Annotated in this window: 48 protein-coding genes (2 of these 48 running past the window's edge); 18 read left to right on the forward strand and 30 right to left on the reverse strand. The window is 59.0% G+C overall.

What is annotated here, in order from left to right:
- The 3 genes from ruvB to queG all read left to right on the forward strand — a co-directional run.
- Positions 1 to 854: the 3' portion of a Holliday junction branch migration DNA helicase RuvB gene (gene ruvB / locus J4E00_RS15840; protein WP_208176158.1), read on the forward strand. Its footprint begins 202 nt before the window's first position; the window shows 854 of its 1056 coding nt (coding positions 203-1056); its start codon lies off the left edge, out of view; the stop codon is at positions 852 to 854.
- A gap of 69 nt (positions 855 to 923) precedes the next feature.
- Complete coding sequence (locus J4E00_RS15845) at positions 924 to 1406, forward strand: YdeI/OmpD-associated family protein (RefSeq protein WP_208176159.1); 483 nt, start codon at positions 924 to 926, stop codon at positions 1404 to 1406.
- A gap of 18 nt (positions 1407 to 1424) precedes the next feature.
- Positions 1425 to 2360: a tRNA epoxyqueuosine(34) reductase QueG gene (gene queG, locus J4E00_RS15850; protein ID WP_208176160.1), complete on the forward strand. Its 936-nt coding sequence runs from the start codon at positions 1425 to 1427 to the stop codon at positions 2358 to 2360.
- 22 nt (positions 2361 to 2382) lie between these two features.
- On the opposite strand, the gene J4E00_RS15855 is transcribed toward queG, so the two are convergent.
- From J4E00_RS15855 to J4E00_RS15885, 7 genes are all read right to left on the reverse strand, one after another.
- Positions 2383 to 2598 (reverse strand): hypothetical protein, encoded by a 216-nt coding sequence (locus tag J4E00_RS15855; RefSeq protein WP_208176161.1) that lies wholly within the window; start codon positions 2596 to 2598, stop codon positions 2383 to 2385.
- 219 nt (positions 2599 to 2817) lie between these two features.
- Positions 2818 to 3675 carry a ferritin-like domain-containing protein gene (locus J4E00_RS15860; RefSeq protein WP_208176162.1) on the reverse strand — a complete coding sequence of 286 codons (858 nt, stop codon included), beginning with the start codon at positions 3673 to 3675 and terminating at the stop codon, positions 2818 to 2820.
- On the reverse strand, positions 3672 to 4394 hold the full coding sequence (locus J4E00_RS15865) for a ferritin-like domain-containing protein (RefSeq protein ID WP_208176163.1): 723 nt from the start codon (positions 4392 to 4394) through the stop codon (positions 3672 to 3674). The genes J4E00_RS15860 and J4E00_RS15865 overlap by 4 nt, the downstream gene beginning before the upstream one ends.
- Positions 4395 to 4562: 168 nt before the next feature.
- Positions 4563 to 5483, reverse strand: coding sequence for a ferritin-like domain-containing protein (locus J4E00_RS15870; RefSeq protein WP_208176164.1), 921 nt, complete (start codon positions 5481 to 5483; stop codon positions 4563 to 4565).
- A gap of 33 nt (positions 5484 to 5516) precedes the next feature.
- The gene (locus tag J4E00_RS15875) at positions 5517 to 6251 is read right to left on the reverse strand and encodes a ferritin-like domain-containing protein (protein ID WP_208176165.1); all 735 of its coding nucleotides are present in this window, start codon (positions 6249 to 6251) and stop codon (positions 5517 to 5519) included.
- Positions 6252 to 6511: 260 nt separating this feature from the next.
- On the reverse strand, positions 6512 to 7378 hold the full coding sequence (locus J4E00_RS15880; protein ID WP_208176166.1) for a ferritin-like domain-containing protein: 867 nt from the start codon (positions 7376 to 7378) through the stop codon (positions 6512 to 6514).
- A 31-nt stretch (positions 7379 to 7409) separates the two neighbouring features.
- Positions 7410 to 8156, reverse strand: a complete 747-nt coding sequence (locus tag J4E00_RS15885; protein WP_208176167.1) for a ferritin-like domain-containing protein — start codon at positions 8154 to 8156, stop codon at positions 7410 to 7412.
- Between the two features lie 272 nt (positions 8157 to 8428).
- Here J4E00_RS15885 and J4E00_RS15890 point away from each other — a divergent pair, with 272 nt between their 5' ends.
- The 3 genes from J4E00_RS15890 to J4E00_RS15900 all read left to right on the forward strand — a co-directional run bounded on the left by J4E00_RS15890 (position 8429) and on the right by J4E00_RS15900 (position 12089).
- Positions 8429 to 9922 carry a BatD family protein gene (locus J4E00_RS15890; RefSeq protein WP_208176168.1) on the forward strand — a complete coding sequence of 498 codons (1494 nt, stop codon included), beginning with the start codon at positions 8429 to 8431 and terminating at the stop codon, positions 9920 to 9922.
- 84 nt (positions 9923 to 10006) lie between these two features.
- Entirely contained in the window at positions 10007 to 11086 is a 1080-nt protein-coding gene (gene aroC, locus J4E00_RS15895; RefSeq protein ID WP_208176169.1) for a chorismate synthase, read from the forward strand.
- A 403-nt stretch (positions 11087 to 11489) separates the two neighbouring features.
- Entirely contained in the window at positions 11490 to 12089 is a 600-nt protein-coding gene (locus J4E00_RS15900; protein ID WP_208176170.1) for a NifU family protein, read from the forward strand.
- 223 nt (positions 12090 to 12312) lie between these two features.
- Here J4E00_RS15900 and J4E00_RS15905 read toward each other — a convergent pair whose 3' ends face one another.
- The 13 genes from J4E00_RS15905 to J4E00_RS15965 form a co-directional block, all read right to left on the reverse strand.
- On the reverse strand, positions 12313 to 13233 hold the full coding sequence (locus tag J4E00_RS15905) for a DUF5777 family beta-barrel protein (RefSeq protein ID WP_236049836.1): 921 nt from the start codon (positions 13231 to 13233) through the stop codon (positions 12313 to 12315).
- Positions 13234 to 13285: 52 nt separating this feature from the next.
- The gene (locus J4E00_RS15910) at positions 13286 to 13879 is read right to left on the reverse strand and encodes a YceI family protein (RefSeq protein WP_208176171.1); all 594 of its coding nucleotides are present in this window, start codon (positions 13877 to 13879) and stop codon (positions 13286 to 13288) included.
- Positions 13880 to 13894: 15 nt separating this feature from the next.
- On the reverse strand, positions 13895 to 14296 hold the full coding sequence (locus J4E00_RS15915) for a cytochrome c (RefSeq protein WP_208176172.1): 402 nt from the start codon (positions 14294 to 14296) through the stop codon (positions 13895 to 13897).
- An 84-nt stretch (positions 14297 to 14380) separates the two neighbouring features.
- Entirely contained in the window at positions 14381 to 16039 is a 1659-nt protein-coding gene (locus tag J4E00_RS15920; protein ID WP_208176173.1) for a hypothetical protein, read from the reverse strand.
- Positions 16026 to 16637 (reverse strand): RNA polymerase sigma factor, encoded by a 612-nt coding sequence (locus tag J4E00_RS15925; protein ID WP_208176174.1) that lies wholly within the window; start codon positions 16635 to 16637, stop codon positions 16026 to 16028. The genes J4E00_RS15920 and J4E00_RS15925 overlap by 14 nt, the downstream gene beginning before the upstream one ends.
- A gap of 266 nt (positions 16638 to 16903) precedes the next feature.
- The gene (gene secDF / locus J4E00_RS15930) at positions 16904 to 19885 is read right to left on the reverse strand and encodes a protein translocase subunit SecDF (RefSeq protein WP_208176175.1); all 2982 of its coding nucleotides are present in this window, start codon (positions 19883 to 19885) and stop codon (positions 16904 to 16906) included.
- A 150-nt stretch (positions 19886 to 20035) separates the two neighbouring features.
- Positions 20036 to 20407, reverse strand: coding sequence for a hypothetical protein (locus J4E00_RS15935; protein ID WP_208176176.1), 372 nt, complete (start codon positions 20405 to 20407; stop codon positions 20036 to 20038).
- A gap of 409 nt (positions 20408 to 20816) precedes the next feature.
- Entirely contained in the window at positions 20817 to 21521 is a 705-nt protein-coding gene (locus tag J4E00_RS15940; protein ID WP_208176177.1) for a hypothetical protein, read from the reverse strand.
- A 31-nt stretch (positions 21522 to 21552) separates the two neighbouring features.
- The gene (locus J4E00_RS15945; protein ID WP_208176178.1) at positions 21553 to 22014 is read right to left on the reverse strand and encodes a DUF4268 domain-containing protein; all 462 of its coding nucleotides are present in this window, start codon (positions 22012 to 22014) and stop codon (positions 21553 to 21555) included.
- 98 nt (positions 22015 to 22112) lie between these two features.
- Positions 22113 to 22505 carry a hypothetical protein gene (locus tag J4E00_RS15950; RefSeq protein ID WP_208176179.1) on the reverse strand — a complete coding sequence of 131 codons (393 nt, stop codon included), beginning with the start codon at positions 22503 to 22505 and terminating at the stop codon, positions 22113 to 22115.
- A 174-nt stretch (positions 22506 to 22679) separates the two neighbouring features.
- On the reverse strand, positions 22680 to 23312 hold the full coding sequence (locus J4E00_RS15955) for a uridine kinase (protein ID WP_208176180.1): 633 nt from the start codon (positions 23310 to 23312) through the stop codon (positions 22680 to 22682).
- Positions 23313 to 23488: 176 nt separating this feature from the next.
- A complete protein-coding gene (gene rdgB, locus J4E00_RS15960) occupies positions 23489 to 24082 on the reverse strand; it encodes an RdgB/HAM1 family non-canonical purine NTP pyrophosphatase (protein ID WP_208176181.1) in 594 nt (197 codons plus the stop codon).
- A 167-nt stretch (positions 24083 to 24249) separates the two neighbouring features.
- Complete coding sequence (locus tag J4E00_RS15965; RefSeq protein ID WP_208176182.1) at positions 24250 to 24708, reverse strand: hypothetical protein; 459 nt, start codon at positions 24706 to 24708, stop codon at positions 24250 to 24252.
- A 205-nt stretch (positions 24709 to 24913) separates the two neighbouring features.
- Here J4E00_RS15965 and J4E00_RS15970 point away from each other — a divergent pair, with 205 nt between their 5' ends.
- The 6 genes from J4E00_RS15970 to J4E00_RS15995 all read left to right on the forward strand — a co-directional run bounded on the left by J4E00_RS15970 (position 24914) and on the right by J4E00_RS15995 (position 30381).
- Complete coding sequence (locus J4E00_RS15970) at positions 24914 to 25183, forward strand: type B 50S ribosomal protein L31 (protein WP_208176183.1); 270 nt, start codon at positions 24914 to 24916, stop codon at positions 25181 to 25183.
- Positions 25184 to 25358: 175 nt separating this feature from the next.
- Positions 25359 to 26570, forward strand: a complete 1212-nt coding sequence (locus J4E00_RS15975; protein ID WP_208176184.1) for a GlmU family protein — start codon at positions 25359 to 25361, stop codon at positions 26568 to 26570.
- On the forward strand, positions 26567 to 27709 hold the full coding sequence (locus J4E00_RS15980) for an ATP-binding protein (RefSeq protein WP_208176185.1): 1143 nt from the start codon (positions 26567 to 26569) through the stop codon (positions 27707 to 27709). The genes J4E00_RS15975 and J4E00_RS15980 overlap by 4 nt, the downstream gene beginning before the upstream one ends.
- A gap of 48 nt (positions 27710 to 27757) precedes the next feature.
- Positions 27758 to 28681, forward strand: coding sequence for a hydroxymethylbilane synthase (gene hemC, locus J4E00_RS15985; RefSeq protein WP_208176186.1), 924 nt, complete (start codon positions 27758 to 27760; stop codon positions 28679 to 28681).
- A 114-nt stretch (positions 28682 to 28795) separates the two neighbouring features.
- Positions 28796 to 29443 (forward strand): peptidylprolyl isomerase, encoded by a 648-nt coding sequence (locus J4E00_RS15990; protein ID WP_208176187.1) that lies wholly within the window; start codon positions 28796 to 28798, stop codon positions 29441 to 29443.
- A gap of 29 nt (positions 29444 to 29472) precedes the next feature.
- Positions 29473 to 30381 (forward strand): SDR family oxidoreductase, encoded by a 909-nt coding sequence (locus tag J4E00_RS15995; protein ID WP_208176188.1) that lies wholly within the window; start codon positions 29473 to 29475, stop codon positions 30379 to 30381.
- A 740-nt stretch (positions 30382 to 31121) separates the two neighbouring features.
- Here the strand turns inward: J4E00_RS15995 and J4E00_RS30285 are convergent.
- The 4 genes from J4E00_RS30285 to J4E00_RS16015 form a co-directional block, all read right to left on the reverse strand.
- Complete coding sequence (locus J4E00_RS30285; RefSeq protein WP_410779757.1) at positions 31122 to 31838, reverse strand: ABC transporter permease; 717 nt, start codon at positions 31836 to 31838, stop codon at positions 31122 to 31124.
- A gap of 248 nt (positions 31839 to 32086) precedes the next feature.
- Positions 32087 to 33133, reverse strand: a complete 1047-nt coding sequence (locus tag J4E00_RS16005; protein WP_208176190.1) for an ABC transporter permease — start codon at positions 33131 to 33133, stop codon at positions 32087 to 32089.
- Between the two features lie 3 nt (positions 33134 to 33136).
- On the reverse strand, positions 33137 to 34930 hold the full coding sequence (locus J4E00_RS16010) for an ABC transporter substrate-binding protein (protein ID WP_208176191.1): 1794 nt from the start codon (positions 34928 to 34930) through the stop codon (positions 33137 to 33139).
- A gap of 36 nt (positions 34931 to 34966) precedes the next feature.
- On the reverse strand, positions 34967 to 35437 hold the full coding sequence (locus J4E00_RS16015; RefSeq protein WP_208176192.1) for a hypothetical protein: 471 nt from the start codon (positions 35435 to 35437) through the stop codon (positions 34967 to 34969).
- 437 nt (positions 35438 to 35874) lie between these two features.
- On the opposite strand from J4E00_RS16015, the gene J4E00_RS16020 reads away from it, so the two are divergent.
- Positions 35875 to 37347, forward strand: coding sequence for a hypothetical protein (locus tag J4E00_RS16020; RefSeq protein WP_208176193.1), 1473 nt, complete (start codon positions 35875 to 35877; stop codon positions 37345 to 37347).
- Between the two features lie 104 nt (positions 37348 to 37451).
- Here J4E00_RS16020 and J4E00_RS16025 read toward each other — a convergent pair whose 3' ends face one another.
- From J4E00_RS16025 to J4E00_RS16045, 5 genes are all read right to left on the reverse strand, one after another.
- Entirely contained in the window at positions 37452 to 38072 is a 621-nt protein-coding gene (locus J4E00_RS16025) for a PKD domain-containing protein (RefSeq protein WP_208176194.1), read from the reverse strand.
- A gap of 41 nt (positions 38073 to 38113) precedes the next feature.
- Positions 38114 to 38851, reverse strand: a complete 738-nt coding sequence (locus tag J4E00_RS16030) for a LytR/AlgR family response regulator transcription factor (protein WP_208176195.1) — start codon at positions 38849 to 38851, stop codon at positions 38114 to 38116.
- Positions 38852 to 38904: 53 nt separating this feature from the next.
- Entirely contained in the window at positions 38905 to 42582 is a 3678-nt protein-coding gene (locus J4E00_RS16035) for a hybrid sensor histidine kinase/response regulator (protein ID WP_208176196.1), read from the reverse strand.
- Between the two features lie 273 nt (positions 42583 to 42855).
- On the reverse strand, positions 42856 to 44916 hold the full coding sequence (locus tag J4E00_RS16040; protein WP_208176197.1) for an OmpA family protein: 2061 nt from the start codon (positions 44914 to 44916) through the stop codon (positions 42856 to 42858).
- Between the two features lie 151 nt (positions 44917 to 45067).
- The gene (locus J4E00_RS16045; protein ID WP_208176198.1) at positions 45068 to 46141 is read right to left on the reverse strand and encodes a tetratricopeptide repeat protein; all 1074 of its coding nucleotides are present in this window, start codon (positions 46139 to 46141) and stop codon (positions 45068 to 45070) included.
- Positions 46142 to 46385: 244 nt separating this feature from the next.
- On the opposite strand from J4E00_RS16045, the gene J4E00_RS16050 reads away from it, so the two are divergent.
- Positions 46386 to 49373, forward strand: coding sequence for a T9SS type A sorting domain-containing protein (locus tag J4E00_RS16050; RefSeq protein WP_208176199.1), 2988 nt, complete (start codon positions 46386 to 46388; stop codon positions 49371 to 49373).
- Between the two features lie 324 nt (positions 49374 to 49697).
- Positions 49698 to 50801, forward strand: coding sequence for a molybdopterin-synthase adenylyltransferase MoeB (gene moeB / locus J4E00_RS16055; RefSeq protein ID WP_208176200.1), 1104 nt, complete (start codon positions 49698 to 49700; stop codon positions 50799 to 50801).
- Here moeB and J4E00_RS16060 read toward each other — a convergent pair.
- Positions 50795 to 51394 (reverse strand): HD domain-containing protein, encoded by a 600-nt coding sequence (locus J4E00_RS16060; RefSeq protein WP_208176201.1) that lies wholly within the window; start codon positions 51392 to 51394, stop codon positions 50795 to 50797. The two genes, moeB and J4E00_RS16060, sit on opposite strands and share 7 nt — an antisense overlap.
- A 542-nt stretch (positions 51395 to 51936) precedes the next feature.
- On the opposite strand from J4E00_RS16060, the gene J4E00_RS29540 reads away from it, so the two are divergent.
- The 3 genes from J4E00_RS29540 to J4E00_RS16075 form a co-directional block, all read left to right on the forward strand.
- Positions 51937 to 54159: an ATP-binding protein gene (locus J4E00_RS29540; protein ID WP_236049843.1), complete on the forward strand. Its 2223-nt coding sequence runs from the start codon at positions 51937 to 51939 to the stop codon at positions 54157 to 54159.
- Between the two features lie 26 nt (positions 54160 to 54185).
- Positions 54186 to 56360, forward strand: a complete 2175-nt coding sequence (locus J4E00_RS30045) for an ATP-binding protein (RefSeq protein WP_208176202.1) — start codon at positions 54186 to 54188, stop codon at positions 56358 to 56360.
- Positions 56361 to 56438: 78 nt separating this feature from the next.
- Positions 56439 to 57671, forward strand: the 5' portion of a protein-coding gene (locus tag J4E00_RS16075) for an ATP-binding protein (RefSeq protein WP_236049846.1). The gene runs 162 nt beyond the window's last position; only the first 1233 of its 1395 coding nucleotides appear in the window; it begins with the start codon at positions 56439 to 56441; its stop codon lies beyond the right edge, outside the window.

Consider the following 57671-nt stretch of genomic DNA (forward strand, 5'->3'; position numbering starts at 1 on the left):
GCAAAACCACCCTCTCCCACATCATCGCCAACGAGCTGGGTTCGGGCATCAAAATGACCAGCGGCCCGGTGCTCGACAAGCCCTCCGACCTCGCTGGCCTGCTCACCAACTTGGAGCCGCACGATGTGCTATTCATTGACGAAATCCATCGCCTGAATCCGGTGGTGGAAGAGTACCTGTACTCGGCAATGGAGGATTACCGCATCGACATCATGCTCGATTCGGGTCCTAATGCCCGCTCAGTGCAGATTTCGCTGTCGCCCTTTACGCTAGTAGGCGCTACCACGCGCTCGGGCATGCTCACGGCTCCGTTGCGAGCGCGCTTCGGCATCTCGGCCCGCCTCGAATACTACGACTCCAAGCTGCTGACTACCATTGTGCAGCGCTCGGCCGAGATTCTGGGTACGCCCATCCACGAAGATGCAGCCTATGAGATTGCCCGGCGCTCGCGCGGTACGCCCCGCATTGCCAACAACCTGTTGCGCCGCACCCGTGATTTTGCCCAAATCAAGGGCGACGGCACCATTACAGTTGAAATCGCCCAGTTTGCGCTTAATGCCCTCGACGTGGACGCCCGTGGCTTGGACGATATGGATAAGCGGATTCTTACCACCATCATCGACAAGTTCAAAGGTGGTCCGGTGGGTATCAGCACCATTGCCACGGCCTGCGGCGAGGAAGGCGAAACCATTGAGGAAGTGTACGAACCCTTCCTGATTCAGGAAGGCTACATCAAGCGCACCTCACGCGGCCGGGAGGCGACGGAGGCTGCGTACCAGCACTTGGGTCGCCTGCTGCCCAACCATCTGCGCGGCAACAACGGCGCCAGCTTGTTCGATGAAATAACCCAATAGCCTATTTTACCTTACGCAAAAACGCACCGCCAGCCAGCGGTGCGTTTTTGCGTGAGCTTGTCGTACTATATGCACACTTTTACCGCCGTGCTTGAGTTGATAGGCGTCAATCCTTTTGTGCAGGTTCCTACCGAGGTGCTGGCCGATGTATTTTCCCAGGCCGGGCGCAGCAAGGGGCCGGTACGGGTGCATGGAACCGTCAACGGCAAGCCGTTTCAGCAAACGCTGGTGCGCTACGCCGGCTGCTGGCGCCTCTACATCAACCTGATGCTGCTGCCTAACTCGCCGCGCCGCATTGGAGAAGTACTGGCGGTGACTCTCGACTACAACCCATTGGCCCCACCAGCATTCACCTGCCCGGCCTTCGAACAGGCGCTGGCCCAAACCCCCGAAGCCCAGCTGGTGTTTGCCAGCCTGCCGCCCTCGCGCCAACTGGAGTTGGTACGGTACTTAGCACGTCTGAAGTCTCCGGAGAGCTTGGCGCGCAACCTCGACCGCGCCATCGGATTTTTGCTGGGCAAAAACCGGTTTGTCGGCCGTGACCGGCCCTAACATTTAACCTTGCCTTGTATGCTTTCCCAGTCCCAGTGGGCTCCCTTCATCAAGCGTCGCGCAGCGGAACTGGGCTTTATGGCCTGCGGCATTTCGAAAGCGGAATTCCTGGAGGAAGAAGCCCCGCGCCTCGAAACCTGGCTCACGCGCCGCATGAATGGCAAGATGGGCTACATGGAAAACCACTTCGACAAGCGCCTCGACCCGCGCTTGCTGGTGGACGGCGCTAAATCGGTGATTTCGCTGCTGCTCAACTACTACCCCGCCCCCGAAACCCAACAGCCCGACGATACCCTGAAAATCAGCAAGTACGCCTACGGCCGCGACTACCACTTCGTTATCAAAGACAAGTTGAAGACACTGCTGGCCGACATGGAAGCCGAGATAGGGGCCATCGGCGGGCGTTGCTTCGTAGATTCTGCACCGGTGCTGGACAAGGCCTGGGCAAAGAAGTCCGGCCTTGGCTGGGTGGGCAAAAACTCGAACCTGATAACGCCCGGCACCGGCTCGTTCTACTTCATTGCCGAGCTGATTGTGGACGTGGAGCTTCCCGCCGATGGGCCCATCCGGGACTACTGCGGTACCTGCACCAAGTGCGTAGATGCCTGCCCCACGCAGGCCATTACGGAACCCTACGTAGTAGACGGCAGCAAATGCATCAGCTACTTTACCATCGAGCTGAAGGACCAGATTCCGATGGAAGTAGCTGGGCAGTTCGGCAACTGGATGTTTGGCTGCGACATCTGCCAAGACGTGTGCCCCTGGAACCGCTTCTCCAAGCCGCACAATGAGCCGCAGTTCAACCCTGCGCCCGGCCTGAAAGACCTGACGCCCGGCGACTGGCGCGAAATCACCCACGAATTATTTACGGAGCTGTTCCGGCAGTCGGCGGTGAAGCGCACTGGCTACGAAGGCCTGAAACGCAACATCCGGTTTGTGACAGAAGGCAAATGAGAACCTAGTGGCCGGGGCTGGCTTAGCCCACCCCCGCTACCGGAAACTCGCCCTGAAAATTGCCGAACACCCGCTTCAGCACGGTGCGGTAGATGCGAGCAAACTGCTGGTAGCACCAGCTCCGAAAGTCGGGAACTTCGGCTGGAACCAGCATTCTGAGGGCTTTGCGAAGCTCTTTCTCGAAAAGGGCGCGGTTGAAGCTGACTTTCATCAGAATCAATTTCACGTAGTCTAGCATGGGTGGGAAGTGAACGAAAGACAGTGAAAGAAGGTATTGGCACCCCAAAGCCCGCCGCAAAAGGCCACGGCTGGCTTTGGAATATAGAAATATACAACATTGAGGTAGGGCTTCGCAACTGACCAAGGCCAATAGCACCCCATAGGATGCCCGAATACGCAAAAAGAGCAGCCATGGCTACTCTTTCGCTAAAAAAAGCCAGAATGTTGCACTACTCGGCTAGACGAACAAATCCATAGCCGCTTGCGCCGTAGCAGTATTGGCCGCCTCATCAAAAGACTCGGCCAGCGCTGGGTCGTGAATGGCAGCGCCTTTGCTAATGGTGAGGAAGGTGCTGAAGGGAATGGAAACGCCTGCCGACTGATATTGGATGGTGGTTTCTTCGCCACCGGTAGCGGCAGTAGTCAGCACCTGCGCGGCCGCCGGACGAGTAATGACAGCATCTTCTTCACTGGGCCAGTTCTGCACCACTGCACCCCGGCTCCGGCGCAGGCTGCGCACATGGGACGCATGCTGCGACTCAACGGGCAGTATGCGCAGGACGCTACGGGTCAGCACTGCATCGTACACCAGATTAAATGCGTGCGCGGTGTAGAGCCGCACGCCCAGGTCTTCGATTTGCTGCGCCAGGGCCAGAAAATCATCGAAGCTGGTGAACACGTTCGGGAACAGGACCGGGTTGGAAGACTGCCCGTGACGGCCACTGAAATCAAACGTGGGTACGGTGGGCACAATGGCTCCGGCATTTTGCAAGGCCTGCTGCAATAGCGCGGCATGCTGCGTCTGGTGGGCCAGCATGCGCTCAAAATCCGGGCGTTGAGCTGTCGTAATCAAGCCGGCTGCGGCCAAGGCCTGCGTATAGAGTGCTACCTGCAGCCGCTCCAACTGCAGCAGTTGGAGCGCGGCATCAAACGAGCTGTCGAGGGTGCCGGCGGTGGTAGCCTGCGCGGTGCCCAGGCCCAGCGGAAGGGCTGCCGCGGCTGCACGTCCCAGCTTGGTCAGCAAAGCCCGGCGGGGAGTAGGCTCGGGAGCCGTCGGGGTGGCCGCTAAATGGTCGAGAACGGAAATCAGCTTCATACGGGAACGGCCAGGTTGGCCACGGAAATAACGTAGGGGGCGAAGTAGGGCGCCAGGGCAGTATTGACCTCCATCGGGGTTTTGGTGATGAGCAGCCCGGTGCTATCCACCACGTTGCTGCTGGCAAAGGAGCCGGGTGTGAGCAAATCACGAATGGCAGCGGCCTGGCGCGACACGACCGACCCGGCTTTCAGCATCATCAACCGCTGCGATGTACCGCTAGCAGTGAACAGCGTCAGCAACACAGGGAAAGCAGCGGCGGCCAAATCGGCTATCTGCTGGGCGGCAGCCAGCACCCCAGCCCGGCTGGTGAGCGTGAAGGAGGTGAGGTTGAAGACGAAATCAGTGGGAAAGAGCACCGCCGTGCCAGCGGGGTCGATAAAGTAGCGGAATAGCTCGCGGTGCACGATGGCGTGGTCGCGCAGGTCGGCAAATACGGAGCGGTCGGTCGCGGTAAAGTCGGAAGGCGGTACATCCACTGCTTTCTGATAAAGCGTGGTTTGGGCCAGGCTAAGCAGGTAAGCGTAATAGAGCAGCCCGGAATCGCCGCTGGGCAGGGTAAGTAGGTTGGGGTCGGACGTAACGGGCTCGGGAGTCGAGTCGCTACAGCCCGCTGCAATCAGAGCCACCGAAGCAGCCGAGGCGGCCGAAACCCGTAAAAAAACGCGCCGCCCCAGCGACTGTTCCCGCCAGGCGGGGAAAAAAGTGTAGTCAGACATCTGGTAAGTATTCAGGCTGACCTGCTCACCCAATGAGCCAGGCTCCAGCCATTACAAAGGTACTCGCTACCCTTCCATTGGTTGCAAAGGCCTTGAGAAACAAAGCCGGCCCCGCGCGTGCAGAACCGGCTTTGGCTAAAAGAAGTGCCCTGAATGGACGCGGAACGCCTACGCGAGGAGCCGGCCGGCGCGTGAAGCATCCAGTACTTCTGCCGGCTGTAAGGCCTCATCAAAGGCAGCAGCGGCATCATCGGCTGAGTACTTTGGCGGTGTATCGCCAAAAGCCGTCGTGATAGGCAGCGCCGCCTTTGTCCCGATAGCGCCTTGGTTGATATTACTTTCTGCCATGCTGGGCTTAGTGCGTTCATAAGCGGGAATGCCGTAGGTAGTACCGCCCAGTGTGACCACCGTAGAGGTAGTCGAGGTGTTGGGTACGCCACCGGTATAGGTAGTGTCGGTGGCTACATCATCGGCCGCGTTGGGCCAGGGCAGTTGGTTGCGCATGCTGCGGATGTGGGCTGCGTGCCGCGCCTCGACCGAGTGAATCTGGAGGGCCACGGTAAGCAGGTCATTAGGAGCCCCTAATAGCTCGGCTGCACGGCCTTTATAGGCGCGCACGCCTGTGTCTTCAAGCAACTGGGCCAGTTTCAGTTGGTCGGCGTAGCTGGCGGGCAGCAGGCTGGCATTGAAGCGGATACCTGTGGTGGCAGTGCCCGCAACGGGCGTGCCGCTCAGGGCACGAATGGCAGCGGTCAGGGCCGTGACGTGGGCGTCTTCGTGGGATTTGATAAGGCGAATAGCCGTATCGTCGGCCCCGCTCGGAATCTGGCGGGCGGCAATGAACTGCCGGTAGAAGTCGGCCTCCAGCAATTCCAAAGTCAGGGCGTAATTCAGTACATCAATTGGAGTAGATGTGGTGCCGGCATAAGCTTTCTGGAACAGGGCCCCTAGGAACAGTGGCGAAGTAGCCAGTGCAGCCCGCTTGGCCACGGAGCCGAGGGAATTGAATACGGCGCGGCGCGAATCGAAGCGGCCCAGTACGTCGGAATCCACTTCGGCGAGGTGCTCGATGATATTAAACAGGTTCATAACGAATGACGGGGCGAAAGAATAGACAGGAACTTACTGGCCGATGGTGCTCACATCGAGCTGCACCACGGTGGCATCCAGGTAAGTATTCACGATTTTGATGACATCAGCGGGTGCCATCTGCTTGTCTAAGCCGGTAGTGGCATCTACCTGGTCGATTGCGGCGAAGGAGCCGGACGTGAGCAGGTCGCGGACGTAGGCCGCATGACGAGCTTCCACCGACACAATCTGCCCGGCAATGCTCACGTAAGCCGGCACTTTGAACAGCTTGCCCGCGCCGTTGTAGGCGGCTACGCCCAAGTCTTCAAACGTCTTGGCGGCCGTTAACAGCCGGGTGCGGTCCGTGAAAGTGGCGTCGTCGAATTTGAACGTGAGTGTTTGCAGCAACTGCCCCGGGAAGTCCCGGTTGATGGCTGCCTGCAGGAAGTCGCGGTGAATGGCTTCGTGTGTTGCCACGTTGGTAAGAACGGCCTTCTCAGCCGTCGATAGCACCGTAGTGGTTGCCGCCACTGCTTTGGCATAAAAGGCCGCTTCCAACTGCTCTAGGGCGTAGGCATAGTTGAGCACGCTGGCATCGCCAAAGCCCAGGCTCACGTTGATACTGGGGGCGGTGGTTTCCGATTCTTTGGAACAGCCGGCCAGTGCCAGCGCCGTAACACCAGCTGTAGCGCCGGCATACATAAAGAAGGAGCGCCGCTTGATGGGAGTGTGCAGCGACTGCGCGGGCCGCGGGCTTTCGGAGTCAGTCGGCCGAAGGGTATCGGGCATGAGCGAAGAATATTTAATGAGCAAATAGACGAATGGAGGCCAAAGCAGATAGTCTGAGCTAGGTGGCTCCGCCGCCCACAGACCTGCAAAGCCGGATTCCCAAACGGAATTCCGAAGGAAGATGCCGATACAAAGCTAACCCGTTGCAGGCGTCGGTACGGAAACTGCAAATTATCCAGGCCCTATAACGACGCAAAGCCGGTTCCGCGTACTGCGGAACCGGCTTTGCGTCGTTATAGGGCCGAAAAGGCCATAACCATCTAAGCTCCTACCAGGCCACCTGCGCGCGAGGCATCGAGGACTTCAGCAGCTTGCAAGTACTCATCAAACGAGGCTGCAGCATCAGCAGCGGTATACGTAGCGCCCAAGCCGGTGGTGATGGGCACGTTCGACTGGGTCGTATTGCTCTCAACCGGGCTGGCGGCGGTGTACGCCGGAATGCCGTAGCCGAAAGGCGAAGTAGTCGAAGTCGGGCCCGTTACCCCGCTGGTGTATACCGGGTGAGCAGCCAGGTCATCGCCCGGATTAACCCAAGGCTTTTGACCGCGCATGTAGCGGATTTTCGAGGCGTGGCGGGCTTCCACGGAGTGGATTTGCAAGGCTACAGTCAGGAGGTCGGTACCGAGCAGTTCGCCGGCGCGGCCTTTGTAAGCGCGGACGCCGGTGTCTTCCAGCAACTGGGCAATGCCGAGCTGGGCCGCAAAAGTGGTGAGGCCGGCGAAAACGGCTGATTTAAACGGCGCGCTGGCCACTGGCGTACCACCCAGACCCGTGATGGCCGTACGCAGCAGCGCAACGTGTGCGTCTTCGTGGCCTTTGATTTGGTCGATAGCGGCTTTGTCGGCGGCCGAAGCACCTGCATATTGCGATGAAGCCTTCACTTTAGCATAAAAGTCCTGCTCGAACAGCTCTAGGGTCAGCGCGTACTGCAATACCTCCACTGGGGTAGAGGTAGTGCCAGCATAGGCTTTTTGGAACAAAGCACCCAGAAACAAAGGCGTAGCAGCCAAAGCAGAGCGTTTGGCGATGTTGCCCAACGAACCAAAAACGGCACGGCGCGAGTCGAAGCGGCCCAGAACGTCGGCGTCTACTTTAGAAAGGTCGTCGATTATTTTGAAAAAATCCATGACAAAGGTTGATTACAAGTGAAGGAAGGGATTATTTGCCAACAGTGCTAGCATCAAGCTTCTCTGTGACAAACGACTGAGCGATGGCAATTACATCCATCGGCGACATAGCCTTATCGAGACCACTGGCATCTACCTGGTCAGAAGAAGAGAAGGTGTTCGGAGTAATCAGTTCGCGAACATATGCGGCATGCCGGGCTTCAACCGATACGATTTGGCCGGCAATAACCAAGTAGGCAGCTGTTTTAATCAGCTTGCCCGCACCGTTGTAAGCCGCCACACCAAGGTCCTCAAAAGCTTTGGCCGCATCCAGAATACCGAGTTTGGTATCCGTACCCGACTTCAGGCGCTTCGTGAAATCGATGTTCGAAAAATTGGGGGTCAGGTTCTGCAGAATCTTACCGGGAGCGTCGCGGTTGATAGCTGCCTTGAAGAAGTCGCGGTGAATGGCTTCGTGCGCAGCAACTTCAGAAAAATAAGCCGTTTCGGCCGCCGACAGACCCGTGTTGGTCGATGCCTTCACTTGCGCATAGAACGCAGCTTCCAGCTGTTCCAGAGCGTATGCGTAGTTAAGGACCCCAACATCGCCGGAGCCTAAGCTGATGCCATTGTTAACAGGCGTGGAATCGCTGTCTTTCGAGCAGCCCGCCAGCACCAGAGCCGTAGCTCCAGCCGTGGCACCGGCGTACATGAAGAAAGAACGGCGCTTGATGGGCGTGTACAGCGGCTGGGCGAACGAAGCTTCGTCGGCGCTGCGGGGCTGAAGATTATCAGACATGAGCGAGAAATGGTTTGGTGAGAGATTACTAGGAAGGCAAAGGCAATAGGAGACCAGCCGGAGCCGGAGGTCCGCTTTTTTATAAGAAAACCCAGCTTGATTGGGTGATTTATGGGCAGATACGGCTACAGTGGCGCTAAAGGATTTAATAGGCGCTCATTTTTTTGTTTATCAACTGTCTTTCAACCGTAGCCGCCGGAGGCTAAGGCTTGTTGGAAAGCCGATTCCAGCGTTTAACGCTACTTTTAAGGTCTGCTATTAAGCCAGTGACTATGGGACGACTTTTTGGGGTGTTGGCGTTGCTGTGGGGGCTGGGTCAGCCCGGCACGCCCCCCGCCGTCCCGGCCGCGCCTACCCAGACGGCCGCAGCCGATGTGGCCCTGCTGCCTGGCCCGGCCACACTGCCCGTTACAGGAATATATACAGTGTCTTTCCGCCTGCGCGGAGGCCAGTTAGGCAAATACTCCGATTTTCCGGAGCTGGAAGGCTTTAAGAAAAGCGGCAAAACCAGTACCACCACCACACGAATCGTGCAGGGCCGCCGCTTCAGCGACCTCACCATTACGCAGCGCTACATGCCGTATGGAGAGGGTGAAATCGTTATCAAGCCGTTTCAGATGACTGTGAACGGTGTGGTACTGCGCAGCACGGAAGCCACCGTACGGGTGCAGGCGGCATTGCCCAATCCTACAGCCATGACTAAGCCAGTGCCTGGCAATACCCAGCTGCAAGCCGTGGGCGACTTGGATAAGATGTTTGGCAAACCCAAGCCGGTGCTGTACCAGGACGTGCCCGACCACGCCTTTCTGGCCGTGATGGCCGACCGGCCCCGCGTGTTTGCGGGGGAGGGCGTGCGGGTGGGCCTCTATTTTTACCTCAAGCCCGAAGACCAGGCGCTGCTGGCTTTTCACGATTTTAATAACCAGCTGCCGCCGCTGTTACACGAGTTGCACCAGCCCACCGCGTGGCAGGAACCCGGCCCCGAACCCAGCGTGACGCCCGATACCGTGCGCCACCTGGGCCAGCGCTACCTGCGTTTCCGACTGGCCGAAAACCTCTATTATCCGCTCACGTCTCAGCCCCTGCGCTTCCCGCCCTTGGCCCTGACAATGGTGAAGTACAAGGTGCTGAAAAAGCCGGAGCCCGGCCAGGACAACCGCTTGGCAGGATACAAAACCTATTATTCGCCCGGCGTGAGCGTGCAGGTGCGGGCACTGCCGCAGGCGGCCCGGGGCGGAGCCGTAGCCGTGGGTAGTTACAAGGTGCTGGAGGCCGTCAGCCGCACGAAATTTCGGGTGGGCGAGTCATTCACGTACACCTTTGGCCTGGAAGGAAAGGGGAATTTATCGGCCCTACTAGCCCCGGCACTTGCGCCGAGGCCGGGCGTGGATGTGTATGGGCCGGAGGTGCGCGAACAGCCCGCACCGGGTGGGGGGCGTAAGCTTTTTCGTTATCGACTGGTGGCCCGCCGCCCCGGCGTGCTGCCCCTCGATAGCCTGCTGCAAGTGGTGATTTTCAACCCCGCTACCACCCGCTACGATACCCTGCGACCCGATTTGCGACCCGAAATACGTGGCGTCGCCACCCCAGCCCCATTGTCTAAACCCGAGGATGACCCCTTCTACGGTCCGGCTCTGGCCGGTGCCGATACCACGATGCAGTCCTTGGATGTGTACCGCGACGTGCGCCGCTATGCCGATTGGCTGCTGCTGGGGCTGGTAGCCGTGGCGGGCTTCGGCTGGTGGCGGGCAGGGCGGCAGGCGTAGTTTTGGGGCGGAGTTATCTGTCATCCTGGACAGTTCTGCTTTAGGACGACAAAAACACCTAACACTAAGCACTAAGTACCAAGAATGTCTAACACCTTCGGCTCCCTCTTTCGCATCACCACATTTGGCGAGTCGCACGGAGCGGGCATCGGCGTGATTATCGACGGTTGCCCGGCAGGCGTAGCAGTAGAGGCGGCGCATATTCAGGCGGCGCTGGACCGGCGCCGGCCCGGCCAGTCTGACCTCACCACACCGCGCAAAGAGGCTGATACCGTGCACATCCAGTCGGGCCTGTTTGAGGGTGTGACGACGGGCACGCCCATCAGCCTGTTCATCCCCAACGCCGACCAGCGCTCCGACGACTACTCGCACATTGCCCACGCCTACCGCGCCAGCCACGCCGACTACACCTACGACGTGAAATATGGCCGCCGCGACTACCGTGGCGGTGGCCGCAGCTCGGCCCGCGAAACAGCGGCCCGCGTGGCAGCTGGCGCTGTGGCAGCCCGGCTGCTGGCGCACTTTGGCATCGATACCGTGGCCTACGTCTCGGCAGTGGGTGAGGTGGAAGTGCCGCTGGAATACACCGAGCTGGATTTGAGCCTTATCGACAGCAATCTGGTGCGCTGCCCGCACCCTGAAACGGCCGCTCTGATGGAAGCCCGCATCCGGGCCGCGCAGGCCGCGCACGATACCGTGGGCGGCGTGATTACGGGTGTGGCCCGGCACGTTCCCGCTGGCCTGGGCGAACCAGTTTTCGACAAGCTGCCTGCTGTGCTAGGCCACGCCCTGCTCAGTATTAATGCGGTGAAAGGGTTCGAGTTTGGCTCCGGCTTTGAAGGGACTAAGTTGCCCGGCTCGGTGCATAATGATGCGTTTTATACCGACGAAACCGGGGCCGTGCGCACCCGCACCAACCACAGCGGCGGCAGCCAGGGCGGCATTAGCAACGGGCAGGATATTTATTTTCGCGTTGCCTTCAAGCCTGTGGCCACGTTGCTCCAGCCCCAGCAAACCATCAATGACCAGGGCGAGGCCATCACGCTGGTGGGCCGGGGGCGCCACGACCCCTGCGTGCTGCCTCGTGCCGTGCCCATTGTGGAAGCCATGACCCAGCTCGTGCTGGCCGATTTGCTGCTGCGCGCCCGAGCGAATCAACTGTAATACTGGCATGGGCTTGCCGATTTGAAGGAATTGCCAAAGCCGGGACAACCCTAATTCTATGCCGGCTTGTGTACGCACAGCAGGTAAACCATTTGAACACAACAAGCGCCATTTTTACCAAGCAGCAGTAGCCTGGGCCACCGGGCAATACGTGGGTACACACATTTACAACTTGCGAAAACCGAGTTCCTCGTATCAGATGCAAACGACGTAGGAGGGCGCCTAGATGCACTCAATCGGCTTGCCGCTTTGCAAGGTCGGCTAGCAATAGCTGACGAATCCCAGCACAAGCTCCAAGCAAAATGATGTAGGTACATTTGCAACCTCTGAACGCCCATTGTGGTTGTACCTTTGCGGCTGCCGTTGCGGCGGCGCTTTCTTCTTGATTTTTAAGCTCTCAGCCATGTCTGTTTCCATTTATGCCGAAGCTTCTCCCAACCCGGAGAGCATGAAATTTGTCCTCAACCAAAACCTGTTGGTGGATGGTGTGAGCGTAGATTATCCCAACCTCGAAGCCGCCGCTAATTCGCCGCTGGCGCAGGAGTTGTTTGGCTTCGATTACGTGGGCCGGGTGTTCATCGCCCAGAACTTCGTCACCGTTACTAAAAACCAGCCTGAACTGGGCTGGACCCAGCTTATTCCTGAACTGCGCCAGTTCCTGAAAAGCTACGTTGAAGCTGGCGGTCCCATTTTCCTGGTCGACCCCGCCGCTGAACAAAAAGCCGCGCAAGCCGCCACCGCCGGCGACCCCAGCCAGCAGGAAGGCCAGATTGCTCAGAAAGTTATCGACTTGCTCGACAATTACGTGCGTCCCGCCGTGGAACAGGACGGTGGCAACATTACCTTCAAAAGCTACCACGAAGGCATCGTGACTGTGAATCTGCAAGGTTCCTGCTCCGGCTGCCCCTCAGCTACGGTTACCTTGAAATCAGGCATTGAAAACCTGCTCAAGCGCATGGTTCCCGAGGTACAAAGCGTAGTGGCCGAAGGAATTATGGTGTAAGTTGGCTGCTGCCGTGGTGTGAATGTTTTGCGCGCTTATTGCAAGCGCAACGCAGTAAAACGTCCGCTTCTCACTGGCTAGCCCTGTAAAGTAAAAAGCCCCGGCTCTGCGTAGAGCCGGGGCTTTTACGTTGGAGAAAGGCTTCGTTACGTCTTGGGGCTAGCTACCTGAGAAGCGGAAGGATACTTCGCTTGTGTGCAATGACAGATGGTGTTTAATCTTCTTATTTCAACTGCGATTTAACCGTGAAATTCCTGGCTACGGTGAAGCCGAAATAAATGTCGCCATCGAAGAAATTGCCATTCGTTTGGGGCACGAAGAACTTCTCGGTCATGCCTTGGGCATTGGTGACGTGGAGCTGAAAAACGTGGCCGCCAGTCTCGATGTCCACACCCAGGCCGAGGGCATTGTAGTAATTGTCAGCGGCGTAGCCGGGTAGCAGGTAGAAGTAATCGGCGGTGAGGGCGATGCGCTTGGTGAGCTTCTGGCGCAGGCCCGCACCGATGGAATACACATCATTCTGCATGCCATCGAGGGGCACATAATTGCGATGGATGAGCGTGGGCATGAGCTGCAGCGACAGGCTAGGGCTGAATTTCCGCGCAATAAGTACCTGGTAGGCGTAGTCTAGGCGCGAGGCCGTGCTGCGTTCAGTCGTGTTAGCCGGCGTATTGAACTTAAGGGTAGTGATGGCTGATGAGGCGAACAAGGTGACTGAAACCGGCATGGCCCGGGAGCCAGTAGTTTGCTGCAACGCCTTGTATTTCAAAAAACCATCAAAAGTTTTGTCTATCGAGCTGCGGCCGACGCCAACGGCTAGCCGGTCGGTCAGGCCGTACTCAAAGCTGAGGCGCAACACGGCTTGGTCGAGGCCAAAAAACTCGTAAGCACCGCTGTTGAGGGTGCCGAAACGGTGCTGGATGAGGAAGGCCAGCGTGCCGTGGCCTGGCGTTTCGATGGACTGGGCGTTGATGATGTGCGTGCCTTTGAACGTAGCAGCCACCACCTCGCGCTTGGTCGAGTCAGCGGTTTGCTTTTCAAGGTCACTCAGCAAGTCGGTCTGGGCCTGGGCGGGGTGGGCCAGGGCGCAGGCCGCGAGCAACAAGCCCGAAAAAAGGGAAGCGGAGTAAAAGCGACGGGTCATAGAAAAGGGACAGAAAATGCGGCGGAAGCTACTAAGCAGGCGCGAATAACCTTTAGCGCTGCGGGGATGCGGCTCCTACGGCACCGGCCGCAGGGGCGCATGCCAGGGCCACGCGCACGGTCACCGACTTGGCAATGCTGTTGCGCACAAGCAGCGGAATCTCAATGTTGTAATCGGCTGAGGCAACCGGGAATGTGGCCGAGGCCAACACCTGGCCGTCCTTCAGTTCCACGCTGGCAGACACCTGCACGCGGTGCGTCACACCGTGCAGGGTCAGGTCACCTTCCACTTGCACGGTGTGCGGCCCGGCAGCATTAAGTGTAGCCGCATCAAAGCCCACAAAATGGCCCGCAAACGTGGCTTTCGGGAATTTATCCGACTCCATGTAGTTCTCGTTGAAGTGCTCCTGCATGAGTGTGCGCTTAAACACGAAGCTCTTCACCGGTAGGCTGAAAGCCAGCTGGCCGGTGCTGAAATCGAGCACGGCCGCTACCTGCTGGGTTTTGGCTTCGATGTCCTCAATAGGCGTGGCCGAAAAGAAGGACACCTGCCCCGTTTTGGTCATGTACTTGCCTTGGGCGTGGGAGTACGTCAGCCCCGTGCAGAGTAGAAAAGTGGGCAGGAGCAGAAAAAAGGGGCGTTTCATCGTGCAGAAATAAGGTTAGTTATTGGGCTTGCCGGCTGCTATCCAAGCTTCGATGCGCTGGATATCGCAGTCCGACAGCTTGTCGCGGTTTTGGGGCATGGGCGGATAGCCGGGCAGGCGTTTTATGCAGCCCAGCATGCGGGTCGGGGAGTAGTATTGGTTGATTCCCTGGTAATTACTGAAATCGTAGCCTGCCCCTTTGACGTTTGCGTCGGCCGTGTTGTGGCATTCGCGGCAGTGGGCGTCAAAAATGGGCGAAATCACCCTGGCGTAGGTAATGGTTTCGTTGGCGACATCGCACTCCGGGGCCGGGTCGCCGTGTGAGTAGGTGCAGCTAGCCGCCAGGCCCAGCAGCAGGGCAGCAGTGCCCACCAAAGCGGGCCGGATGAATGCAGAAAAAGAGTCGAAAATGGGCATACCAAATAGTGGTAAAGCTTGGGATAATGAAGGATGAACTGGCTTTAGGCCAGTAAGTTATACCCCACTGGGTGGGCCGGATAGTTAGAAACCGTACTTCGCGCCGAAAAACACACCGCCGCTGGTAAGCTGCACCTTGCCGACCCCCACGCCAGCCAGCGGCACCTTCAGGTAAGGCTCAGCTTGCAGGCTCCAATGCGTGCCCAGCCGGTGCTCATAGCCAAAGGAAAGGTTGAGCACGCTGAACAGGTGCTGGTTCTCATTCACGTAAGTGCGGTCCCATACATAAGGTGTGTTGTACTCCGTGTAATCGTACATGTAGCGCTCGCGCTGCATGAAAAATGACGACAAGCCTACCGAGCCAAACAGCCGCGCCTGGGGCCGGACCACGGCATCGTAGCGTAGGTTCAGGGGCACATCGAGCACTGTGCAGGCACCATCTACCCAGGTGAAATTGCGCGTGGCCGCTTTGGGGTAAGCGCCCCAGTCGTAGTCTTCGCGGCGGGCTACGTATTGCTTATTGGCACGCAGCAGGCCGGTGCTCACGCGCAACCGGTTGGTGAGGCGGTATTCCAGCACCACGCCGATGTTGAGCTTGGGCCGCTCCACATCCACAAATTTTACCGTGGTCAGGTCGGGGGCGGCCACTAGCCCGATGTAGAAGCGGGGCTGCCGTACCGGTGCTGGTAAGTCGGCCGGTACTACGGCAATAGGTGCCAGCGGGGACGGCAGGCCGGCCGGAATAGCCAAGGGCATTCGACTGGTAATAGGAACAAGGGCGGCGACGGCTGTTGCGGAGGAGCTGCCAGCCAAGGCATCCGGTGCATCGGCTTTTGTTCCTTCATTAGCAATGGCTTCTGGAAGGACAGCTGTCTGGTCCAGCAAGGGCGACTGGCCTTCGCGGCGAAGCTGACCCGGGGCGGCAGCATCTGCAACTACTGCCTCGGCGGGGGCTCCGGTGGGAACCGCGATGCTGCCAGCCGCCGGATGCTGGTCGGTATTTTTTGCAAGTACTGGGCCGCTACCAAAACCTTGCTGGGCCACTGCAGCTACCGAAATGCCCGGAGCGTTACGATGCTGCCGATTTCGGGTATGTTCTGACCGAGCCGCAGTGCTTCGGCGGCCCTTTATCAAGCGTCCTGCTGGCAAAACTGCGCCATGAAAAGCTAGCCCGGATTCGGCTGCATTCCGCCGTCGGCGGTTGAGTGTTAGGCCAGTAGTGCCAGCAAAGGGCATTTCTGGAGTTGAGGCAGCGTGGTTTACTGTAGGCGCGGCGGCAATGGCTGTCGACGAATAAGGCGCTGATTCCAGCCCAGAGGCCCCCGCTGATGGTGCAGGTGAAACTGTCGAAGCCGCCTTGTTTGCAGTCGTTTGAGTATTGGGCTGTGCAGCGGCAGCATCTTTAGCCGCGCCAATGGTGACAGATTGGTCGGTGACGCGCTGCTGGGTCAGGCTGGTATTATCAACCGCCCTAGCATTCGCACCAGAGGTTGGTTTGGATGGGCTTTCGGCTAAATGGGCTGTTGCAGTTGGCCAGGCCAGCCAGCCCAGAAGCAAAATGGCCACTATGGCTACCTCGGCCGCAAAAAACTTCCACAGCCGGCGGCGTACGGCGCGCTCTATCACGGCCTTGTCCAGCTCGGTCTCCAGCCGCAGCCAGGCGTCCAGGGGGAAGGGCGTTGGCTCCGGTTCCGGCGGGTTTAGCCGCTGGAAGGCCTTATCGATATCATTATCCGACCACATAGCGAGCTGAAGAAGTAGTGTGCTGGGCCAGCATCGTCCGCAAATGGGCTCGGGCCTTGAATAGGTTTGATTTGGAAGTGCCCACGGAAATGTGGAGCTGTTCGGCAATTTCCTCGTGGCCGAAGCCGTCAATCACTGCTAGATTGAACACCGCCCGATAGGCTGGCGGCAGGCGCTGCACCAAGGCTAGCAGCTCATCGTAACTCAGGTTGTCGAGCGGAGTAGCGGCCTGGTCGGCCTGGTTCAGGGTCACGTCGTCTAGCTCCTGCTGGTGTTGGTGGCGTTCGTTGGCGCGGTAGTGGTCGATGGCCGTGTGAATCATGATGCGCTTGAGCCAACCCCGGAACGAGCCCAGCACATCCTCGGGGTGCCGGGCCATGTCGAAACGGTACAAGTCACGGAAGACTTTCAGGAAACCGTCATTGACTGCCTCCATCGCCTGGTCGCGGTCGCGGGCATAACGCAGGCAAATGCCCATTGCAAACCCATGGAACTGCCCGTAAAGCCGCCGCTGCGCTACCCGCTCCTGCCGGATACAGGCAGCCAGTAGCTCCGCGAGCGTTGGTGGAGTATGGCGAGGTGGGGAAACGTGCAGCATGCGCAGCGGTTGACGGGCTTCTATCAGACCACTCGGAAGATAGCAAAAAATGGTTGCCTGTGTCTGAACCACGGATTGACGCGGATTTTGCGGATTCCCGGATTTTGTGGCCGGTCCCGCCGGATTGCCCAGTTCCGCAGTCGATAGAATGAAAAAAGGCCGCCCATCGGGCGGCCTTTTTTCATTCTATCGACTGGCGTCAAACTTCCTGTCGATTCTGGATTAGTACGTCCACGAAATCCGGGAAATCCGCGTCAATCTGTGGTTTAGACGTTGGCCGTGCTCAGCTTGGGGGCGTCGCCAGGCGTGTTGGTCACGTCCTCACCGCGGGCAAGGCGCTCACGCTCCTCTTTTTTACCATAGGTATCGAGGATGATTGGGGTGGCGATGAACAGCGACGAGTACGTGCCGAAAATCACACCGATAATCATGGCGAAGGAGAACGAACGCAACGTTTCGCCACCGAACACATACATCACGAACACTACCAAGAACACCGTGGTGAACGTAATCATGGTGCGCGAGAAGGTCGAGTTCAAAGCTGGGTTCACCACTTGGGCAAAGGTCAGCTTGGGGTTCTCGCGCAGGTACTCGCGGATACGGTCATAGATAACCACTGTGTCGTTCATCGAGAAGCCGATAACCGTGAGCAGCGCGGCCACAAAAATCTGGTCCATCTCGTAGTTCAGGCCGAAGAGGCGGGCAATCGGGAAGGCTGCAATCACGAGCAGGGCATCGTGGAACAGTGCTACCACGGCAGCCATCGAGTACTGCCAGCGCTCGAAACGGAACAACACGTACACGAAGATGCCCAGCAGGGTGAGGCCCAGCGAGAGCACCGAAGTGCGCTTGATGTCGTCGGCAATGGTAGCGCCCACTTTCGAGGTCGATTTGATTACCGGCGCGTCGGCGCTGTAGGCTTGCAGGCCTTGGTTCAATGCGGCTACTACTTTGGCATCGGCGGCAGGGCTTTCATCCTCGGCCAGGTAGCCGGTGGTGATGCGCAAGCGGTCGGGCGCGCCGTACTGCTTCACTTCAAGGCCAGCGTCTTGGAACGACGGACGGATTTTGTCGGCCACGTCGGAGGCAACCATCGTTTTGTTGAAGTCAACCACGTAAGCGCGGCCGCCTTTGAAGTCCACACCCAGGTTCGGACCGCCCTGCACTGCCATCAGCACAAAGCCAACGATGATGAAGACCGCCGAGAAGGTGTAAGCGAGCTTGCGCTTGCCCACAATGTCAAAGTTCAGGTTCTTGAATAGGTTGCGCGAAATCGCGGTGCTGAAAGTCATCGGGTGGTTCTCGTTGCCTTTCACCATCCACTCAATGATGAGACGCGACACGAACACGGCCGACAGGAACGAGGTGAGTACGCCAATGCCGAGCGTAACCGCGAAGCTCTGTACCGGACCCGTGCCGAAGAAGCCGAGAATCACGGCAATCAGCATGGTCGTCACGTTCGAGTCAAAGATAGCCGAGAAGGCCCGCGAGTAGCCTTTGTTTATGGCATCGGTGAGGCCAAGGCCGTGGTCCAGCTCTTCCCGAATTCGTTCGAAAATCAGTACGTTGGCATCCACCGAGGTACCCATCACCAGAATCAGACCGGCGATGCCGGGCAGCGTGAGGGCGGTACCGAACTGTGCCAGCACCCCCAGAATCAGGAAGATGTTGAAGAGCAAGGCGATGTCGGCTACGATACCGGCACGGCCGTAGTAGAAGGCCATGAACAGCATGATAATTACCACGCCGGCCAACGACGAGTACAGGCCTTGGTTGATGGCTTCCTGACCCAGAGACGGACCAACTACCGCTTCTTCCACGATGCGCGTGGGGGCGGGCAGCTTACCAGCCTTCAACTGGTTGGCCAAGTCATCGGTGTCTTCCACGCTGAAGCTACCCGTGATGCTGGTGCCACCACCCGAAATCTCGCTCTGTACTACCGGAGCCGAGCACACGTAGTCGTCGAGCACCATGGCCACTTGCTTGCCGATGTTGGCAGCCGTCATTTTCTGCCACTTGCGCGAGCCCGAGGGCGTCATGTTCATCAATACTTCGGGCTGACCGTTCTGGCCGAGGTCGGCACGGGCATCGCTCACTACTTCGCCGCCCAAGGGAGGTACGCCGTCGCGGGTTTTGCGCACCGGAATCAGCTCCAGGTACTCCTGCTTCTCAATGGTAGTCGGCTTCAGGCTCCAGAGCAGGGCCAGGGTGGGGGGCAGGGTGGCTTTGGCTTCGGGCGAGCGCAGGATTTTATTCATGGCCGAAGTATCACGCAGGTTCACGCCCAGGCGGCCAGGCATGGTAAAGAGTTTGGCGAGGGCCCCACCCTTATTGGCAGTGGCCGAGTCAGCAGCCGATTTGCCATCTTTTTTCTTAGCCAGCTGAGCAGCGAGCGAAGTCGAGTCGCCAGCGGCGCTGGTAGCGGTAGTGTCGGTAGTGGTAGCAGCGGGGCCGGCTTTGGCAGCAGCTTCTTTGGCTTGCAGCTGCTTGTCGAGGGCTACCAGGAAGGGATTCACTTCGTTCTGGTTCCATACTTCCCAGAACTCCAGCTTGGCCTGGCCTTGCAGCAGCTTGCGCACGCGGTCGGGGTTGTCTACGCCCGGCAGCTCGATTTGCAGGCGGCCGGTGCCTTTCACGCGCTGGATGCTGGGCTGGTTCACACCGAACTTGTCGACGCGGGTGCGCAGGATGTTGAACGACCGGTCGATGGCTTCCTCTACTTCCTTATCGATGGCACCAATCACCTTCTCATTCGAAGAGTTGATGTCGATGTTGCGGCTCTTGTTGGTGGTGTTGGCGAAGATGCTAGCCAAGGGCTTGCTAGGCGCATTTTGCTGCCAGGCCTGGGCGAAAAGAGCTGTGAAAGGCGTGCTTGAGTTGGTTTTCTGAGCTTCCTGCGCATCGGCCAGCGACTTGTTGAAAGCTGGGTCTTTGCTGTTGCCGCTCATGGCGCGCACAATTTCCACCGGCGATACTTCCAGCGTTACGTGCATGCCGCCTTTCAAGTCAAGGCCGAGGCCGAGCTCGCTCTGGCGCACTTCGCGGTAGGTGAAGGGGCCGAACACGGGCGCCCGCCACACCGAGTCAAGGTAGTGCTGGCGCTGACCTTCGTCAAGCTTGCCGTTTTTGGTGGCATACGCCACGGCCTTCTCCTGCACCCCGCGCGAGACGTAGGTGAAGAAGAGGAAGTACGCACACAACGCCGTGACGACGAGGGTAAGCGCGATAATTAATCCTTTATTACGCATTTTAGAAGTGTTGAAATTTGAATGTTGAGGGTTGGGTGCCCGGCTGTAAAAGCAGGGGTGAATGAAGCTGAAAGGGCCAAATACTGAGTAAACCGTTGGCCAACCAGCGAACAGTCATTCAGCATTCAACCCTCAAAAATCAATCCTTCACTAGGGGGCCTGCGGCGATAGCGCCACGGCCAGCAGCCGGGCCCGGAAAACCTCACCGGCCCGAATGCCCGCCAACAGGCGTGGGGCAGCCAGCAGCTGACGTAGCGTGGGCAGCCAGGTGGTGGTAGCTGGCAACGGCAACCAGGCCGTGCCCAGCGGAGCCACAAAGTGCTTAAGCGAAGCAGTGGCTTCCAGCAGCACTTTTTGCTTGACGACGGTGGCGCGGGTGGGTGCGGTCCACGTTGTCTCGCTCTTACCCACGGGGCGGAGCACGCTCACAGCCCGCTGGTTCAGGCCCAGCACCAGCAGCACCGTGGCAGTGAGCCAGGCGAAGCGGAGCGAAAGCCAAAAACGGGAGAGTAGCGCCAACATGGTATAAACGGGGTCTGCAAAGATACTATTTTGAGAGGAACGAGCGCAAGGGTTCTTTTGGGGCGCCGACTAAGGGCCCGTGCAATCCACTAAACCAATTTTACAGCCCTATCAACTTGGCCGTAAAAGTCAAGCTAGCCAAGCGTTTCAATAGTTCGAAAACAGTACTCTTAAGCTTCTTAGCGTGTTTGCAGAGGCTAATAATATCTTCTCAAGAAACCTGAATTGCAAGGTAGCGCGTAGCGGCGGCAGGTTTGTAGCACTGGGAGTATAACATAGGTGAAGCCGCGTAGCGGTAACAGAAACGCTGAACGAATCTGTCATCGCTACGCGGCTATTTCACAACTGGGCTGAAATAATGCAGGCCCTCTGTACTCGTATAATGGCTGGTGTTTGAACGGCTATTCCGTTACCATTCTAGTTTAGTGCCATCGTACAACTCATCGGGGTCGATTTCAGTGACTTCTACTCCGCACCTGGCCAAGCCAGCTAGGATAATATCCCGCATTTCGCCCAGGTTGTTGCGCACATAAGGGTGGGAGAGAGTCCGGTAATGGTCGGCTACCACAGCGGCGGTTAGTTTGCCCAGTGTTCCAGTTGGCAATATCCACCGCACCCACGGCAACTGGCTCACGATTACGGCCATTGCCAATCCATATATAAGGGGCATGCCCCAGCCGGGCCACAACCCCCAACACATAGCCGCTCCTACGGCCCACATTGCCACAAATAGTAGCGCGGACATCCGTAGTCTAGGTAGTGGCAGCATGCTTGTTTGCTGCAGCTCGCGCCATAGCCGCCGGCGTTGGCGCCACGGAAACAGCGTTTGCAGCTGGGCCCGCGGGACTATTTCAGCACGCGTTAAGCCTTGGGCCATCAAGGCCCGGCGCAGCCGATAAAAGGTGCGCTGCGTGGCGCAAGCAACAGTCAGCCCCGATGGATTTTCACCTATTTGCGCTACCAGGTGTCGTTCTACTACTGCCCAGACATCGCCCACTGTCGTGACCTGGGCGAATTCGTCCCGGACGAAACGAATGCCGAAACTGCGCTCCCAGGCTGGCACAATGTCCTGGCCGAACATTTCGTCGTCAATTGTTAAACGGGCGAGGGCCATGTTGCCAAAGATAAGAACGGGCTTCCCTAACCTACTTCAGCGCCTCAAATGCATACTGGGCATCCGCCCAGAAGGTATCTAGCGCCACTAGCCGTGGTTTAAAGAACGATATCAGCGCCGGCCAGCTCGCACGGTCGAACAGGTTGGCCGGGGCCAGGTCCTTGTAGATGCGGCTGAACTGCTGGCCGTGGGCATCGATGGCTTCGGCCTCCCAGGTCCAGGTTTCGCCAAGGGTTTCGTGCAGCAGCGTGCGCAGTTCCAGAAACTGCTCCCAGAACAGTTCCCGGATACCCGCATCGGGGTGCGTGAGTTCGATGCCGATGCTGGCCCGCCGGTTGTCGGCCTGCATCCGGAAATACACGTTTTTCAGCCCCGTTTTATAGTTTATCCAGTTAGTGGTGTCGCCCTCGGCCGAAGGCACCGGGGCCATGTACTGCCCAAGCGTGGTCCAGAAAGCCTGGCGTAGCTGGGTAGTTTCTGCTTTGCTGTACATTCCTATAGGGTACGGGGTCGGAGGACCTAGGGTAAGATGTTGCTGCAATAATAATAGCTCTTATCCCTCAGGTCCTCCGACCCCCGTACCCTACAACGTTACAGCGGGGTGGCCCACCAGCCAGCCTCGTTACTCTGAATAGCAACGCCGCCCGCATTGTGGTAGTATTCCTCCACACACTCTTTGAAGCCGGCATTGTTGGTGCTGGCAAAGCAAACGGCGTGGTCGGCAGTGGGCAGCGGGCCGGTGTGCACGGCAAATACGCTGCCGCGCTCGGCCTTGGTGATGATGAGGTAAGTAGTATCCGTCAGCTTGCTCAGCGAAGCGTCAAACGCCTGGCCGTATTCCTTGTCCGGCGTTACGGAGACGCGCAGTGCTGCATTGCCAGCAGGGTGTTGCAACACGCCGGCCTGGCCATTCTTATCGCAGCTCATCAGCCCCATCAGGCCAGCTGAAAGCAAAAAGGAGAAGCGTAGAAAGGAGCGTTTCATAAGCAAAGAAGCCGGGTGGCCGATGAGAAAGAGGTGAGTATAAAGGAGACTGCTCAGAAAAGTGGGTGCTTTCTGAAATCAACGGTTCAAGTTAATCTATTTTAACTTATACTTTATGAGGAAGCCACAAACTTTATACGGCTCTTACGCCCAAAGGTGCCATTGATACTGCTGCTATTGCTCGGCCCCAGCAGCCACCTTGGATTTTAGGAAACCCACCAGCACCTCTAGCCCGCGCTCGAAGTGGCGGTTGTTGGGAATCACGATGTCGGCGTAGTGCTTGTAGGGCGCGATGAATTGCTCGTACGTGGGGGCTACGTGGTGCGTGTAGCGATACAGCACGTCGGCCAGGTCGTAGCCTCGCTCGTCGCGGTCGCGGATGATGCGGCGATGCAGCTTCACGTGCTCTTGGGCATCGATGTACACTTTCAGGTTGAGCAGCTTGGCAATTTCCTCAAAGTGAAACACGAAGATGCCCTCTACCACCACAATGGGTGCGGGCCGGAACACGAGTTCTTTCGGTGTCACGGCGGCATTGTTGAAGGTGTATTCCTTACGCCGCACCTCGTGGCCCTGGCTGATGTGCAGCACATCGGCGGCATAAGCAGCAGCGTCGATGCTAGCCGGCAGGTCAAAATTTTCTACCCCCATATCGTCGCGCAGCTGCTTTTCGCGCGGATGATAATAGTTGTCCTGCGAGATGAGGCAAATCTGTTCCTCCGGAAAAGCTTCCAGCAGCCGGCGCAGGAAGGTGGTTTTGCCAGAAGCGCTGCCGCCGGTAATACCAATTAAGTAAGGGGTCTGCATAGCAGGCAAAGATAACGCTTCGCTTAATGAAGAATGAGGAGGGAAGAAGGAAGAGTCGGGCGTTTCTGTCCTTCTTAGCTTGCAAATGACCGTCTCACGCCTGCGCTAATTTTGAGTTGTTGCCAACCTGTTCATCGACGATAAGGTCCTTCGTTGCTGCTTGAATCGCCAAACAATCAGGATGAGAGCGAGGCCGCATTCAAAAACGCGACCAGCCCAGCCACCGCCCGCGCCCGGTGGCTGATGAGGTTTTTCTCGGTGCCCGTCATTTCGGCGAAGGTGCGGCCGTCGCCTTCGACGGGCACAAATACCGGGTCGTAGCCGAAGCCGCCCGTGCCGCGCACCGCCTCGGTAATGTGGCCGTCTACTTCGCCCGCAAACTCGTGCATCGTACCATCGGCCCCGGCCAGGGCCACCACCGTCCGAAACCGGGCCGAGCGGTCGGGCGACCCGGCCAGCTCATGCAGCAGCTTGGCAACGTTGTCTTCGGCCAGGCGCTGGGGGCCGGCGTAGCGGGCTGAATACACGCCCGGCTCTCCGTTTAGAGCTGCTACTTCCAGTCCGGTATCATCGGCGAAGCAGGCCACGCCGTAGTGTTGGCGCACGTATTCAGCCTTTTGGCGGGCATTGCCTTCGAGGGTATCCTGGGTTTCGGGCAGCTCTTCGTGGCAGTTGATGTCGGCCAGGCTCAGCAACTCGATGCTAGCTGGCAGCAGCGGCCGAATCTCATCGAGCTTGTGAGCATTATTGGAAGCGAAGCAAAGGCGCATGGGGTGAGTAGTGAGGTGAATTGGCAAAAGAAAGCGAAAAAAAGAACGTCATGCGGAGCTTGCCGAAGCATCTCTACTGCAATACTAAATTTAATTAGCTACGTGGTAAAGATGCTTCGGCAAACTCCGCATGACGTTTTGCCAAATCAATATGCTATTGTGTTGTCCTACCGGAACATCGACTTGATGGTGCCCCAGGAGCGCTGCACGGCGCTGGGCGTGCCTGCCAGAATAGTCAGGTAACTCTGGTCGCCGTTGGGGCTGCGCACGGTGAGGCGGTAGGTGTAAGGGCCATTGCCGGCGGCCGGCGTGGGGGTAGAGGTACCGGGGCCACTCAGCCGGTACACATTGGTGTCGAGGTATTGATAGCGACGCTGCCCGGTAGCTGCTGTGGTGCTGACCGTCGTGAAGCTGGTTTCGGTGGCAGCTTTGCGCGAGAGCTCAAATCCCGTGATATTGGTTTCGGTGTCCACTTCCCAGTCCACGCGCACCGTGGAACCGGTGTAGGCCGCCGAGAAAAGGGTGAGCGTAGCGGCATAAGCCACAGCTACGCTCCCGAGCAACAGCAGCAGGATGAGGAGGCCGGAGCGGCGGAAAAGACGGCGGATGAGTATGGGTTTCAGCACGCGCGACAGGCTGGCCCCAAGTGTGGGCCGAATTCAAATGTACAACCTTTTCAGAAAGTCAACAACCTCAGTCGCACGACCTGACGTGGCCGGCCGCACCGGAAAATGTTTAGACTCAGAGTTGGGTATTTCCGAGCTAAGCTGTACTTTTGCAGTCCCTTCCGCAAAATCGGCAGGGTTCAATTGGTAAAACAGGCCCTTCGATATGAAAAAAGACACGCACCCCGAGTATCAGGAAGTAGTATTTCAGGACTCTTCTTCTGATTTTAAATTCATCACCCGCTCCACGATGAAGCCGACCGACACCATCGTGATGGAAGACGGCAAAACGTATCCGCTGGTGAAAATCGAAGTAAGCTCTGCTTCGCACCCCTTCTACACCGGCAAAAACATGTTCATCGACACGGCCGGTCGCGTGGAGAAATTCCGCAGCCGCTACGCCAAGAAAGAGCAGAGCAGCGCCAACAAAGCGTAGCTTTTGCTAAGCTGTTAGTTTGTAGCTGCTAGCTGTTCGCTTTTTGGAAACTCCTTCTGGTAACTACCGGAAGGAGTTTTTTATTGGCCCTTCGCCAAGTTGTCTGCCGTAAATTTGGGCTTGCTTAAAAATGAGGCTACTGGCCAACCGCTAGTAGCTAACTGCTTATAAAATCATGCACGTATTGCTTTTCGATGACCCGGCCATTCGGCCGCACTTGCTGCCCTTCACCTTTACCCGTCCGGTGGCGGCGCTGCGTTGCGGCATCCTCACGCTGGCCGAAAAATGGCAGCATCGCCTGGGCGTCGAAACCGTTGGCTACCTCACTCAACCCTACCTGCAAGCCAAGTTTCCGGCCGGCGATGTACGCGGCGCGGCCCTAATTATCAACGGCGCCGTGTGCCCCGATGACGTGCTGGTGCGTCAGGTACAGGCCCTCACGCCCGGCCAGGCTCTGTACTGCGACGAACTGCTGGTGGCCGCGCACGTAGCTGATGCGGCGTTGGTAGCCGAGCTTATCCAAGACGGTATTCCGGAAACGCGGCAGGTGGCCGAGCCCGTGACGGTGATTGACCGGCCGTGGCAGCTGTTCCTGCGCAACGGTGTGGAAATCCGCCGCGACTTCACCCTGCTTACGAAAGGCCGCACTTCGCAGCCTGTCGGCGATGCCCACACCATTGTGTATGGTGCCGAAAACATCTTTATCGAGGAGGGAGTGAAAATCCGGGCAGCTATTTTGAATGCGGAGGACGGCCCGATTTACTTGGGTAAAAACTCGCAGGTGCACGAAGGTGCTATCATCAAAGGCCCATTGGCCCTGTGCGAGGGCTCACACATCAATGTTGGTGCTAAGATGCGCGGCGACAATACCGTAGGGCCGTTCTCGAAAGTAGGCGGCGAAGTGGGCAACAGCATCCTGCTGGGATACAGCAACAAAGGCCACGACGGCTACCTGGGCAACTCCGTCATCGGCGAGTGGTGCAACCTGGGTGCCGATACCAACACGTCGAACCTCAAAAACAACTACGCGCCGGTCAAAATCTGGAGTCACACCGCCAAGCGCTTCGTAGATACCGGCCAAACCTTCTGCGGCCTCATGATGGGCGACCACAGCAAATGCGGCATCAACACCATGTTCAATACCGGTACGGTGGTGGGCGTGGGGGCCAATATATTCGGGGCTGGCTTTCCGCGCACCTTCATCCCAAGTTTCAGCTGGGGCGGCGCGGCGGGCTTCGAAACCTTTAAGCTGCCGAAGGTGAACGAAGTAGCCGAGCGCGTGATGGCCCGCCGCAGCCTCCCGTATGATGCGGTGGAGCAGAAGATTATGCAGGCGGTGTTTGAGGCAACCACGGAGGATAGGATTTGGGAAAAGGTGAAGTCATGACTTTTGCCGAAATTCCTAACCAAACTGCCGTCAAAAGCCTGCTACGCCAGTCGGTGCAGCGGCAGCACGTGGCGCACGCCCAGCTTTTCCGGGGGCAGGAGGGCAGTGCGGCGCTAGCCCTCGCTCTCGCTTATGCCCAATACCTGAACTGCGAGGAGCGCGCCCCCGGGGCCGACGACAGCTGCGGTCACTGCCCGGCTTGCACCAAAACAGCTAAGCTGGCCCATCCGGACCTGAACTTCATCGTGCCCGTAACCACCACCAAAACAGTGGCCAAGGATGCAGTGAGCAGCAAGTTCATGGCCGAGTGGCGCGCCTTCATCCTCGATAACCCATACCAGGGGCTCAACGATTGGATGCAGCACATCGGGGCCGAGAACAAGCAGGGCAACATCAGCAAAGACGAGGCCGTGCAAATTCTGAAGCTCGTGAGCCTGAAAGCGTTCGAGGCGCGTTTTAAAATCGTCATCCTCTGGCTGCCCGAACTGATGCACCCCGCCGCCGCCAATGCCGTGCTCAAGCTGCTGGAAGAGCCGCCGCCCGCCACCATCTTCCTGCTGGTGAGCCACGCGCCGGAGCTGCTGCTGCCCACCATCATCAGCCGGGTGCAGCCGGTGGTAGTGCGCCCGTTTTCGGAGGACGACATCACTGCGTACCTGCATGCTGAGTACCAAGTGCCCGAAGCCAAGGCTCGCCAGGTAGCCCAACTGGCCGAAGGCAGCCTGGGCGCCGCCCTGGCCAGCCGCGACGCCAACGCCGACCACGACTACTTCGAATTCTTCCGCGACTGGATGCGTCTCTGCTTCAACTACGGCAGCAAGGCGGGGGATATTATCAAGAAAAGCGAGGAGTTTCAGAAGCTAGGCCGAGAAAACCAGAAAGAGCTGTTGGCGTATTCGCTTGGTCTTGTGCGCAAGGTGCTCCTGTTCGGCATCGACCCGAAATTCGTACCCCACCTCGCCAACGGCGAGCAGCAATTCGTGACCGGCTTCGCCAAATTTGTGACCCCGCGCAACGCCGACTTACTAACCAAAGAGTTGACCGACGCCCACTACCACATCGAACGCAACGCTAATGCCAAAATGGTGTTCGTGGATAGCTCGCTACGCCTGGGCGGGCAGCTGCGTCTGGCCCAATAATCTGTACTGCCACTTTGTTAACTGCTCACTGTTAGCTGATAACTGAAAATGACCATCCGCCTTGCTACCCGCGCCAGTCGCCTTGCCCTTTGGCAAACCGAACATGTTGCCCATCTGCTGCAAAAAGCTGGCTTCGAAACCGAAATTGTGCCCATGCAGACCACCGGCGACGCTGTGCAGGACCGTAGTTTAGCCAAGATTGGCTCTAAGGGCGTCTTTACCGAAGAACTGGAAAACAGCCTCCTGCGCGGCGAAACTCACCTTGCCGTGCACTCAGCTAAAGACGTGCAAAGCAGCATCCCGCGCGAGTTGGAGTTGTTGGCGTTCTTGGAGCGCGAGCAGGTAAACGACGTGGTGCTGAGCTTCGACGAAAATTTCTCGCTCGATAAGCATGGCATCGTGCTGGGTACCAGCAGCACGCGCCGCAAGGCTCAGCTGCGCCGATTCTACCCCCACGCCGAAACCGCCGAAGCCCGCGGCAACCTCCAGACCCGCCTGCGCAAGCTGGAAGAAGGCCAGTTTGATGCGCTGGTACTCGCCTATGCCGGCGTGCACCGCATGGGCTACGAGCACTTGGTACGCCACACGCTGCCGGCCACGCAGTTTGTGCCCGCTACCGGCCAGGGGAGCATTGCTGTGGAGTGCGCCGCAGAGTTAGACAACGAACTGAAAGCCCGTTTGAAAACTGCCCTCGACCATCCCGCCACTCATACTTGCCTGCTAGCCGAGCGGGCTTTTTTGCACACCATGGAAGGCGGGTGCAGCATTCCGTCGTTTGCCCTCGCCACCCTGCACAATGGCACCTTGCGTCTACATGGCGGGCTCATCAGCCTCAGCGGCGAAGAATATGTAGAAGAAATTCAGACTGCTCAAGCGGCCGACGCCTATAGCTTGGGTGTTTCCGTGGCCGATGCGGTGCTGGCCCGCGGCGGGCGCGAAATTCTGGCCAGCATCCGCGAGCACCGGGGCTAAGCAGCCACCTGCCGAATCCGCGTAGTTTTGCCTTCCGTTATTTACAGCATAAGTAGCAAGACTAATTCGTTGTCTTGGTGCTTGCTACCTAATTCTGATTACCTACTGCCTCAAATGAAACCTTCCTTCTCTTCTTTTGCCAGCTTGCTATTGGCCCTGCTGTGGCTTGCTACTCCCGTCTTCGCCGCCGGAAAGCCCGGCAAGTCTCCCAAAAAGAGTAGTAAGGATGAAGTGGTGACCATCACCACGCCGCAGGGCGTTATCCGCCTCATTCTGTTTGATGACACCCCATTACATAAGGCTAATTTTCTGAAAAAGGCTCAGAACGGCTTCTACACGGGCACCACTTTTCACCGCGTCATCGACAATTTTATGATTCAAGGCGGCGATATAAATTCCAAGGATGCCGACCCCAGCAACGACGGCCTCGGCCAGCCCAATGAGCCGACTATTCCGGCTGAGTTGGTAGGCCATCAGCACATCTACGGCGCTGTGGCTGCAGCCCGCATGGGCGGCCCGGCCGGTACGCCCAGCAGCGGGAGCCAGTTCTACCTGGTTGAAAACCACGATGGCACACACTTTCTCGATGGCCAGTACACCGTTTTCGGGCAGGTTATTCAGGGGCTTGATGTCATCGATAAGATTGCCAAACTGCCCAAAGGCCCCACTGACCGCCCTTTGACCGACTCCAAAATGACTGTGAAAGTAGAAAAGCTGAAGCGGAAAAAAATCACCAAGCTCTACGGCTACAAGTATGAGTAATGCCCACTGTAACTAATTAGCCTGCAGGTATGAAAATTTTCCTCACTGGTTCCAACGGCCTGCTCGGTCAGAAGCTCGTGGCCCAGTTGCGGCAGCAAGCCGGGGTGGAACTGCTGGCCACTTCCCGCGGGACTAACAAGCTGGCCGACCTGTACCCGGATGTGCGCTTCGTGCCGCTCGACGTGACTGATGTCACCCAGGTGCGGCAGCTGTTGGCACAGGAGCAACCCACGCACCTCATCCACACCGCCGCCATGACCAATGTGGACGAGTGCGAGCAAAACCGCGCCGCATGCTGGCAGCAAAACGTGACAGCAGTCGAGAATCTGGTAGCTGCCTGCGCCGAAGCAAACATCCACCTCACTCACCTCAGCACCGACTTCGTCTTTAGTGGTGAGCACGGCCCACTGGCCGAAGACGCCGCGCCGGGGCCAGTAAACTTCTACGGCGAAAGCAAGCTGGCCGCCGAGAAGGCAGTGCAGGCCAGCACCGGCCGCTGGGCCATTGCCCGCACTGTGCTGGTGTATGGCGTGGCACACGACTACGGCCGTAGCAACATTCTGCTATGGGTGCGTGACTCCTTACGCGCCAGCAAAGCCATTAAAGTAGTGGCCGACCAGTGGCGTACGCCTACCCTGGCCGAAGACCTTGCCCAGGGCTGCTGGCTGATTGCCCAGCAGAATGCCCAAGGCATTTTTCACATCAGCGGCGATGAGTTACTGACGCCTTACGCCATGGCGCTACGCGTGGCCGCCCACTTTGGCCTTGATGCCAGTCTGATTGAGCAAGTGGATGCCAGTTGTTTCTCTCAGTCCGCCAAACGGCCAGCTCGCACGGGCTTTTTCATCGATAAGGCCCGGCGCGAGCTTGGGTACACCCCGCGCGGTTTGGCCGAAGGCATTGCGCTGGTAGCTGCGCAGAGCGACGCAGAAGCATAAAAAAAACCCGCCGGGGTAGACGGCGGGTTAACACTCAACAAGGGTAGACTGTGAGCAGTAGAATCTGTCGATGGGGTAGAATATGGTGCCGGATTCCAGGGTGTTGGAACAGTTGATTGTGAGAGCTGGAAATTGGAAAGATTAAAATAGTTGAAAGCAAAAGCTGATTAGCCGCACTTAGTGCTGGTGCCAAACACCTACCAGTAACCCGCCTACAAGTACCGCAGTGCGTCCCTGAAGAGCTGCCTCACCTACCGCACGAGGAACTACCGTGCCATCTGGGGTCACGAAGTCGATGCCTACGGAGATAGGACGTGTGGTGCCGTGCGTTTTGGGACGCCTCGGGGTATTCAGGGAGGGATAAATGAGCAGGTACATAGGCGAGAGAGGTAGAAGGAGGTGATGCAATCCAAACCACATAATCTGTGGGCTGGCTAAGACAATACAATGTTACTGCCGCAGGTCGCCGCACAAAAGGACACTCTGCCCTATTTTCGGACATCAGAAAATAGACTGAGTTGTTAAAAAAATGCTACTGATTTAGCATAAAAGCATGGGCCTTGGTTGTGGTTATATAAATAATATATGGATATTGGTTTGATAATCAATGCATTACCTTGGTTGATTCTTCCTGTGTGGCTTTGTTGGAAAATCGAAAAAAACAGCGATTTGTGACATCAAAAGTGCCAAATATGTACTGTTATTTTACTGCTAAAATCATCGAAACGACAGGCTGTATATCAGGGTTGGGAAGATTGGTGCCTACTTAATATATAAAGACTTAATATGCTTGTAATCAGACATAAACATGGAAAAAAAGCTATCCACCAAGCGCTTTGGTCGTGGCGAATCCCTGCTAATAGCCGTCCCCAGCTAGCTACGTTCGGGGGCAGGCCAATACCTAAAAAGGACAGCGTACTTTCTAAGCCAAGCAGCCCCGCCATGCTCAGCGGGAAAGCCGCGCGTAGCGGCTGCACGGCATGAGGCAGCGCATGCCACAGCCACACGCGGCCGGGTGAAAATCCAGTAGCCCGAGCCGCCTCTACGAAAGGCAAGACGCGAACCCGCAGCATTTGGGCGCGCACCAGTCGGGCAGGTTGCGGCCAGCTGGTGAGCGCCAGCAGCAACAGCATCCCTTGGATGGCGACGCTGGTACCAGCCGCAATAGCCACCACCAGTATCAGGCGCGGAATGGTGTCAAGGGTGGTGGCTATTGCCATAACGATGGAATCGAGCGGCAGGCGCCAGGCAGGAAGGGGACGTTGCCGCCACTTTGCTATAGCCAGCAAGCAGCCGCTTGCGGCCGCCGCGCCTACCAGCACCAGCCATGGCCACGGCAAGCTCAGAGCCCACCACACACAAGCTACCAGCAACAGCCAGTAGGGTGCTGCCAAACGGCTTTGGTTTAGCCAAAACCCTGCTGCTCCGCCTGCTATGGCACCCAGCAAGGCAGCCATTACAGTGGCGGGGAGCGTGAGAGCTACCGCCGTTCGCGCGCCAAAAACCAGTTGGCTAAGAATGTCAAGGCCCTGTGAGTCGGTGCCCAGCCAGTGCTTGCCAATACTAAAAGGTGGCTGCGATACCTGGGACAAATCGGGTACATTGGGCAGATAGGGCAGGGGAAGTACCGGTGCCAGCGCTGCCGTTAGCAACACCACACTTAGCCATCCCAGAGCAATTCTCTGGGGCCAAGAGCGAGAAAATATCAGGACTGCCAACGGATACGAGGGTCGGCCCAAAGGTAGAGGAGGTCGGCGAGCAAAAGGGCCAGGAGCCGGGCCAGCCCAGTAAGCAGCACGCCACCTACCAGAATGGGGAAGTCCCGATTGGCAGCCGCTTCGGCCAGTAGCCGGCCCATGCCTGGCAGCGCAAACACCACTTCTACTACTACGGCTCCGGCTACCAGCGCTGGCAGCAATTGTGCAACTTGCGTCAGGGTGGGTAACAGGGCATTGCGTAGTACGTGGTTTCGGATAATGCCTTGCTCAGAAAGGCCTTTGGCCCGCGCCGTAATGGCATAGCCTGCCCTCAGCTCCTGCGTGAGGGCTGCCTCCAGCTGAAGAGTAAAATCGGGCAAAGCGGAAAGGGTGAGTGCTGCTACTGGCAACACCAAGTGCCAGATGTACCTCACAAACTGAGTAGTTGCATCCAGTTGCTCATCAGCAGCGTCATCAAGGCCGTAAGTGGGAAACCACGCCAGCATCTCAGGATTCGCCAGCAACAGCAGCAGCGCCAGTGCTACTACAAATAGAGGCAGTGCATGCAGTCCCAACAGTATGCCCCGCCCAGCCCGGTGCCACCACGGCCGTGTGGCCAAACGCTGCGCCAAGCCCAGCGCCCCCAACACCGCCAGTACCGCAGCAGTGCCCGTAAGTGGCAGCGTGTAGGCCAGCGCAGTACCCAGTTGGCTACTCACTGCTTGCCCAGTGCGAAACGAAGTGCCCAAGTCACCGTGCAACAAACGACCGGCCCACCGATGGTATTGGTTGTGCTGTCCGTTCCAGTGCCAGCCATTGCCATCATTACGGCCAATATAAAAAAGTGGCAGGTCAAGGCCGAGGCGTTGCCGTATGGCTTGCTGCGCCGCCCGGCGTGCTACCGCAGTGGTTGTGGTTGCTAAGTCAGTCGTGTCCGGCAGCACTAGCTCAGTGGTCGCGTTCAGGCTGCGGTAGCTGAGCAAAAACACTACCGAAGCGAGTACCCAAACTGCCAGGCCGGTTCGGAACAGGTGCCACAGTGCGCTGCGTACCATGAGTTATGGCACCTGTGGCGCAGAATCCCAGGCCAGCGTCATAACTGAATAGCCTGGTTTGAGGCTGTTCACATGAATGCCGGTTAGGTTCCGGCTGGCCGCGACGCGGTTGGGTAGGAAAAAAAGCGGTGCCATCGGACTCTGGTCCTGCATCATGGCCTGAAACCGCCGTAGAAGCTGGGCACGGCGTATCTTGCTGTCGGCAGCGGCAATAGCTTCGATAAGTTGGTCGCTGGCCGGCGTGCTGTAGCCCGATGCATTACCCGCGCCAATACCAGCAGTGTGCAGAATAGGGATGAAGTTGAACATAAACGGATTGCCTCCCAACGTGCGCAGGTACACATCAAAGTCACCGGTTTGCAAAGCCTGGGAGAAGGCGCCGGACTCGGTTGGTAAGAGCTGAACAGGAACGTCAATGCTGGCCGCCGCTGCTTGAAATTGCAATGCAACGGTTGCAAAAAGCTCATCGCCAGCCCGGTAGCGCAGAGCCAGCCGCAATTCCTGGCGAGGGCCTCGGACGGGAGTACGCGTCCAACCCATTACCTCACCCATACGGCTTGGGCGCCAGCCGGCTTGCCGGAGCAGGGCCGCGGCACTCTTGGGCACAAAAGGCAGCGGTGCAATACTGTCGTTATAGTTCAGGTGGTCGTTTGGGCTGATGAGGCCGACCGTAGGCTGGCCCTGGCCCAACTGTGTGGCCCGGAGCAAGCCGGCTGCATCAAAACACTGGCTGAGTGCACGCCGCGTCTGGGCATCGGCCAAGATTGGGTGCCGCGTATTAAAGCCAGCCGTGGCCACATCGTGCGAGTCCGAAGTATAAAAGCGTAGCGTTTTCGCAGCCGTGGAGGAAGCGCGTAAGCGGGAAAACTCGTGGGCTGGCACTCGCGGATACAAATCAATTTCACCACGCTGCAGGGCCAGGGTAGCCGTGGCCGCATCCGGAATAATGGCGTACGTAAGCTGCTGAGGCCGTGCTTGCAGCACAAAAGGAGTTGGCCGCACCTGGTCGGCCCACCAGTGCGATTTGCGATGAAACGTTATGTACCGGTCTTTTTCCCATTTCACCAGCTGATAGGCACCGCAGCCCGGTAGCTGCCGGGTAGCCTGGGAGGTAATGGCCGCTAGGTAATGCCGCACCACTGTCTGAATACCAGAATCAGTGGCGATTTCGGCACGTCGGTATTGGAAATCAGCCAAGTCGAAGTGTCGTAAGCTGCCATGCGGGTCGAGTTCAGCTTCGGGGAGTATGAAGAAGTCGCCGGTGGTATGGGCATATTCTATCGAGCGGCCCCGGCAAAGAAAAGAGAAGCGCCGTGGGTCATTTGCGGCTACTTGTAGTGCCCGAATAAAGTGATACTGGCTCTGAGCCACCTCATTAGGCAGGCCGGGGCAAAGCATCAGCTTGAGCGTGAAATCTACGTCGCTGGCCAGTACCGGCTGGCCGCTGTCCCAGGCGGCAACACTACGAATGCGGTAGCCGATGGCCGTTATCGAATCGTTGAGGAACTGGACCGAGGGCAATGCCTCCGCTAACGCAGGTGCCAGCGTCTGGGTCGAAGCATCAGCCTGAAGTAGGCTGATATTTAATAGGTTATAAGCATCAAGTGCGGCTTGATTGTGCAAGCTCAGCGGGTCCAGGGTTTCGGGGTCGTGGGCCCAGCGGATGCGGATAGTAGCGTCTGAAGAGTGTTTGCGTTTGCTACAGCCGAAGGTCAGCAGCAATGCTACAATACAGAACGAATAACGTATTGAGAAATAGAAGTTCACGTGGTAAGCCTGGACTGTTCCCGTAGCCACGGGAAAGCAATATAGGCACGAAAGGTCCGCTTGAGATTAAGCTGCGATGTCGCCGCCCCAGCCGCCGATGCCGCCATCAACCATTGCAATATCGCCACCCCAGCCGCCGATACCACCGCCGTTGAGGGCAACATCGCCGCCCCAACCGCCAATCCCGCCATCATTCAGCGTGAGGTCGCCGCCCCAGCCACCAATGCCACCGTCGTCTTCGGCACTAATGTCGCCGCCCCAGCCGCCGATGCCACCGTCGTCTTCCGCACTAATGTCGCCGCCCCAGCCGCCAATGCCACCATCGTCCTCGGCACTGATATCGCCGCCCCAGCCGCCAATACCGCCATCGGTTGTCGCTACAATGTCGCCGCCCCAGCCGCCGATGCCGCCGTCGTTAGCCAGCTTTGTGGAGGCGCTGATAGCAACAGCCTGCGGCTGTTGAGCAGCTGTGTTTTGAGTGGCGCTAGTAGTGAAGCTAGCAATTTGGAAAAGGGCAATAGTGAGGAGGTTCAGCACGGCGAATGAGTGATTAAAATCTGTGTCAGATGATGTGTCAGGTGATTGAATGACACAAAGTTGACGCTCTATTCAGCCGTACAAAAGGACAATATTGTCCTAAATGAGACTATTATTAATCGTATAAGTTATTTGTTTTTAATTAGAAAAAAAATATTGTTTTGGCCTGATTGAATTTCGACAAAGATTTTTTATCGCTCATTTCAGAAAAAAACCTCATTTTGTGACGTTAACCGCCCTAAAAGCTCACAATAATTCACGATACAAAGATTCAGTCACGCTCCACGATGAAAAAAGGAAAGAACACCCATTTTTGTGACGTCGGTTTTTACCACACTTCTTTTAGTAAATAGCCGTTTTCTGGGCGTTAGGCCATTTTTACGATGAATGAAATTGCAAATTTGGCGCGAATTGTGACATCCCGTAGTTTGGCATCTTTGCCAGTATTGGACCTGCACAGCCGGCAGCCGAACAAGGAAAACCAACTGGTAGCCGCGCTGACGAGTGCCCCGGAGGTGACCCAGCTGCAGGTGGTGAAAGCCATTTATGGCAAACCCACGGCCGCCAACACTCGGGCTTTGCAGAAGCTCCAGTCGCGGGTACGAACCAAGCTGCTGAATCATCTCTACTTTCTGGACCATTCGGATGCACGTCATCTGGTATCGCGGCGCTACGAGCTTGAGTGCCTAGACCTGCTGCACAAGGTAAGTATTCTATACGCCGAGCGCGAATACAAATTGACTGAGAGGCTATTGCAGCGCTGCCTACGCCTGTGCAAGCTTGGGGAATTTACGCAATACGAAGTGCAGTGCTCCCGTATGCTGCGGAGCCTGCACATGGAGCGCCAGCAGCCCATACCATATAAGAAGGTTACCAAGACCCTGCAAAAGGCCCAGCAGCAGCTGACCTGGGAAGACGAGGCCGAGCAACTATTTGCCGATACCCAGCTAGCGTTGAATGGCAGCGTGGCCGCCCGGCGGGCGGTGCTGACGGTACTACCCGAACGCATTGCACAGCTCGAGGCGCTGCACCGCCGGGCCCGTAGCTTCACTACCTATAATATGGTGTACCGAGCGCGGCTGGCATACGAAGAACTGCAGGGCAATTTTCAGGAGATGATTCGGGTGACGTCGGCAGCAGCTAAACGCTGGCGTGATGGCAAGCTCAATGCCCGGCGCTTCGATTTGCGCTTCAACCACTTCGTGAGCATTTATGCTTACCTACGTGGGCGGCAGCCAGTGCAGGGCCTGCGTCTGGCCGAGGAATATACTCGTGATTTTCATCCGTCGTCGAGCAACTGGTTTTATTTTCAGGAGCACCATGTGCTGCTGGCCCTGCACGCCGAGCAATACGAGCGTGCCCAAGAGCTGATGGCTGTGATTATGAAAAACCCGGCCTATATCATTCAGCGGGAAGCGGCCTTACAACGTTGGGACCTGTACCGCGCCTACATCGACTTTGTGCTGCCCCCGCCCCGGACCAATGCGGCGCGGTACCGGCAACTGGCGCAATTGGTGTTACAGCTGCCCGAGTACAGCCGCGACAAGCGGGGGCACAACGTGGCTATTCTGGTACTGCAGCTGCTGTATTTCCTGCGTGAGCGTAACCTCGAAGCCGTATTACTGCGCTTGGAACGCCTGCGCAAATACCAGCAGCGCCACCTCTACGAAGCCACTACGATACGTAGCCGATTATTCCTGCGGCTCCTCCAGTTAATCGTGGAGAAGAACTTTGACCCGGGGCAGGCCGCCGACCGAGGTAAAACGCTACTGCAGCAACTGAGCGACACACCGCCCCCCGGCAATGCCTTCGCGGAGGTTGAAATCATCCCTTACGAGCACCTGTGGGAGCTGGTGCTAAAGCTGCTGCGCGAAGGCGTGCCAGTGCCGCTTACTGCTGAACTGGCCTGACACCTTGCATGACAAGCTTTTGGGTTAAGCTTGATTTTCAAGCCAAAGGCGCGGCTGGATGAATCCGGCTGCGCCTTTGGCTTGGTGACTTGGTTTTGCAATGGCTACTGTTCCACCACAATTTCGCGCGATACGCAGTGACTGCTGATGCAGGCTGCGGAGCCGTAGCCACGCATGCTGAAGCGCACGGCGTAGGTGCCAGGCCGACGGAACGTATGCTGGGCTTTGGAGCCCTGCACCACAGTGCCGTCGCGAAAATCCCACACCAGCTGCACGTTGTTGCAGGTCAGGAGTTGGGCTTCGGGGGCCGTGAAACTCACGGCTTCGCCCACGCGCACGCGGGTGGCGGAGGGAGTGAAATCCACGATGTCCTGCTGCACGAGGTTGACGGGAATGTACTTCTGGCCGCGCCGGATTTCGCCGGTTTTATCCACGATGACGTCGAGCTCGACCACGTAGTTCTTGCGCTCCTTGTAGCAATGGCTCACCGTGGGGCCGGTGAGGGTGGTGCCATCGCCCATGTGCCACTGGTATGTGAAAGGGCCAGCAGGCTCGTCGATGGACGGGCGGCCGTCGAGGTCTACACAGAGCATACGGGGCAGCGGCGGGCCGCAGCCTACGCTGGTGGTATCGCCGGCCTGCTGGGCATGGGCCGCGGTGCTCATCATGAGCAGCACCAAAGCCGACAGCGAAAACCTGCCAAAACGGTCTACTGGAAAGCGCATACTAAGCAGAGAAAAATGATGAGATGGCAGCGCCGCAGAACTTAGAACTTATTGAGGCGCTGCATTACATCGCGCAAATAGGTCTGGCCCACCGGAATCAGCTTGCCCTCAACGATAACGGAATTGTCTTCTAAAGCCTGAATACGGTCGAAGTTGACGATAAAGGAACGGTGTACGCGGAGGAAGCGGGCACTAGGAAATTTTTCCTCCACTGCCTTCATGGTGCTATACACGATGAGCTTGGTCTGGCCCGTGACAATGTGCACGTAATCGCCGAGGGCTTCCACGTAGCGCACTTCGTCGAAGTTTATCCGCACGAGCTTGTTGTCAACTTTTACGAAGGTGAAATCGGCATCGGGGGCAGATGCTTCGATGGCGTCTGGGCTGGCAGCAGCCTGGTTATCGGCTCGCTCGCGGGCTTTTTGGGCGGCTTGCAGGAAGCGGGCGTAGCTGACGGGCTTCACCAGATAGTCGACCACAGCGTGCTCGAAGGCCTGCACCGCATAGTCCTTGCTGCTGGTGATGAGAACAACCATGGGCGGGTGCTGCAGGGTGCCCAGCAGCTCGATGCCGGAAAGCAACGGCATCTCGACATCCAGAAACAGCAAGTCGACAGGCTGGGTGCGCAGGACTTCGGCGGCTTCGACGGGATTGGTGAAGCTGCCTTCGGCGGTGAGAAAAGGAGTATTGGCAATGCAGTTCAGCACCACCTGTACCGACAGTGGGTCGTCATCGACCACAAGGCAGCGCAGGGGAGCGACAGGAGAGGTTGCAGGCATAAAAGCTGGTCAATGGACATTTCGTGAACGAATGTAGGTTGAACCAGCGGTTTTTACGTCCCCGCACGTTCTTCAAGCTGCGGATAAAGCTCGGCCAATTGGTGCCGAATGGTATCGAGTAGTGGCTCGCAATAGGGCATGGCCGGGTGCTTGGCGGCGCGCTCCAACTCGTCGAGCTGGGTGTGCAGCACTGGCACGCCGAAGTAGGCAACCTGGCCCTTTAGCTTGTGCGCGGTGCTGGCCAGGGCGGGCGGGTCGGTGGGGTAGGTGGCGGCCAGCAGTGCTTCAAGCGCTGGCGCTTCGGTCAGGAAAGTGTTGATAATCTGGCGGAGGAAGCCTTCATTGCCACCGGCCAACTCTTCCAATAAGTGCCAGTCAGGTTTTATCAGGGTATGGGGGGAGGATGGGGGAGGGGCTGGAGTTGGCGTTGACGAATCAGCCACAGTGCCCGCTTGCATTCCGACTTCCGCACCCTCTTGCCCTGGACCAGTGCGGCCGGTAAAATAGGCGAGGCGGGCGTAGAGCACGGCGGGCTCGAAGGGTTTGGCGAGGGTATCGTTCATGCCGGCAGCCAGGGCCAGGGCGCGGTCTTCGGGGAGCACGGAGGCGGTGAGGCCGATGATTGGAAGCTGGTTGGGGCCAGGGAAGTGCTGGCGGATTTGGCGGGCGGCCTCATAGCCGTCCATCTCGGGCATCTGTACATCCATAAAGACGGCGTCGAAGAGGGCGTTCGCTTCGGTAACGGCCTCCAGAGCCAGGCGGCCATTTTCGGCGATAACCACCTGTACGTTCCAGGCTTCCAGAGTTTTGCGGGCTACAAGCTGGTTGAGGGCATTATCTTCGGCCACCAATACGCGCAGGGCGGGCTCGAAAGGCGTGAGCAGACCGGCATGGGCGTCGGGCTGGGCGGCGCTGGCATCGGCCACTTCGTAGGGCAGCTCAAAAAAGAACTCAGAGCCCTGGCCTTCTTCGCTGGTCACGCCGAGCTGGCCGCCATGCAGCTGCACGAGGTTGCGGGCAATGCTCAGGCCCAGGCCGGTGCCGCCAAACTCGCGGGTAGTAGACGTATTGGCCTGCGAAAAATCTTCGAAAATGGCCCCCAGCTTATCGTTCGGAATGCCAATGCCGGTATCGCGTACCGCAAAGCGCACCCGCGAATGACCAAATAGCTGAGGGGCTGAGGGGTTTGCTAAATCGGGTGTTTCGACTGCTTCGACGGTGACCGTGACGCCGCCGTGGCGCGTGAACTTAATGGCATTGCCGACCAGATTGACCAGTACTTGGTTCAGTCGCACCGGGTCGCCGAGCACGGCGGCAGGCACATTATCGGCCACATTTACCTTGAAGAACAGGCCCTTGCTTTCGGTAGCAAACTTGAACATAGCCCCCAGCCGGCGTACAGCCTCGGGCAGGCGGAAGGGCACCTGCTCCAGCGTGAGCTTGCCAGCTTCCATCTTCGAGCTGTCGAGAATGTCATTGATAATCACCAACAAATTCTGCGACGACGACTCAATGGCCGTGAGGTATTCGCCCTGTTCCTGGGTGGGCCGCGTGGCTTGTAGCAGGTTGGTGAGGCCGATGACGGCATTCATCGGGGTGCGAATTTCGTGGCTCATGTTGGCCAGAAACTGCGCCTTGGCCCGGCGCGAGCTTTCGGCTGCGTCGCGGGCCACCACCAAATCGGCATTGATGACTTCGATTTGCGCTTTTTGCTGGCGCAGCTCGGCAGTGCGCTCGCGCACGGTGCGTTCCAGCACCAGCTGGGTGCGGCGCAGGCTGCCTTCGCGGGCCCGGACCACGCCAAAAATCAGCCCGGTCAGTCCCAGCACCGCAAATGCCCGGAACCACCACGTCCGCCAAAAAGGGGTGGCAATGCCGAAGGCCGCTGTAGCTACCGGGCTCCACGGGCCGGCGCTACCGCGCCGCACCCGTGCCTGCATCACGTACTGGCCAGCGTCCAAGCTGGGAAACTGGGCCTCGCCCGAGCTGCTGGGCCGGCTCCAGGCATCGGAGAGGCCGCGCAAGCGGTATTGGTAAGTGAGCGGCTCGCCAGAGTTCAGGCTAATGCCCTGAAAATTAAAGTTAAGCCGGTGCCGGGCGGCCGATAGCCAGCCGAGTGTGCCCACAGCCCGAGGCTCGCCATCGACTTCGGCCAGCGTGAAGGCCAAGCCGGGCGGGCGGGCATCAGCCAGGCGACGGGCGGCGTTCACGTCTACCCGCAGCATGCCGGCGCGGGTGGTCAGCCACGCCACCGCATGGCCTTTGGGCTTGGCGGTGAGGGCAATGGGGCCGAGCAACTCGCGTACCAGCGGGTCGTCGGCTGCCGCCAGGGCGGTGAAGCGGTGGGTGCGGGCATCGAGCAGGGTGAGGCCCTGGCGGTGAACCAGCAGCAGCTGCGGGCCGGTCTGGCTGGACGCAGCGGGCAGCGGCAAGATGCCGTAGGTGTAATCCGATGGCAGCTTGCTTTGGGCGGTGAGCTGTTGCCACTGGCCGGAACGCTGGCGGCAATAGAGGCTCTGGCCCTCAGTGCCCACCCACAGACGGCCATCAGCATCCTCGGCCAGACTGGTGGCATCGAGGCCTCCAGACCCTAGGCGGTAGTGGGCAAACTCGTCCATCACCGGGTCGTAGGAGCCAATTCCGGTGCCGTGGGTAGCTACCCACACCCGCCCGTTGCGGTCGGCTAGCAGGGCGTAAATGGTGTTGTGCAGCAGGCCATTGGCCGTTGTGAAATGGCGAATTCGTTGCGCCGTATCGGTGGGCAGCAGGTAGATGCCGTCATCGGCAGTGCCTACCCATAGCCCTTGCTTTGTGGTATGAGCCAGCGCGGTTATGCTGAGATTGGCGGGAAGGCGACGCTCGTGCACAGCGGGTTTGTCGAAGCTGCTGGTGTGCCACAAGCCCACCGCCGTGCCCAGCCAGAAGCCACCGCCCCGCTTAGCCAGCAGCACTTTTACCGACGAGTTGCCCAAGGGCAAAGGCAGCAGGCGCGGGCTGCCGAAAATCTGCGGTTCGGCCGTGGGCTTCAGCTGGAAAAAGTGGTTGCCAAAGGAAGTGGCCCAAGCCTGCGCCTGCTTATGCTGGTAAACGGTCGTCAGGGCCGGAGCCACTGAGGCGTCCCAGTTATCGGTGTAGTCGAGCCGCAGATAGCGGTCGGAGTGTCGCCAGAGGCCCTGGCCGGCGGTCCCCAACCAAGCGTTGCCCTCGCGGTCTTCGAGCAGGCAAATGGCCTCGGTGCCAGCCGGCAGGTGCACGTGGTACCGGCGCTGGTAGCGGCCAATGGCAGCGGTATCTACCGGTGGCGTACCATCGGCGGGCAGGTGCAAGCCAGCAGGAATGATACTGCGCTTGGCGGAGCTAAATGAATTGGAAGCCGCTGCTTTGACTGAAATGCCGCCTTGGTAATGGCCTACCCAAAGACGCCCGCTGGCGGGGTCCTCGCGCAACGACACCACAAAATCGTCGGTCAGGCCATCTTTTTGCGTGAACGTGGTGAACTGCGTGCCGTCGTAGCGCACCAGCCCTTCGCCGGTGCCCAGCCAGAGGTAGCCTTGCCGGTCCTGCAGCAGCGCATAGACGAATGATGGCCGGAAGCCCTCGGCGGGCCCAAACTGGCGCAGGTAAACCTGCTGGGCGCTAGCTGGCCGCGTCAAGAAGAGCGAAAGCCCCAGCGCCGCCAATAGCAGCAACCCCGGCCGCCGGAGGTACAGAAAGTGAAGCAGTGATTTCAAGCAAAAAAGCCCGGCTGTTCAGACAAGGCAGTTGGATGACGCTGCAAGGTAGAACGGCTATTTCGCGGCGGGGCAAGTTTCCGATTATCAAGGGGCATGGCCCGATGAAAGGGAGGTTTTGCCCGGTTGTGGCCCTGGCAGAACTAGTACCCCGAATTTCCAATTCGGCTCGCGTGAACGGTCCGCTAGGATATTGCGCTTACGAGCCGAATTGGAAATTTGGGGTACCAGTTCTGGCTGCTTTTTCTATGCCTACAATCAGAGTCCGCGTCGCTATTTGCCTGTCACTTTAAACTCGGTACGGCGGTTGAGCTGGCGGTTGAACTTAGAAGTGTTGGGTACTTCCGGCTTGGTTTCGCCGTAGCCCACGGCGCTGAGGCGGGCCGCGGCGACGCCGTGCTGAGTGAGGTAAGTGACTACGGCTTGGGCGCGCCGTTGGCTGAGGTCTTGGTTTTTAGCGGCTTCGCCCACATCATCGGTGTGGCCGGCCATCTCCAGCTTCAGAGCGGGCGTTTCGGTGAGGAGCTTCTGCAGGCGCTCCAGCTCGGCGGTGCTTTCGGGGCGTAGCGTAGCCTTGCCGGTATCAAAGAAAATGTTGCGTAGCACGATGACGGTGCCTACTTCCAGCTTCTTCAGCGGAATGTCTTTCACTACTTCGGCGAAGGCCGCGCCGGCGGGTAGGTCAAAGTTTTCGGAGTGGAACAGGTAGCCTTCCTGGCGCACCACGATGCCGTAGTTGGTGCCCGAAGGCAGGCTGACGAGGTATCTGCCCGACGTGGCGTTGCTGCGGAACGTGGCAATGGTCTGCCCACTGGTATTGTCGATGAGGTCGATGGCGGCGTCGACCGGCTGCTTGGTCACATCATCGGTTACGGTGCCTTTCAGGATGGTGACCTGGGCGGTGGCTACAGCAACGGCGGGGGCCAGCACGGTTTGCTTCACCGGGGCGAGGCGCGAGGCCAGCAATTGGTCTTCTTCACTAAGCAGGGGTTGCTTTTCGGGGCCGAGGAAGGTAATGCGGTAGATGTCCTTTGCACCCAGGCCACCGGGCCGGTCGCTGCTGTAGTAGCCGTGCCGCCCCGATGCCGAGGCCACGAAGAATACGTCGTCATCGGGCGTATTAATGGGCCAGCCCAGGTTTTCGGGCGTGCTCCATTTGCCGTTCTCAAACACCGACTTGAAGATGTCGTAGCCGCCCATCGAGTTGTGGCCCTCTGAGGAAAAATAGAGCGTTTTGCCGTCGGGCGACATGAACGCGCCTTCTTCGCCGTAAGCCGTATTGATGGCCGAGCCCAGGTTAACGGGCGTATTCTTGCCCTCCAAATCAACTTTATAAATGTCGGAGCCGCCTGCGCCGCCTTCGCGGTCGCTCACAAAATACAGGTAGCGGCCATCGGGCGAGTAGCTGGCCGAGGTTTCGTGGGAGTTGGTGTTGATGCGGCTATTGAGGCGGTGGGGCTTGTCCCAGGTGCTGCCGCTAAGGCCGGTTTCGAGTAGGTCGCCGCCATTGGTGCCGGCGTATACCAGCATGCGCTGGCCGTCGGGCGCAAGGCCCACGGTGGCGTTGTGGTCGTCGGTATTCACGGGCGCGCCCAGGTTGGTGGCCTTGCTCCAGGTTTTGCCCTTCCAGGTGGCCTGGTAAATGTCCTCGAAATAGCCGTTGCCGGTCGGGTCCTTTTTGCCACCCGTCGAGCCCTCACGGCGCGAAGTAATGACGATGGTCGACTCGTCGGCCGACACCACCGGGCCGTAATCCGAGGCCGAAGAGTTTAGCTCCGGCCCGGCATTGTCGATAAACACCCGCGTTGGGTGCGCCACCAGCTGCTGGCCATTGCGGCACTCTTGAATGCGGCGTTGCAAGTCGTTGGGCGTGATGGTGCCGGTTTCACCGTTGCGGGTGTTGCTGCTTACTGGTGTGGCCTGCTGGTATTCGGCAATGGCTTCCCGCCACTTGGCACTCAGGTGCAGGGCGCGGGCCAGCAAGTAGTGAGTGCGGGAATCGGCCGTGGCGTCGAGCTTAGCCGCTTTTTGCAGAAAGGGGAGAGCGGCGGTTTTGCTGGTAGAGTTCAGGTAGCAGTCGCCGATTTTTACGTTTAGCGCCGCGTTGTTGGGGTTGAATTCCTGAGCGGCGAGGAAGTGGGGTAGGGCGTCGGCGTAGCGCGGTGGGTCGGCGCGGTATTCTTCGTCGCCGGCTTTTAGCTCGCGGTTGGCTTCGCGCAGGCCGTCTTTGTTATCGCCAAAGTTGTCTTTGGTGAAGGCGATGCTTTGGGCGGCAACGGGTAGGGTGGCGCTGGCCAGGAGCAGTAGCAATAGTTGGCGAATAGGAAAGGACATAGCGAAAGGATATTAGAGAGGCGTCATGCCGAGCGCAGCCGAGGCAGCTCGCTCGCGTCGTGGGCGACTTTGATGGCTATTCCACGCGAGCTGCCTCGGCTGCGCTCGGCATGACGTTCTGGATTTATGGTTTATCGTTTTGACCTGAAAATTATTCTGCGGCCTCGCCGGCACAGCCAGCCGCGGCCGCGTAGTTATTGCCTACGGCAATGCCCAGCTCGGCGGCTTTGCGCCAGTCCTGGCAGGCTTCGTCGGCCTGGCGGAGCATTTCGCGCGCATGGCCGCGGTTGAGGTAGGCCTCGGCGTAGTCGGGTTTCAGCTTGATAGCGGCGCTGGCGTCGGCGGCGGCATCGGCGAATTTCTCCAGCTTGAGCTGGGCGGCGGCGCGGTTGTTCCAAGCGTAGGCGTACTTGGCATCGAGCTGCAGGGCCTGGCTGAAATCGGCAATAGCCCCGGCGTAATCCTTGTTTTCGAAGCGGGCGCTGCCCCGGTTGTTGTACGCCAGGGCATTGTCGGTCTTCTTGGCAAGGTAGGCGTCGTAATCTTTCAGGGCCTGGGGCAATTGGCCGGTGCGGCGCTCGGCAGTGGCGCGGTTCAGCAAAGCCGAAAGCAGGTCGGGCTGCACGGCCAGGGCCTGGGTGTAGTCTTGGGCGGCGGCGGCGTAGTTGCCGAGCTTCTGCTGAGTACTGGCGCGGTCGTGGTAGGCGTAGGCCATCTTGGGGTCGGCCTTGATGGCTCCATCAAAGTCGTCGCGGGCGGCTTGGTAGTCGCCTTTTTCGAAGCGTAGCACACCGCGGTTGTACCAGGCGGGGGCGTAGTCGGGCTTGGCTTTTACAGCTTCGGCGTAGTCATTTTCGGCTTCCGTTAGCTCCTTTTGGGCTTCGTGAGCGCGGGCCCGGCCAAAGTAGCCAGCGTAGTTGCCGGGCTCCAGCTTCAGGGCCTGGTCGTAGTCGGCCAGCGCCTGGGCGTATTCTTTGAGCTCATAGCGAGTGGCAGCTCGGTTGGTATAAGCGGCTGCGAAATCGGGCTTGGCGGCAATGGCTTGGTCGAAGCTGGCCAGTGCCGCCGGGTAGCTCTGGGCGTTGAAGCTGGCCAGGCCGCTGTTGTAGGCTTTCTCGGCCCGCTGGGGGCCGGGCAGGGTACTGGCTCGTACGGTATCAACCTGGGCCCGGGCGGTGAAAGACGCGCCCAATAACACGAAGAAAAATAGAGTCTTTTGTAACATAGCCAGAAGATAAGTGGATAACAGTGCGTGACAGGCGAAGATATTGGATTTTATCGATTCCAGCAACTGGTTTACCATTACCTTAATAGTGCAGGACCTTCGGGTCCGGGCAATGATGGCCAGCTGCTACTGTTGCTTAAGTAGCTTTGTCGAGCGCACTCGTGCGAGCGGCGCAATATTGCTTTCGCACAGCGCGTTGCCTTTACTTAGCTAATTCCGCAGCAATATTGACTGCACCGAGACGATGAAAAAAACGCTACTCGCCGCTTCTCATTGGCGTCAGTTACTCAGTGGCGGGCTGCTGATGCTCCTATTTGCCGGAAGCTTCCAGCTGGCGCTCGAAACCGGGCCGAAAACCAAGCAGGAGCTGGTACGCGAATCGCGGGAGGAAGAGGAGGAAGAAGACGAAGCCGAAGATGGTGACCGGGTCTTCGCCGACCGCCCCGACCTGGCCCTGGAGCAGGAAGCCGCTCTGACCCGCGACCCCGCTACTGGTACCGTGCCCCGCGAGCGCCTCACCGCCGCTGCCGCCTTCAACCAGACTGCCCTGACCAGTCAGGCCTTGCAGCGCCCCACATCCGGCAACCTGGCCGGTGCCACCTGGGTCGAGCGTGGGCCTTCCAATGTGGCCGGCCGCATTCTGGGCCTGCTGGTGGACCCCGCTGATGCTACTGGCAGCACCATCTGGGCCGGCTCGGCGGGCGGCGGGCTCTGGAAGGGCACCAACGCCAAAAGCCCTTCGGTGCAGTGGCGAAACGTGAATGCCTCGCTCACCAACCTGGCCGTGACTACCGTTGCGGCCGTGCCCGGCAGCAGCCCGGAGGTGCTGTACTGCGGCACCGGCGAGGGCTATTTCAACGTCGATGCCATTCAGGGTGCGGGCATCTGGAAGTCGACGGACGGCGGTGCCACCTGGGCCCGGCTGGCCAGCACCAATAACGCGAACTTTTACTTTGTACAGAAAATAGCGGTGCAGCCCACCACCGGGGAGGTGTACGCTGCTACCCGCAACGGCCTCTGGCGCAGCCAGAACGCCGGCAGCACCTGGAGCCTGGTGCTGAGTGGCACTGCTACCCGGGTGGCCGACGTGGAAATTGGGGCCGACAATACGGTGTATGCGGCATTGGGAATCTTCAACACCGATGGTATCTACCGCTCGACCACTGGCAACTCCGGCTCCTGGACCAAGCTCAATACCCTGGCCGGCTCGGGCCTGCCCACCACGGGTTACCAGCGCATTGAACTGGCCTGTGCGCCTTCCGACGCCAACCGGCTCTACGCGGTGTTTCAGACTACCACCACGAATTCGTTGCTCAATATTTACCGTTCCACTGACAAGGGAAATACCTGGGTGGTGATGGGCCGCCCCGGTGGTAGCACCACCGACTACACCAACGGCCAGGCGTGGTACAACCTGGCCATTTCCGTCTCGCCAAGCGACCCCAACGCTGTGTACTTGGGCGGCCTCGACCTATGGTTTACGTCGGATGCCGGCAATGCCACACCCGGCAACATTGCCTGGGACCAGGAATCAGTGTGGAATGCCGGTGTCTCCTCTTCTTATTATGTGCACGCCGACCACCACGCCATTGCCTTTGTGCCCACCGCCACGGCGCCAGCCAACCAAGCGTATTTCGGCAGCGATGGCGGGGTGGCTTATTCGGCTGATGCCTCCACCAGCAATGCTACCGAGCCCACTTTCAGCCAGCGCAATAATGGGTTGAATGTGACGCAGTTCTACGCGCTGGCTATGCACCCGACTAATTTCAACTACTTCCTGGCCGGGGCGCAGGACAATGGCACCCAGAAGTTTACCACGGCCGGGCTGGGCACTACCACCATGGCCACCAGTGGCGACGGCGGCTTCTGTGCCATCGACCAGACCAATGCAAACGCGCAGTTTACCAGCTACGTGTACAACCAATACCGGCGCTCTACCAACGGCGGTGCCTCGTTCACCAACTTCAACATCAGCGCCAGCATCGGCTCGTTTATCAATCCTTGGGAGTACGACAGCCAGGCCGACGTGCTCTATGCCTGCCACAACGCCGATTTCTACCTGGCCTGGACCAATCCGCTCACGGCTACCAGCGTAGCGGCTGCTACGACTTTGACGCCTGGCCTGGGCACCGGCGCAGGCAAGGTCACGCACATCACCGTGTCGCCCCTCACCGCCAATCGCATTTATGTGGGTACGAATGCCGGCAAGCTCCTGCGCGTCGACAACGCCAATACGGCCACGCCTGCTGTCACCACACTGCGTACGGGCACTGCCGGCACGTCGGTGTCGTGCGTAGCCGTCGACCCCACCAATGAGAAGCACTTGCTGCTGACCTACAGCAACTATGGCACCGTGAGCGTATACGAAACCACCAACGCCGACGCGGCCTCACCTACCTGGACCAGCGTGGAAAACCTGCTGCCCGATATGCCCGTGCGCTGGGCGCTGTTTGACCCTACCAACACTACCCGCGCCCTGCTGGCCACTGAGATGGGCGTATACACCACCGAACAGCTCAGCGGCAGTGCTACCGTGTGGACGCCCGCCAGCAACGGCCTCGTCAATACCCGCGTCGACATGTTGCGCTACCGACCCGGCGATAAACTGGTGGGCGCCGCCACCCACGGTCGGGGTCTGTTTACCTCCAACGTGCTCGACCCGGCCGCGCCGCTGCCGGTCACGCTGCTCCGCTTCACGGGCAGCCGCACGCCGGAGGGCATAGAGCTAGGCTGGCAAACTGCCAGTGAGTTGAAATCAAGCTATTTCGACATCGAGCGGGCCATTGATGCCGTGAACTACCAGCCGCTGGGCCGTGTGGCGGCGGCTGGCACCAGCACTAGCCGTCACATCTATTCTTACCTCGATGCCAAGGTAGAGGCGGGCCGCCCATACTATTATCGCCTGCGTCAGGTTGACCTTGACGGTACCAGTGCCTACTCGCCGGTAGTGGTGGTAGCGGTGCCCGCCGGTGGCACTGCGCCGGCCTTACTTACTAGCGTGTTTCCGAACCCTTTCAGCTCTGAGCTGACAGTGGCACTTGGTCAGGACCTAACCGAAGCCATAACCATCTCACTGGCGGATGCCGCCGGCCGTCGGGTATTTAGTACCACACAGCGTCCGGCTGCGCGCCAACTCACCGTGCGCATACCAGCCAGTCTGGTGCCCGGGAGCTATGTTCTTACCGCTAGCAGCGGTGGCCAGCGCAGCAGTCAGCGAGTAGAGAAGCGGTGATTTTTGCTGATTAGCCAGCTTCGGTTATTAGCTCAAAACACTGTTTGCAGCAAGGTAAGCAGGTTTTTCTGTTCATTTCATTATTATGTTAAATCAAATAAGCTTTGCTTTGATGCGGATAAAATGCTTGTAAGCTGAACCAGCACGGCAAATGTAGAGCAGGCGCAAGCGAGCAACGAACTACCAAATAATTTTCCTGCCATCGCTGATGGCATAGGCACAACGCGGGAGCATGCGGGCCAAAAAGGACTATGCTACTGGCCTGTTTCCGCCGAAATTTGTTTATGCTGCTTATTCGCTTCTAATCCTTCGTTTGTCACCGCAATGCAACCCGTCACTTCAAACCTATCCGCTGCCGAAAACAACCGTTACAGCCGCCACCTGCTGCTACCCGAAATTGGGGCAGCCGGCCAGCAGAAGCTGAAGGCTGCCCGCGTGCTGGTGGTAGGCTGCGGTGGCCTGGGCTGCCCCGTTCTGCAATACCTGGCTGCCGCTGGCGTGGGTACCCTGGGCCTGCTCGACTTCGATACCGTGGACGATTCCAATCTGCAGCGCCAGGTGCTATATGCCACCGCCGACGTGGGCCGGCCCAAGGCCGTGGTAGCTGCCGAGAAGCTGCACGCCCAAAACCCATTCATCGAACTGCGTACGCATCAGGTATTGCTTTCGGCGGCTAATGCGCTGGTTCTGTTTGCCGAATACGACATCGTGGTGGATTGCTCCGATAATTTCGCTACCCGCTACCTGGTAAACGACGCGTGCGTGGTGCTAGGCCGGCCGCTGGTGTTTGGGGCCATTTTCAAGTTTGAGGGCCAGGTGACGGTATTCAACTATCAAAACGGCCCTACCTACCGCTGCCTCCACCCCGTACCGCCCGCTCCCGGCGATTCACCCAATTGTGCCGAAATCGGTGTGTTGGGCGTGTTGCCGGGCCTTATCGGTACCATGCAGGCCAATGAGGCCTTGAAGATTATTCTGGAAATAGGAGAGGTGCTGAGCGGCCGGCTACTACTGGTGAACGCGCTGGACATGCAGTTTCAAACCATCCGGTTCCGGGCCGTAGCCGCCAACCAGGCGCTGACTGCTCTCGCCTCGGACTATGCCGCCTTTTGTGGCGAAGCCCCATTGGAAGCAGCCCCCACCCGTGCCCCCGAAATCTCGGCCGAGGAGCTAAAAGCGTGGCAGCAGAGTGAGCGCCCGCTACAGCTCCTGGACGTACGCGAGCCCCATGAACATGCCCGGCGGAGCATCGGCGGGCAGCTGATTCCGCTAGGGCAACTCCCTGCGCAGCTGGCCGACTTAGCACCCGGTACACCGGTGATAGTGCATTGCGCCAGTGGCGTGCGTAGCCAAAAAGCCGCACTGCTGCTGCTGGCCAATGGGTTTACGGAGGTCTATTCGCTTCGCAACGGCTTGGCCGATTACTGAGCCGTGGGCCAGTTGGCCAGTCGTGCCATTATGTGTTTTAGCTGAGCCTGCTTGGGAGCGGTGCGCCGGGCCTGGGCGGTAGCCGTCCAGTAGTGGTGGCTGGTGAGAAACCGTTCTTGCAGCCGAAACCAAGCGTGTTCGTCGGCGATGAGCTGCTGGGCGGTAAGCTCATGGAACAGGCTGGTGGAAATGGGCTCGAAATCAGGCCGGCCGAGGTAGTCAAGGTCAGCATCGCAGAGAATTTGGGCGAGGTGGTCGGCGGGTTGCTGCGGGTATTGGGTGGCCATTATCAGTGCACAAACCTGCTCAACCTGCGCGGGTGAGTAGCCAAAGCCGGGCAGGGTGGCCCGCACCAGCTCGCTGCCGCGGGCTTCGTGCTGTTCGTAGGTGTAGAGGAAGCCAGCATCATGGTAGAGGGCGGCGGTGCGCAGCAGGGCCAGGGGTTCGGGTTCGGTCACGCCCTCGGCGGCAGCCAGGCTGCTGGCGGCCAGGGCCACATCGAGGGTGTGGGCCAGGCCGTGGTAGGTGAGGGTGGGCGCCAGCCCACGCCGTAGCTCGTTCAGGATAAAGTCTTCGGCAGCTTGCTGGTTCATGGGCGGGAAATGACCTATGGTAAGTCTGTATTCATACGAAAAAGCGAGGGCTTCGGACCGAAGATAAGCGGAGCAGCAGGTGCTATTCCCCGGAGGCATTTGGGCTCGCTGAAGTAGTTCGCTTACCGTTGGGCTTGCGGCCGCATTTCGACCAGCCTGAAGCGGTTGCAACAGGCCTGGTGAATTGCTAGCTTTGTAGAAAAAAAAATTGAAATAAATAAATTTCGCAGCCGCTTTCTTCTGGTTTTTCACAATTGAAGACCGTAGGCAGCCTTCACACAGCAATTCAGGTCTTTAGCTTGATGCGTACATATAAACCCGCTGCCGGGGGCCGGATTGGCAGCGGCGGAGTGAGCTAAATCAGAACGGGAAACCGGCTGATAAAATGCTTTTTGGCGGATGCTTATTTTTTAGCTTTTCTACCGAATACTTTCCATGCCTCTTGCCATTACTTGGTTTCTGCCCAGGCAAATGTCCCACCGCTTGAGCGGACCGAACAGGGCAACTTCTTTATCAACCACTGTTAGGCTCGCATCCCGCCCATGAAATGGATAGTAATGGTGCTGGCTGCCTGGCTGATAAGCATCGCCGCACAGGCCCGAGGCAGCTACTGGGATGCCGACTATGACTCGCTGAGCCGGGCGCTGCCGCTGCAGCGCAGCGACACGGCCCGTCTGCGGCTCATCCAGCACCTGCTCGACCTGCACCCCACGAACGCTCGGGCCCTGCCTTTGCTCGACCAGTTGCTGACGCTCAACCAGCGCCTGCACGCCCTGAACGATGCCCCCTACCGCCGCCTCCGCGCTGGGGTGGCTCTCTGGCGCCAGGGCGATGCCAATGCAGCCGCGCTCGACAGCATAAAAGTGGCCGTGACGGCTTTTGACCAAACCGGCCGGCCTATCCCGTGGGTGCTGATTGACCTGGTAACGCTGTATAACCGGCTGAACCTGATAGATGCGCGCAAGCAGTACTACGACGAAAAGCTGGCCTACTACCGCCTGCACGGCGCCACCGAAAACCTGGCCGCCTGCTATATCTCACAGGGTGGCTACTATCGGCGCATGGGCGACTACAACCGTACCCTCAACAGCCTGCTGCGCGCCGCCGACTTGGTGCAGGCCTACGACCAGCGCCTGTACCTGCGCGAACTGCTGGTGGCCGGCAACGTGTACGCCGAGTGGGGCAACCGCGCCAAGGCCGTGCAATACCTGCGCCAAGCCCAGCGCCTGCCCGATTTCCGGCGGTTGCAAGGCATGGAGCGCGTATTTACCTTTCTGGCCCTGTCGCGCCTATACACCGAAGATGGCGACAAGGCAATGGCCCTGCGCATGGCCGACTCGGTGCTGCTGGCCCACATGCCCGACCCCGCCGAGCAGCAGGCCAGCCATGCCTACGGGCTGGTGGAAAAGGCCCTGGTGCTGCTCCAGATGCAACAGGTGGACGCGGCCGGGCGCTTGCTGACTGAGGCCCAGGAGCTCGATGATGAGCTGCACTTCCCGATGTCGGGCAAGCCTGGTGAGTTTGAGCTGGATGCGGCCTGGGCGCGCTACTACACGGCCCACCACGACGCGGCCCGCGCCGAGCAGCACTGGCTGCGGGCTTACCGCAAAGCCACCGCCGCGCACGTCGACCGGCTGCGGCCTAAATACCTGAAACAGTTGGCCGAGTTCTATGACGCGCGCAACCGCCCGGCCGAAGCCCAGCGCTATTCCCGCGCCTACATTGCCCTCACCGATACCTTGGACGCAACCCAGAACACATTCCACGTGGCTCAGTACGAAGGCGAGCGGGTAGAGCAGGCTCAGTACGCCCAGATTGATAATCTGCGCCAGGAGCAGGCCTTGCAAGCGGTGCGCTTGCGCCTGGGCAAGCGGCTGCTGCTGGGGGCGCTGCTGGCCGTGATGCTGGTGTCTGGGCTGGGTGTGTTCATCTACCGGCAGCTGCAAACCAACCGTCGCAACCTGGCCCAGCTCCGCGAAACCCAGTCGCAACTGGTGCAAGCCGAGAAGATGGCGTTTCTGGGCGAGCTTACGGCGGGCATTGCGCACGAGCTGCAAAACCCGCTCAACTTCATGAAAAACTTTGCTGAGGTGAGCACCACTTTGGTGGAAGACATGAACGGCCACGACCGGCCTGCTAACCTAGAACAGGAAATTCTGGTGGGCCTGAAGCAAAACCTTCAGCAAATCAGCCAGCACGGGCAGCGGGCTTCCTCCATTATCAAAGACATGCTGGAGCACTCGCGCACCGGCACCAGCCAGCGCGTACCCAGCGACCTCAACGCCCTGGCCGAAGAATCGCTGCACCTGGCCTACCAGGGCTTTCGCACAAGTGACCAGAATTTTTACGCTACCCTGGGCAAAAACCTCGACCCTCAGCTTGGCACCGTGGCCGTAGTGACGCAGGATATGGGCCGCGTGCTGCTCAACCTGTGCACCAATGCCCTGCACGCCGTGCGCGAGCGCCAGCGCGCCGCCACCAGCGATGCCAATGACCCCGCCTACGAGCCTACCGTGACCGTAAGCACGCATCGGCCCACTAACCAGATGGTCGAAATTCGGGTGCGCGACAACGGCACGGGCATGCCCGACCATGTGAAAAGCAAGATTTTTCAGCCCTTTTTCACCACCCGGCCCGTGGGCGAGGGCACCGGCCTGGGCCTGTCGCTGAGTTACGATATTGTGACCAAAGGCCACGGCGGCACCCTCACCGTGGAAAGCCGCGAGGGCGAAGGAACCGAATTCCTCATCATTCTGTCGGCGTAGCAGTGGGAGCGGCCAATCAGTTTATCGTGGCAATTGTAGCGGGCTGTGTGCCAGTAGTGCGCCGGGCAGCACTGGGCTGCCTGTTAGGCGCGGGGCTGCCCGGCGCTGCCCACGCCCAGGCGCAAGTGGCCGATAGCCTGCAGGCCGACTTGCGCAGCCACGCTCGGCCCGATACCGCCCGCAACAACCGCCTCAATGCGCTGGCACTGGCGCTGCGCAACAACGCCCCCGAGAAGTCGGCGGCTCTGTTTCGGGAGGCGCGCCAGTTGGGGCAGGAGCTGGGATACACCGTGGGCGAGGCGGAGGCGTCGTTGGGCCTGGGGTTTTACTACCGCCACCGGGGCGAGTACGGCACGGCCGAAGCCTATTCGGAGCAATCCCGGCAGGGCTTTGAGCAGGCTGGCAACCTGCTGGGCCAGATGCGCAGCTTTTACAACCTGTCGTGTATCTACTCTGACCAGGGCTTCTACAACAAGTCGCTGCAGGCCAACCTGCGCGGTCTGGCCCTGGCCGAAGCCGCACGCAACCTGAAATGGCAGGCGTTTCTCAATACCCAACTGGGCATCAGCAGTACCTACCTGGGCGAATACGCCACTGCTACCCGCTACCTCGACCAAGGCTTGGGCCTGGCCAAAGAATCGGGCGACCCAAACAGCATCGGGCACGCCCACGCGGGGTTTGGGGCCTTGTATCGCATCCAGGGCAAGTGGGCCGAGGCGCAACGCAACTATGAGGTTGACGCGGAAATATCGCGGGAGCTGAATGATGAGCAGGGCCTGCTCTTCGAAGAAATCAATATTGGTGACATGCAGGAGCGCCAGGGCCATATACCAGAAGCATTTGCCGCCGTTCGCAGTGGCCTGCGGCGGGCCTTGCGCATGCGGTCGGCTGCCGGCGATGTGCCCCGCGCCCAGCTGGTATTGGCCCGTTCCTTCCTGCGTGCTGGCCAACTCGATAGTGCCCTGCGCTACGCGCAGCAGAGCTTGCAGACTACGCAACGCAGCGGGGCCAAAGAATACAGCCGCGATGCCAGCCAGGTTCTGGCCCAGGCTTCGGCCCGCCTCGGCAACTTTGCAGCGGCCTACCGCTACGAAAAACTGTTCGGTGCCTACCGCGACAGCCTGAACAGCAGCGACCTGAAGCGCCGAGCTGCAGTGCTGGAATACCGCGCCGACCTGGCCAGAAAGCAGGCCCAGATTGTGAAGCTCACCAGTTCCAGCCAGTTCATTCAAGCCCAAAATCGCCAGCAGCGCTGGGCTTTGCTGAGTGCGCTGCTGGGGCTGGGCGCGGTGGGCACGCTGAGTGTGGTGCTCTGGCGCAACAACCGCGAAAAGCAGCGGGCCAACGCCGTGCTCAAGCAGCAGCAGGACGAGCTGCGCGCCACGCAAAGCCAGTTGGTAGCGTCCGAAAAGTGGGCGTTTGTGGGCGAGCTTTCGGCCGGCATTGCCCACGAGCTGCAGAACCCGCTGGCCTTCATGAAAAACTTTGCCGATGTGAGCGTGGCCCTGCTCGACACCGACCCCGTGCCGCCGACCGGGCCGGCCAGCCTGGAGCAGGAAATAATGGCCGGCCTGCGGCAGAACCTGGAAAAAATCAGCCAGCAGGGCCAGCGTGCCTCGTCCATCATCAACGATATGCTCACCCACGCCCGCGCCGGCAGCGGCCAGCGCGTGCCCACCGACCTCAACGCCCTCGCGGCTGAGGGCCTCACGCTGGCCTACCAAGGCTTGTGCGTGCAGGACAAAACCTTTCATGCCACGCTAGTGCAGGACCTGCCGCCGCGCCAGCCGCTCGTAGCCGTCGTGCCCTCCGACCTCACCCGCGTGCTGGTGAACCTGTGCACCAACGCCCTGCATGCCGTGCGCGCACGCCAGCGCCAGGAAGCTGCTGCCGGCACCGCCGCCACCTTCCAGCCCACCGTGACGGTAAGTACCCGGCACCACGCGCCGCATACCGTGGAAATCCGGGTGCGCGACAACGGCACCGGTATGAATGCCGAAGTGCTGAGCAAAGTGTTTCAGCCCTTTTTTACGACCAAGCCGGCCGAAGAAGGCACCGGCCTGGGCCTGTCGCTGAGCCACGATATTGTGACCAAAGGCCACGGCGGCACCCTCACCGTGGAGAGCCGCGAGGGCGAAGGAACCGAATTTGTGGTGGCCTTGCCCACAGCCCCGGGCCAGCCGGATACAAGCTCTCGGTAAAAACCCCAACTTTGCGGCGCACGGCGGGTGCCGGCATTTCTTGTCTACAATCGGATTACCTGGTCCTGCTTCCCTGCTATGGCGCACTCGGATGGTTACAGCGAACTGTTTTACCTAGCCCCGATGGCCTACGGCATCACGCGGGCAATGAGCAAGTTTCTCGACGTGCCCAGGCGCAATCCGCTTTTGGAAAAGGTGCTGCGCTTTATCTGGGTGCCAGCGGTGGTGCTGTTGGGCATTGTGCTGCTGTTCGAAATAAAGTCGCCCCTCGTCGGCGATTTCTATTGGCTATTCGCCCTGCTGACGATACTGGGGACGCTGGTGGCGCTCCGCCACTACCGACCGGCCCGCACGCTGCTGTTTGCCACGGCGCCCTTCGTGCTCTACAAGTTGGTTGAGATGGTGCTGGAGGATGGCAGCGGCGAGATGCCCAAGCGCTTCGATGCCTTTATGGACAGCACGCAGGGCTTCGTGATGATTTGGGTGATAACCTTCATGTTTATTTCCCGCAGCCAGAAAAAGCAGCTGGAAAAAGAGGAATTGCTGCGCGAGGAAGAAGCCAAAGCCAAGCGCCTCATCGAAGCCCAGAACATGCAGTTGGAGCACCTGGTGGCCGAGCGCACAGTCGCCCTTACCAACCAGGCCCAGGAGCTGCAAGCTACCCTCACCGAGCTGCGCACCACCCAGGCCCAGCTGGTGCAGTCCGAGAAAATGGCCAGCCTGGGCGAGCTGACGGCCGGCATTGCCCACGAGATTCAGAACCCGCTCAATTTCGTCAACAACTTCGCCGATGTGAGCGCCGAGCTGTTGACGGAACTGGAAGAGGAGCAGGCCAAACCCGACCGCGACCTGGAACTGGAAGCCGAGCTGCTCGCTGACCTCAAGCAGAACCTCATCAAAATTAGCCAGCACGGCGGGCGCGCGGCCAGCATCGTGCGGGGCATGCTCGAACACTCGCGCACCAGTTCTGGCGAGCGCACAGCCACCAACCTCAACGCCCTGGCCGACGAGTACCTGCGCCTGGCCTACCACGGCCTACGCGCCAAGGATAAAACCTTCAACGCCACCCTCAATCCTGATTTCGACCCCAGCCTGCCGCCAGTCGCCGTCATTTCGCAGGACCTGGGCCGGGTACTGCTCAACCTGCTCAACAACGCGTTTTATGCAGTGCGCCAGCGCCAGCAAACCGGCGAGGCCGGCTACGCGCCCACCGTGAGCATCAGCACTCGCAACCTGGGCAAGGAAGTGGAAATCCGGGTGCGCGACAACGGCGCAGGCATTCCGGCCGCGGTGCGAGCCAAAATCTTCCAG

It is taken from the genome of Hymenobacter negativus, from assembly GCF_017571495.1.
In the GTDB taxonomy this organism is placed as follows: Bacteria; Bacteroidota; Bacteroidia; order Cytophagales; family Hymenobacteraceae; genus Hymenobacter; species Hymenobacter negativus.

Coding starts and splice junctions, on each gene's coding strand:
- J4E00_RS15845 (WP_208176159.1), top strand. CDS start 924: ATGCACACTTTTACCGCCGTGCTTGAGTTGATAGGCGTCAATCCTTTT.
- queG (WP_208176160.1), top strand. CDS start 1,425: ATGCTTTCCCAGTCCCAGTGGGCTCCCTTCATCAAGCGTCGCGCAGCG.
- J4E00_RS15855 (WP_208176161.1), bottom strand. CDS start 2,598: ATGCTAGACTACGTGAAATTGATTCTGATGAAAGTCAGCTTCAACCGC.
- J4E00_RS15860 (WP_208176162.1), bottom strand. CDS start 3,675: ATGAAGCTGATTTCCGTTCTCGACCATTTAGCGGCCACCCCGACGGCT.
- J4E00_RS15865 (WP_208176163.1), bottom strand. CDS start 4,394: ATGTCTGACTACACTTTTTTCCCCGCCTGGCGGGAACAGTCGCTGGGG.
- J4E00_RS15870 (WP_208176164.1), bottom strand. CDS start 5,483: ATGAACCTGTTTAATATCATCGAGCACCTCGCCGAAGTGGATTCCGAC.
- J4E00_RS15875 (WP_208176165.1), bottom strand. CDS start 6,251: ATGCCCGATACCCTTCGGCCGACTGACTCCGAAAGCCCGCGGCCCGCG.
- J4E00_RS15880 (WP_208176166.1), bottom strand. CDS start 7,378: ATGGATTTTTTCAAAATAATCGACGACCTTTCTAAAGTAGACGCCGAC.
- J4E00_RS15885 (WP_208176167.1), bottom strand. CDS start 8,156: ATGTCTGATAATCTTCAGCCCCGCAGCGCCGACGAAGCTTCGTTCGCC.
- J4E00_RS15890 (WP_208176168.1), top strand. CDS start 8,429: ATGGGACGACTTTTTGGGGTGTTGGCGTTGCTGTGGGGGCTGGGTCAG.
- aroC (WP_208176169.1), top strand. CDS start 10,007: ATGTCTAACACCTTCGGCTCCCTCTTTCGCATCACCACATTTGGCGAG.
- J4E00_RS15900 (WP_208176170.1), top strand. CDS start 11,490: ATGTCTGTTTCCATTTATGCCGAAGCTTCTCCCAACCCGGAGAGCATG.
- J4E00_RS15905 (WP_236049836.1), bottom strand. CDS start 13,233: ATGACCCGTCGCTTTTACTCCGCTTCCCTTTTTTCGGGCTTGTTGCTC.
- J4E00_RS15910 (WP_208176171.1), bottom strand. CDS start 13,879: ATGAAACGCCCCTTTTTTCTGCTCCTGCCCACTTTTCTACTCTGCACG.
- J4E00_RS15915 (WP_208176172.1), bottom strand. CDS start 14,296: ATGCCCATTTTCGACTCTTTTTCTGCATTCATCCGGCCCGCTTTGGTG.
- J4E00_RS15920 (WP_208176173.1), bottom strand. CDS start 16,039: ATGTGGTCGGATAATGATATCGATAAGGCCTTCCAGCGGCTAAACCCG.
- J4E00_RS15925 (WP_208176174.1), bottom strand. CDS start 16,637: ATGCTGCACGTTTCCCCACCTCGCCATACTCCACCAACGCTCGCGGAG.
- secDF (WP_208176175.1), bottom strand. CDS start 19,885: ATGCGTAATAAAGGATTAATTATCGCGCTTACCCTCGTCGTCACGGCG.
- J4E00_RS15935 (WP_208176176.1), bottom strand. CDS start 20,407: ATGTTGGCGCTACTCTCCCGTTTTTGGCTTTCGCTCCGCTTCGCCTGG.
- J4E00_RS15940 (WP_208176177.1), bottom strand. CDS start 21,521: ATGGCCCTCGCCCGTTTAACAATTGACGACGAAATGTTCGGCCAGGAC.
- J4E00_RS15945 (WP_208176178.1), bottom strand. CDS start 22,014: ATGTACAGCAAAGCAGAAACTACCCAGCTACGCCAGGCTTTCTGGACC.
- J4E00_RS15950 (WP_208176179.1), bottom strand. CDS start 22,505: ATGAAACGCTCCTTTCTACGCTTCTCCTTTTTGCTTTCAGCTGGCCTG.
- J4E00_RS15955 (WP_208176180.1), bottom strand. CDS start 23,312: ATGCAGACCCCTTACTTAATTGGTATTACCGGCGGCAGCGCTTCTGGC.
- rdgB (WP_208176181.1), bottom strand. CDS start 24,082: ATGCGCCTTTGCTTCGCTTCCAATAATGCTCACAAGCTCGATGAGATT.
- J4E00_RS15970 (WP_208176183.1), top strand. CDS start 24,914: ATGAAAAAAGACACGCACCCCGAGTATCAGGAAGTAGTATTTCAGGAC.
- J4E00_RS15975 (WP_208176184.1), top strand. CDS start 25,359: ATGCACGTATTGCTTTTCGATGACCCGGCCATTCGGCCGCACTTGCTG.
- J4E00_RS15980 (WP_208176185.1), top strand. CDS start 26,567: ATGACTTTTGCCGAAATTCCTAACCAAACTGCCGTCAAAAGCCTGCTA.
- hemC (WP_208176186.1), top strand. CDS start 27,758: ATGACCATCCGCCTTGCTACCCGCGCCAGTCGCCTTGCCCTTTGGCAA.
- J4E00_RS15990 (WP_208176187.1), top strand. CDS start 28,796: ATGAAACCTTCCTTCTCTTCTTTTGCCAGCTTGCTATTGGCCCTGCTG.
- J4E00_RS15995 (WP_208176188.1), top strand. CDS start 29,473: ATGAAAATTTTCCTCACTGGTTCCAACGGCCTGCTCGGTCAGAAGCTC.
- J4E00_RS30285 (WP_410779757.1), bottom strand. CDS start 31,838: ATGGCTGCCTTGCTGGGTGCCATAGCAGGCGGAGCAGCAGGGTTTTGG.
- J4E00_RS16005 (WP_208176190.1), bottom strand. CDS start 33,133: ATGGTACGCAGCGCACTGTGGCACCTGTTCCGAACCGGCCTGGCAGTT.
- J4E00_RS16025 (WP_208176194.1), bottom strand. CDS start 38,072: ATGCGCTTTCCAGTAGACCGTTTTGGCAGGTTTTCGCTGTCGGCTTTG.
- J4E00_RS16030 (WP_208176195.1), bottom strand. CDS start 38,851: ATGCCTGCAACCTCTCCTGTCGCTCCCCTGCGCTGCCTTGTGGTCGAT.
- J4E00_RS16040 (WP_208176197.1), bottom strand. CDS start 44,916: ATGTCCTTTCCTATTCGCCAACTATTGCTACTGCTCCTGGCCAGCGCC.
- J4E00_RS16045 (WP_208176198.1), bottom strand. CDS start 46,141: ATGTTACAAAAGACTCTATTTTTCTTCGTGTTATTGGGCGCGTCTTTC.
- J4E00_RS16050 (WP_208176199.1), top strand. CDS start 46,386: ATGAAAAAAACGCTACTCGCCGCTTCTCATTGGCGTCAGTTACTCAGT.
- moeB (WP_208176200.1), top strand. CDS start 49,698: ATGCAACCCGTCACTTCAAACCTATCCGCTGCCGAAAACAACCGTTAC.
- J4E00_RS16060 (WP_208176201.1), bottom strand. CDS start 51,394: ATGAACCAGCAAGCTGCCGAAGACTTTATCCTGAACGAGCTACGGCGT.
- J4E00_RS29540 (WP_236049843.1), top strand. CDS start 51,937: ATGAAATGGATAGTAATGGTGCTGGCTGCCTGGCTGATAAGCATCGCC.